The organism is Acinetobacter sp. YH12116 (assembly GCF_013418895.1).
Taxonomy (GTDB): domain Bacteria; phylum Pseudomonadota; class Gammaproteobacteria; order Pseudomonadales; family Moraxellaceae; genus Acinetobacter; species Acinetobacter indicus.
In genome coordinates, this window is record NZ_VPBE01000004.1 from 1 (window position 1) to 57671 (window position 57671).

Below are 57671 nucleotides of genomic sequence, written 5' to 3' on the forward strand. Positions count from 1 at the left end.
TTACATGCAAAAGCATCAAGCTTAAGCAAAGTAACTAAGACCCGAACAAGTCCATAACAGTTGTGCTGGCGACAATAGCAAGAGTGAACCACCTGATCCCTTCCCGAACTCAGAAGTGAAACCTCTTAGCGCTGATGGTAGTGTGGGGTTACCCATGTGAGAGTAAGTCATCGCCAGCTCATTAATTCAAAATCCCCCTAGCTTAAACAGCAGGGGGATTTTTTTATGCAGAAAATTTGTGTGCTTAAGAAAGTGGAATTTTTCGAGGACTGTTCTCTCCGTTTAAATAAGCTTTTAATCGGTTGAAATTGAAGCCTCCCATTTAACCGGAACCGGCGTATACTCATAACATAATTGGAGTGTATATGTCAGATTCCCAAAGCCAGACTCAGCAAATTGAGCACGATTCTCCTCAGTTTAAGGCCATTCTTCTCTCTTTGTTTTTGGCCGGTTTTGCCTCCTTTTCTGCCTTGTACTGTGTTCAACCGATGATGCCGATTCTGGCCCAGTTCTTTCAGGTCAGTCCGACCCAAAGTAGTTTTCCCTTATCTTTTTCGACCTTTGCTTTGGCCGCCGCTCTATTATTTACCGGTCTGATTTCAGATCGGGTCGGGCGTAAACCGATTATGGTCGTGGCATTGTTCTCTGCGGCCTTACTGTTAATAGCCAGTGCCTTATTGCCACAGTGGTCATTTTTTCTCAGCACCCGTGTCCTGATTGGCATGGCAGTCAGTGGGGTGGCCGCGGTGGCAATGACCTATATTGGCGAAGAAATTGCGGCCAAAGATGTTGGCTTTGCCATGGGCTTATATATTTCAGGCACCGCAATTGGCGGCATGAGTGGCCGTTTAATTGCCGGAGTCCTGGTGGATTTTATTTCCTGGCAATATGCAACTTTAATCATTGGTGTGATTAACCTGGCGATTGCGATTCTGTTTTACTGGCTGTTGCCCAATTCCCGGAATTTCCAGTCCTATCCAATTCAATTGTCGCGTTTTAAACAGGCCTTTGCCAAAAATCTGGCCGATCCAAAATTAAGAATTCTGTTTCTTCAGGGCTTTATTCTAATGGGATGCTTTGTCTCGGTATTTAACTACATGAGCTATCATCTGCTGGATGCGCCTTTTGCTTTGCCACAAACCTGGATCGGGCTGATTTCTGTGGCCTATCTGGCTGGAATTTACAGTTCACCACGGGCAGCACAGTGGGGACAAAAGTTTGGCCGGGAAAAAGTGTTACCGTTGATGCTGCTGGTGATGTGGGCCAGTCTGGCACTAATGTTACTGAATCAGCTGGCGGTCGTGTTAGTCGGGCTGCTGATTTTTACCTTTGCTTTTTTTGCAGCACATTCTCTTTGTAGCAGCTGGGTGACGGTGCAATCATTACAGTATCGGGCGGTGGGTTCATCTTTATATCTGTTCTGCTATTACTTGGGCTCGAGCGTGCTCGGCAGTGGTAGCGGTCTGATCTGGGAGCGCTGGGACTGGCCTGGCTTATTGATCTTTATCGCAAGTCTGCTGTTGTTGGGCCTGATATTGACCCTATATCTGAAAAAATTAAGCAGCACTGCACCCACGGCACAGATTAAAAATTAAAAACTTGATTTTGTATAAATTATAATCAAGCAAGCCACTTGGAATTCATGCTAAAATACTCGGCTTTCATCTTTCGATCTTTTCTGATCTTCCATCTGCCAGCCGAGAATTGCTAGCCATGTCTACTGCTTATACCGCTCAAACCGCGCCGAAAGCGTTGTTTGATTACGACAAATATTGGGCGTCATGTTTTGAACCCGCGCCATTTTTGCCGATGTCACGCGAGGAAATGGACCAACTCGGCTGGGATAGCTGTGACTTTATTCTGGTCTGCGGCGATGCCTATATTGATCATCCATCTTTTGTATCCGGTATTATTGGCCGTGTGCTGGAAGCGCAAGGTTTCCGGGTCGGAATTATCGCGCAGCCTGACTGGACCAATGTCGAGGCCTTTCGTGCCTTAGGTAAACCGAATATTGCCTGGGGCGTCACCGCCGGCAATATGGACTCGATGATCAACCGTTATACCGCGGACCGCAAAATCCGCTCGGATGATGCCTATTCACCAGACAATGTCCCGAACAAACGTCCAGACCGTGCTGCAACCGTGTATTGCCAGCGCTGTCGTGAAGCCTTCCCGGATGTGCCGGTGTTGCTTGGCGGGATCGAAGGTTCACTGCGTCGTATTGCGCATTATGATTACTGGTCAGATAAAGTCCGTCGTTCAATTCTGATGGATTCAAAAGCCGATTTATTGATGTACGGTAATGGCGAGCGTTCCATTATTGAAGTGATGCACCGTCTGGCCAAAGGCGAAAAAATTACCGATATCACCGATGTGCGCGGTACTGCCTTTATTATCAATAAACATAACCGTGCGGCCAAAGCCAAGTTTGTCGAAATCGCCTCCAATGATGTCGATACCATTGGCCGTGTCGATCCGATCATCAACCCCTATGTGATGACCGAAGATATTGATGGCTGTGAAGTTGAAAAAGAAAAGGGTAACAGCTTAAGCCAGTACCAGAATTTCCAAAAAGAAATGGTGGCCAATCCGATTGTCCGTGAAGGCGACAACCTGGATGCCGATACGCAGATTGTTCAGCTGCAACCGGCCTCAAAAGCCATTAAGCATAAACTGCCACCACGTGAACTGGCGGTTATTCGTTTGCCATCTTTTGAAGACGTGGCTAATGATCCGGTGCTATATGCACATGCCAACCGTATTCTGCATTTGGAAACTAACCCGGGCAACGCACGTGCTTTGGTGCAAAAACACGGCGAGCGTGATGTCTGGATTAATCCACCACCAATTCCATTGACCACTGAAGAAATGGATTATGTGTTTGACCTGCCATATGCACGTCTGCCACATCCAGCTTATGGCGATGCACGTTTCCCGGCGTTCGACATGATCAAGTTCTCGGTGAACATCATGCGTGGCTGTTTTGGGGGCTGTACGTTCTGTTCGATTACCGAACACGAAGGCCGTATCATCCAGAACCGTTCGGAAGAGTCGATTTTGCGTGAAGTGGAAAAAATCCGTGATACCGCACCGGGCTTTACCGGGATTATCTCGGACTTAGGTGGTCCAACCGCTAACATGTACCGCTTGCACTGTAAAGATCCGGAAATTGAAAAGAACTGCCGTAAGCCGTCCTGTGTATTCCCAGGCGTGTGTCAGAACCTGCATACCGATCATGCACCACTGACCCAGCTATACCGTAAAGCACGTGCGATTAAAGGCATTAAAAAGATTTTGATTGGTTCCGGTCTGCGTTATGACCTGGCGGTACTGAATCCGGAATATGTGCGTGAACTGGTGACCCACCACGTTGGGGGTTATCTGAAGATTGCACCAGAACATACCGAAAAAGGTCCGTTATCGAAGATGATGAAGCCCGGTATTGGTACCTATGACCGCTTCAAGCAAATGTTTGATCGTTTCAGCAAGGAAGCCGGCAAGGAACAGTATCTGATTCCGTATTTCATCGCGGCGCATCCGGGCACCACCGACTACGACATGATGAACCTGGCGATCTGGCTGAAAAAGAATGGTTTCCGTGCCGATCAGGTACAGACCTTCTATCCATCGCCAATGGCCACCGCCACCACCATGTATTACACCGGTAAAAACCCGCTGGCCAAAGTGGCGCGTTATACCGAAGATGTTGATATTGTGAAAGGAGAGAAACGTCGTCGTCTGCACAAAGCCTTCTTGCGTTACCATGATCCAAACAACTGGCCATTGTTACGTGAGGCTTTAAAAGAGATGGGCCGTGCCGATTTGATTGGCAATTCCAAGCAGCATCTGATTCCGACCTATCAGCCGCAAGGCACGGAAGGGCAGTATCAGTCGGCGCGTAAGAAAAACTCGACCCTGGCCGGAGATTCACAGAAACGTACCGGTCAGCCTGGCAACCGTGGCCAAGGGCAAAATCAGGGTCAGTCGAATCGTCCGAAAAAAGGCCAGATGTTGACCCAGCATACCGGTTTGCCTCCACGTGAAACCGGCGAAAAACGTCCATTTGGCGGTGCAAAGGCCAAAGGTAAGTCTAAGCCAAAATCTCGTGCTTAAATCAGGAAAGGACGCCAAGTGCGTCCTTTTTCTGGTTCACATTTTGTCGGATTTGTCAGACAATCGGTTTGAAAAGAATTGTGAAGCTCATAAAAGTTGGTATACATTAGCTTGAGGAAAAACAAGGAGATGGTTTTTCCTGGAAACTTGCTCTGCAACAGACTGTCAGTGTTTATGCATCTTTCGTCAGCATTGGTTTAAGTTTCTTAAATTTAACCTATTTATAATAAGCAAAACGTTATACTTGTATTTGAAAAATAATCGGTGAGATACCGAATAAATTATAAGAATAGAGTATTAAAGGATTAACCTCATGACTGTTTATATTATTCTCGCAAGTCTTATTCTGGCAGGGTTGCTCATCATGGCGGCCAGGCATGCCATTCAGGCCAAACGCCAGACCGACAGTACCCTGAAACGCCGCGCTATTTTCAGTTTGAATGAGCAGCTGACCTATACCCGGCTGAAAGAAATTTTACCGACCCATACCGTGCTGACCCATGTGTCTTTTGATGCGCTACTGACCACCAAACTGCCGCGTACCCGCAATAAATACCGCAATATGGTGGCGGACTTTGTGGTGCTGGATGATGCTTATCAGGTACTGGCCGTGATTACCCTGGATGATACCCTGACCTTAAAACGTCAGCATATTCAGTATCAGAATGAATTGCTGCGGATGGCCGGTTATACCGTAATCAGCTTTGATCAGGTGCCGGAATATCAGCAGTTGCGTGAAGAATTTGGGTTACTGGAGGGCGCTGAAAATCTGGAGGCGCTTGATCTGCCAAAAAAGAAATTGGCGTTCTATCCGGCCTCAGCGCGCAGAATGGGCGCGTTGGGTTGAAAAAAAGCATCTAAACAGATGCTTTTTATCTCAAATTTTTATGGTTTAACCGCGACCACAGTCATTTCAACCAGGACTTCGGGCTGATACAGCTTGGCTTCCACACAGGTGCGGGGCAGCGCTTCAATATCGGCGACCCAGGCATCCCAGATTTCATTCATGGCAGCATAGTCCTGCTCGATATCTTTTAAGAAAATCATGACCGACATGATATGACTTTTATCGGTGCCGGCTTCAGCCAGTAAACGGTCAATTATCTCAAGGGTCTGGCGGGTCTGACCGCGAATATCCAGGCTGGTGTCTTCTGCTAGCTGGCCGGCCAAATGCACCAGATGGCCTGAAATGGCAATTTCTGAATAGCGCTGTGCGACATGTAAACGTTGTACGGTCATAACAAAATCCTGTAGATGGGCAAGCAGCACCTCGGCTGCTCTGGCAATGTGACTATATTGCCATGAAGCGCCAGTACAGAACACCAGCGCTGCCGGAGTTGGTACAGAAATCCATCAATCTTGTGGCGATTTTGATTTGAAAAATGGGAATTTTAGGACGCAAAAAGCCGGTGATCTGAAGGGAATAGATCGGGATAATGCGATAGAAAATCAGATAAAAAGAAGCAGGTTACAGCAAGGCGGGAGACGATACAGCCATCCATGGGAACGTCAGAGTTGTCCTGTAATATTCGGATAGATCATCACGCCAATCACAGGACAGCATGCTGAAAGTAAAGGTGATTTTCAGCATCTCAGCACATACATGGATAAATGTATTGCGCAGATAGATTACTCTAATTTTGCCCATTGTGAAGCGCATTTTGTATCATTTTTATTCTTTTGATCAATTCCTGCACAATTTTAAGCCTAAAGTAGACTGAGCTGCGGCTGCTGTGCTGGTGAAGACAGTTGATAAACCCCCACGCCAATCAGCCGGAACTGTTCCTGAGGCGAAATATGCATTTCCTCAATTAATAGTTGTAGCGCCTGTGCCAGCTGCTGCGGATGAGTAAAAATATGCTGAAAGCTTTTGCTGTGCTGCAACACCTGAAAGTTTTTCAGTTTCAGTTTGACTGACACGCCGCGGGCACAGAGCTGCTTTTTTTCCAGACTGGCCCAGACCTGTTGCAGCAGCTGTGGCCAGTAGGGCGTGCATTGGCTGAGGACATAATCATCATCAAAGGTGATTTCTTTGGAAATCTGCTGGCGTTTGCGTTCGGCCTGAACGGGGCGCTCATCAATGCCTTGTGCATATAAAAACAGGCGTTTGCCATATTTACCAAAACGTTGAATCAGCAGGCCTTCTTCGACCTGTTGCAGATCGCCCAAGGTTTCCAGACCCAAGGCCTTCAGCTTTTCCTGCATGACCTTGCCCACGCCCGGAATTTTCTTTAAGGGTAAATCCTGAATAAAGGTCTGCACCTGCGAAGGCTTGATCACGCAGAGGCCATTCGGTTTATGCCAGTCCGAGGCAATTTTGGCCAGAAATTTATTGGGTGCCACGCCGGCAGATGCAGTCAGGCCGGTGGTCTGAAAAATATCTTCGCGGATGCGCATTGCCACTTCTGTGGCGCTGGGGAGTTGCTGCAGGTTTTCGCTAACATCCAGATAGGCTTCATCGAGCGACAGCGGTTCAATGATTGCAGTATATTTTTGAAAAATTTGATGGATTTGTGCCGACACTTCCCGGTACTTCTGGAAATTCGGTTCCAGTACAATCACCTGCGGGCACAGTTTCCGGCCCTGACTCATTGACATGGCCGAGCGCAGCCCAAACACCCGCGCCGGGTAGGACGCGGCCACAATCACTGCACGCGGATGATGTGATGCCACCACCACCGGCAGATGTTGTAACTCTGGACGCTCTTTTAGCTCGACCGAGGCATAGAACGCATCCATATCAATATGAATGATTTTTCTCATGGCACCATCTTAACGCGCGACATCCGTGGCTGTCATTAGCGGATAAGCATACGGTTGATCGAGCAGCAGCACTTGGGTCTGTTGTTGTGCTGCGGCCTTGATCACGGTATTCAGACTCTTCGGGGTATTATCGGCCAGATGTGGTAAAAACTGTAGCGGCTGTTCTGGCGGCTGGAAAAAATCATCCCAATGGATGGGAATCAGCACCTTGGGTTTTAGGTGCTGCAAGGTTTCTGCCAGATACTGCTGCTGATACTGTTCCGGTTGCCTGGACAGCTGGGCAATGCCCAGAAACAGATGATCGACCTGTAGCTGTTTGAGCTGTTCGGGAATAAAACCGGTGCTGGCCTTGACCAGACTTTTATGACCTTCATATTCAATCAGATAGTCAAAGCTATGGCCTTCTTTAAACTCCGAAAACCGTGCCGGCAGGCTCAGTGGCTGCTGGATTTCCTCACCCAGATCATTATTCACTGCAGTTGGCGGAGTATGCTGGGACGGGAAAGCGGTGACAGTAAAGTTGCCAATCTGCATCGGTTGTAAAGGTACCAGCTGCTGTAATTGGCTTTCGGGCAAGTGAGCACCACGGGCAATATTCAGCGTGCTTCGGGAACCAATAATTTTAGCCTGCGGCAGCAATTGGCCAAGTAGAGGGACATCCAGAGCATGGTCATAATGCGAGTGTGTCACCAGAATGGCTTGCGTTCGTTGCAATTGATGGAGCTCAATCGCATGTTCAATCACGATAGGCTGGCTGTTAATTTGACCAAACATCAGCTGACTCAGACTCGGCCGGCTAAAGAAGCCATCAATCAACAGCTGTTGCTGGCCATCATCAAACAGTAAGGTCGATACGCCAAAGAATTTGACCGTGTAGCCCGCTGGTGCGGTTGCTGCCGGCTGATACAGCCACGGCTGGAAATCCTGCACTTTTCCGGAAGGCTGCAGTATATAGATGATGAGTGCAATCAGCAGTAACATCAGGCCAAGCAGACCTGACAAAATCTTGTATTTCAGTGTCATTCGCACAATATTCCTGTCAGCTTTTATTTTTATCTTGTTGGTATGAGTATTAAGGGGTTGTATCCACGCTATTTTTAGATGGTTCCACAATCTGGTTGGCCTTAAGAAACTGTTGCCAGTCCTGTTCATCGCCATAAAAGGCATTCAGATCGACCGGAGTGGCAATGCCGGTAATCTGGCCACGATTGCTATATTGCCAGAACAGCCAGTCGGGATTACCGCTTAAGGCCGGTTTACCCTGATATTCGCGTACCCACAGCGGCACCTGCGGGAACTGATTGACCAGTACAATATTATAAAAATTCCTGGAAATGTAAAAAATCGGCTGTTTGCCATAGTGCTGTTGCAGCGCGTCATGCATCACCCCAATTTCATGCAGCAACTGTTCCCGGGTATAGGTGTTGATGCAGTTGCTGTCGTATTCCAGATCAATCACTGGTGGCAAGCTGTTGGCCTGTTTCGGAACGCTGTCGATAAAATTCTGTGCCTGCACCTGACCATCACGACACAGCCGATAAAAATGATAGGCGCCGACCAGAAAGCCCTGTTCATGCGCGGCCAGCCAGTTGTCCTGAAATTTACGGTCTTTAAAATCGCCGCCTTCGGTGGCTTTTAAATAGACGAAACGGTATTTTTCCGGTGAAATCCTGTGCCAGTCAATCTGCTGCTGATGATGCGAAACATCAAAGCCCTGAATCGGATAGTCCTGTGCGGTGGCTGGCCGGGTATGCAGCACGCCCCAATACAGCAAGGCCGCCATCAGCACCACGCCGCAGATGGCAACCGCAGCATAGGTCAGGGGCTGGACAGAACGGCGGGCAGGGCGTGCAGACATAGGCAAGGCAGATCTTCAGGGTTCAATTTTGATCATAACGCGAAGCCTGCACGGCGGCTAGCATTCCACGCGGCTTTAGACCGGGGTGTTTTTCGGAATTTTCCAGAAAATCATTGCAGCCAGCAGGTTGATACTGCCCAGACAGATCAGGCTGGCATGAAAGGCTGCGACCACCTGCTCCGGTCCCCAATAGGCACTAAACAGGTTGACCAGCGTTCCGGCCAAGGCCACGCCAATACTCATGGACAGCATCATGATCATCGACAGGAAGCTGTTGCCGCTGCTGGCATCCTGCTGCGGCAAATCTTTTAGGGTCAGGGTGTTCATGGACACAAACTGCAGTGAATTAAGCAGACCAAAAATAAAGAAATGCAGCGCACGTAGCCAGATGGGTGTGTCGGCCGTGGTCAGGGCAAAACTGGCGATACAGGCCCCGACCAGCAAGGTATTGGTGATAAGTACCTGACGATAACCAAAGCGCTGAATCAGCTGGCGGATGATCGGTTTTGAGGCCAGCGAACCGAGTACGGTCGGAATCATCATCAGGCCGGTCACAAAGGGCTCAAAGCCAAAGGCCAGTTGCAGCATCAGCGGCAGTAAAAAGGGAATTGAATTGCCGGCCAGCCGGGCAATCGAGTTCCCAAGAATCCCGATTGCATAAATCCGGTGCCGGAACAGCTTGCTGCGAAACAGGGCATTCTGATGGGTATGCGCATGATAGGCATATAGGCCGGCACTCAGCAGACCCAGCAGAACCAGCGCAATGCTCCACCACAGCGAGTACAGCGGACTGGCCACGTTTTCAATACCCAGTGACAGCCCGACCATGGCAATCAATAACAGGATAAATCCCCAGAAATCAAATTGCGGCACGCTCGGCTCGGTAATATTTGGCATGGCTTTAAAAGTAATCAAGACCCCTAAAATGCCAATCGGCAGATTGATTAGAAAAATCCAGTGCCATGAGGCGACTTCCACCAGCCAGCCGCCCAAAGTAGGTCCAATTAAGGGGCCGATCAGACCGGCCAGACTCATCAGGCTCATGGCCGATAAAAACTGGGTGCGGGGAATGATTTTTAGCATCGCCAGACGACCAACTGGCAATAAGAACGCACCGCCAATGCCTTGCAGTACCCGGTAAAACAGCAGTTCATTCAGGCTGCTGGCATAGGCACAGCCAATGGAGGCCAGGGTGAAAATCACAATGGCGGAAAAATAGGTGTTGCGCACGCCAAAACGGTCGGCCAGCCAGCCACTCAAGGGAATGCAGGCCGCCACTGACAACACATAAGCCACCACCACGCTGTGCATTCGCAGTGGATCTTCCTGCAAATTCTCGGCAATGGCCGGCAACGCGGTGTTGATGATGGTGGTATCCAGGCCCTGCATAAAAAAGCCAATCGACACCAGCAGCACCAACAATCTGAATTCGGGTTGCAGGGCTTGATGGGTTGGCGTGGCAGTCATAATTAGCGGGCATGGTGGAATTTTGCCTAGTGTAAAACAATCTGGCGCGGATGTCGTATCTAAAGCGTTGCCGCGTGACGGCCTGACCCTGTCAGAAAACTGCAATCAAAACGTCATGGCACTGCAACCGGATGTTTATAAATTATTCATATTCTAAACACTATCAAATTAAACCTATGAAATTAAAATTGAAATCACTTTGGGTGGCCATGTTGGCCGTGGGGATGGCAGCGTGTAACAGTGATGATGATCAGGTCAGTCCCGCACCGGTTGATCCAACCCCAAATACCATTGAACTGAGCAAAATCGGGGCCTATCAGTCGGGCATTTTTGCAGAAAGTGCCGCAGAAATTCCGGCCTATGATGCCGCCAGCAAACGCCTGTTTGTGGTCAATGCGCAGGCCGGGGTGCTGGATGTACTCGATTTAAGCCAGCCAAATCAGCCGGTTAAAATTGCCGAGATTCAGGTCCATGATATTGCTGAAGGCGCGGAAGTAAACAGTGTCGCAGTGCATAACGGTATTGTGGCAATTGCGATTCAGGCTGCCGTCAAAACCGATCCGGGTTATGTGGCGCTGTATCAGGCCAAAGATCTGAGCAAACTGGCGCATGTGCAGGTTGGTGCCTTGCCGGATATGCTGACTTTTAGCCCGGATGGTCAAACCCTGCTGGTGGCCAATGAAGGTGAGCCATCGGACGATTATCAGGTTGATCCGGAAGGTTCAATTTCCGTGATTCAGCTGAGTAATTTAACAGCGCCTGTGGTTCGCACTGCAGACTTCAAAGCCTTTAATGGTCAGGAAGCGGCGCTGCGTGCCCAGGGCGTGCGTATTTTCGGGCCAAATGCGACCGCGGTGCAGGATTTTGAACCGGAATATATTACGGTATCGCAAGATGGCAAAACGGCTTGGGCCGCATTGCAGGAAAACAATGCGCTGGCCAAAATTGATGTGGTCAATGCCAAAGTACTGGCGGTGTATCCATTGGGCTTTAAAGACCATGGTCTGGACGGCAATGGCATGGATGTCAGCGATGCCGATGGTGTTGATGGAACGGGCAGTATTAAGATCCAGACCTGGGCCAATGTGCGCGGTCTGTATATGCCAGATGCAATTGCCAGCTTTGATGTGGCCGGCAAAACCTATATCGTGACCGCCAATGAAGGCGATGCGCGCGCCTGGGGCGAAGACACACCAGAATATTTTAATAACGACACCAGCAAAGGTTTTGTTGAAGAATGGCGAGTGAAACATCTGGTACATGCCGATGGCTTTTCCCGCCGTTTAGGCGATGATTTACCGGCGCACTTAAGCCAGCTGGCCAAAGGTGCCGAGCTGAATCCGGATAATTTTGGTTACTGCGGTGCCACGGCAGGCAATGCCGGTGACTGCCGTAAAGATCATCTGCTGGGTCGTCTGAATATTACCTGGACTGAAGGCTACCAGAAAAATGCCGATGGTACGCCAAAGCTGAATGAACGCGGCAATCTGGTATATGACCATCTTTATAGTTTTGGTGCACGCTCGGTCAGTATCTGGACAGAAAATAGTGCGCAAAATGGTCTGGAACTGGTCTGGGATTCAGGGGATGATTTTGAGCAGTACATTGCCGAGCATCATCCGGAAATTTTCAATGCCAACCATGAAGAAGCAGGCATGGATAACCGCAGTGACAACAAAGGCCCTGAACCTGAAGGCGTGACGCTGGGCCAGATTGGCAGCAAAACCTTTGCCTTTATTGGTCTGGAACGTGCTGGCGGGGTGATGGTCTATGATGTATCGACTCCATCTGCACCAAGTTTTGTGCAGTATCTGAATAGCCGTGAGATGAGTGCGAGTACTGAACAAATTGAGCTGGGGCAGGCCGGTGATTTAGGCCCGGAAGGTCTGGTCTTTATTGCGGCAAAGGACTCGCCTAATGGCCAGCCATTACTGGTGGTGGGCAATGAAGTCAGCGGCAGCACCGCGGTATATCAGCTGAACCTGAAATAAGTGAGCAAAAAAAGAGAAAGGGCACTACGGTGCTCTTTTTTTTATTTTAAATTTTTATTGTCACTAAAATGTCATAGAACTGAAATAGTATTGTCATCATTTTAAGCTAATGCCAGCCCGATAGGGGGTGGTGTTCCCTTTTTGAACATAGGCTTTGTTCTTATGACAATTGAACTTTTAATGGTAATCGGCTTCTGTTTGGCGGCCTATTCTATTGTCGGAAATGATGTACCTCAAACCTTAGGGACTTTTATTTCTTCTAACTCCCATCGTCCTTGGTGGGTACTGTGGGTGTATATCAGCAGTATCCTGGTTGTGGTCTTGGTCTATGGCTGGTATGCATCGGGCGTCGGTGATGCCTCTTATGGGCGACTGGAAACCATTCCGTTCCCTGAAGGCGGAATTACCTGGCTGTATATTGTGCCGCCGGTTTTACTGTTGCTACTGACCAAATATGGTATTCCGGTCAGTACCACCTTCCTGGTGTTGACCATCTTCTCTCCTGCGAGCCTGGGCTCGATGATGGTCAAGTCCATGATGGGTTATGCCGTGGCCTTCCTGGCGGCGCTGATCATCTATCGTTTTGTGGCCAACAAAATGACGGTGTACTTTAACCAGACCAAAGATCAGGAACATTCGACCAAATGGGTGATTCTACAATGGTTATCTACCGGTTTCCTGTGGAGCCAGTGGCTGATTCAGGATCTGGCCAACATCTTCGTGTATGTGCCGCGTCAGGTACCGTTTGAATTCCTGATGTTTGCCATTACGGTCTTTGTGATCTTGCTGGGGGTTATTCTGTACCAGCGTGGTGGTGCCATCCAGAAGATTGTCGATACCAAAACCGATGTTACCGATGTACGTGCTGCGACCATCGTGGACTTTATCTATGCAATGATCCTGCTGATTTTCAAAGAGTGGAGCAATATCCCGATGAGTACCACCTGGGTATTCCTGGGTCTGTTGGCCGGTCGTGAATTTGCCATCTCAATGATTGTGAACGGGGTCAGCAAATACCGTACCTCACGCAATGTCAGCAAAGATGCGATGAAACTGATGTTTGGTCTGGCCATGTCGGTATTCCTGGCGACGACTTTGCCATGGTTCTATAACCTGATTTCAGGCTAAGCATGAACTGAACATCAAGTACAAAAAAAGCGAGCTTCGGCTCGCTTTTTCTTTCTGGACTTTTGTGTTCAAGCGCTTTAAATGGCAACGTGCTGCGGTGCATCCAGATTATGTAATGCAGTCAGGATTTCATCGGCATGATTGCAGACAATCAGCTTGGCGCGGTGCTGCGGCGGCAGGAAGCCTTCAGTCACGGCATGGTCAAGTTGGGCAATCAGGGCATCATAGAAGCCATTGACGTTATAGAGCATCATCGGTTTTTGATGCTGGTTCAACTGGCCCCAGGTGGCAATTTCCAGAATTTCCTCAAAGGTGCCCAGTCCGCCCGGCAAGGCCACAAAGGCGCTGGCACGTTCGGCCATGAGGGCTTTACGTTCATGCATGCTGTGTACAATATGCAACTCGGTCAGACGATGATGGGCAATTTCATAATCCAGCATAAATTCCGGAATCACGCCTACAGTTTCACCACCGTGATCAACCACGGCATCGGCGACCTGACCCATTAAACCGATACTGGCGCCGCCATAGACCAGACCAAAGCCATTTTCCGCCAGACGGCGTGCCAGTGCCACGGCCTTTTCCTGATACACTGGTTTATTTCCAGAACGTGAGCCGCAATATAAAGCAATTAAAGGTTGTGTTGTTTTAGGAGAGGGGTGTTTTAAATTATCAGTCATTTTTACTACGCTATTCATGATTCTTGTTTCACCTTAACATGTTCTTTTTGTCTGCTCTAGCTTATGCAAAAAATATGACAAACAATGCCAGCGCCGTGCAGTGTGATTGCAAAGAATTGTTAAAGCATGCAGCACAACCGTGACCAGGCCAAAAAAAGAGTGATTCTGGCGCCAATCTTTTCTATACTGAAATTGTGTTTGACAACAATAGAACCGTCATGGGTAGTGGACACTATCGCACCATACAACAACAGCCGCTTTTAATCTCTTTTCTTTTTCCCTTTCATTCCCCAGGTTTTGAAACAGCCGGCCTTGGCTGTCGCACAGCCAAAACGGTATTCGTGGAGCATCGCCCATGATTTTTGAATGGATGTCTGATCCAGCCGCATGGGTGGGTTTGCTGACCCTGATTATTCTGGAAATTGTGCTGGGTATTGATAACCTGGTGTTTATTGCCATTCTGGCTGAAAAATTACCGCCGGAACAGCGTAACGCCGCACGGGTGGTCGGGCTGATTCTGGCTTTAGGCATGCGCCTGATTCTGCTGGCTTCAATTGCCTGGGTGGTGACTCTCACCAATCCGCTGTTCCATATTTTTGATCATCCCTTCTCCGGTCGCGATCTGATCTTGCTGTTTGGTGGGGTGTTCCTGCTGTTTAAAGGCACCATGGAGCTGCGTGAGCGTATTGAAGGCAAGCCGCAGCTGAAAGAAGAAAATCCGGTACACGCCACTTTCTGGATGGTGATTGTGCAGATTGTAGTGCTGGATGCGGTATTCTCGCTCGACAGTGTGATTACCGCGGTGGGTATGGTCAAAGAGCTGTCGGTGATGATGATCGCAGTGATCATTGCCATTGGTATTATGCTCTGGGCCTCTAAACCGCTGATGGACTTTGTTAACAAACATCCAACCGTGGTGATTCTGTGCCTGTGCTTCCTGATGATGATCGGTTTCTCGCTGGTGGTGGAAGGTTTCGGTTATCACATTCCAAAAGGCTATTTATATGCCGCGATTGGTTTCTCGGTGATGATCGAGTTCCTGAACCAAGCCATGCGCAAAAATCAGGAAAAAATGGTCACCACCACTGACCTGCGTTATCGCACTGCTTCCGCGGTGATGCGGATGCTCGGCGGCAAACCGAACGGGCCGGAACCGGAGCATCCAAGTCCGGAAGAAGTGTTGGCGACACGTGCTTTTGCCGATGAAGTCTTTGCCGAAGAGAACAGCGTCTACCATACCGTGATGGTGCAGGGCGTACTCAGTCTGGCCGAGCGTCCGGTAAAATCGGTGATGACCCCGCGACCGGAACTGGAATGGCTGGATTTAGATGAAGACCAGGACAGTATTCAGGCCCAGCTGATGAATACCTCGCATTCACGTTTAATTGTGGTGCATGGCGAGCTGGACAATATTGCCGGGGTGGTGCTGACCCATAAGGTTATGAATGAATTTATTGAAACCGGCGTACTGAATTTTGAAAAACATCTGCGCGAACCGGTGATTGTGCATGAAAATGCACAGGTGTTGATGGTGATGGAACAGCTGCGTCAGGCGCCGCTGCAAATGGCAATTGTACTGAATGAATATGGCTCGATTGAAGGTGTAGTCACCCCGATTGATGTACTGGAAGCCATTGCCGGTGAATTCCCGGATGAAGATACCCTCGACGCGGTTGCAGAAACCCTGGAAGATGGCAGCCTGATGCTGGATGGTTCGACTGATATCCGCCATGTCTCGTTATTGCTCGGTCGTGATCTGGTCAACGAGCTGGAAGAATATTCGACCCTGTCGGGTTATATCCTGTTCCATCTCGGCCGTTTGCCGGAAAATGGCCAACGTCTGCTGGCTGATGATCATATTTTTGAAGTGGTCACCATGGACGGGCATAAAATCGAGAAGGTGCATGTGCTGCCACAGCCGCCAGCCGAGTAGCACTCAGAATATTCCTGTTTTCAGCTCCAGTTCCGTTAAAATAGCCTGCATTGTCAGGCTATTTTTTTGGAAAATATTTATGTCAGAACAGCCTTGTCCTTGTGGCGCTGGGTTTTATCACAGTTGTTGCCAGCCTTTGCTTTTAGGTCAGCAGCAGGCCCAAACTGCCGCTCAGCTAATGCGTTCACGCTATAGTGCCTTTGCCTTGCAGCAGATTGATTATATTGTCAAAACCACCGCACTTGGTCAGCAGCAGGCTCTGGATGTGGCCGCTATTCGGGACTGGAGCAGCGCCAACCAGTGGTTAAAACTGGAAATCGTAAGTGCTCAGGAAAAGCTGGACAAAAGCCATGCCCAGGTCGAATTCAAGGCCTATTATCAGGATGGCAACCAGCCGCAGATACATCATGAAGTGTCGCATTTCGTCAAACATCAGGGTGTGTGGTATTTTCTTGATCCGACCACCGATCAGCAGATCACCATGAAACAGCCCTGTATCTGCGGTTCGGGCAAGAAATTTAAGCAATGTTGTGCGCAATTTTTATAACATTTGCCGTATTTTCGCTTATGATAACGCACATCAATTCCCCTAGTGAAAGAAGGGCAGTTCATGTTGCTGTTGGTCATTTATATTATTGCCATTACTGCAGAAGCAATGACAGGTGCATTGTCGGCAGGACGGCGAAGCATGGACTGGTTCGGGGTGACCCTGATTGCCTGTGTCACCGCACTGGGCGGCGGCTCGGTACGTGATGTATTGCTGGGCCATTATCCTTTAACCTGGGTCAAGCATCCGGAATATCTGGTCCTGACCTGCGCGGCAGCCTTTGTCACCATTTTAATTGCCAAATGGATGCGCCATCTGCGTTCCATCTTCCTGGTGCTGGATGCCTTGGGCCTGATTGGCTTTACCATTATTGGCTGCCAGATTGCGCTGGAAATGGGCCACGGTTTTGTGGTGTCGGCGGTGGCCGGTGTGCTGACCGGCGTCTCGGGCGGGATTCTGCGTGATATTCTGTGTAATGATGTGCCGCTGGTGTTCCGCCGTGAGCTGTATGCCAGTATCTCTTTTGTGTCGGTGATCTGCTATTGGGTCTGTATTGAAATTGGCCTGTCGCTAGAACTAACCGTTATCGCCACGCTGATTTTTGGTTTTACCTTACGTTTAATTGCGATCTATTTTGGTCTGGAAATGCCAAAATTCATTTATAAGGATGATGATGAGCAGTCGGCCTCATCCAAAGATGCCTCCTAGCCACAAATCTCCTATAAATTAAACGGCATGACCGCTATCCAGATAGCGGTCATTGTCTTTAAAATCAAAGCTGATTGCTGTTGTCATAACAATAACCAGGCGCGCCATCCGCGTTTTCCTCTCCACCCTGTCAGAGCGTTTATTATGGATCTAGTTTCTCGTGTACAACGCTTACCGATTGGTAAGTTCCACTATACCTTGCTATGGGTTATCGGACTGGGCTGGATGTTTGATGCCATGGATACCGGTTTAATCTCCTTTATTCTGGCCAAAATGGCGGAAGACTGGCAAATGAGCCCGGCAGAAAAAGGCTGGGTGGTGTCAATTGGTTTTGTTGGCATGGCCATTGGTGCGGTGTTCTCCGGCGGGTTGGCCGACCGGATTGGGCGTAAAACCGTATTTGCCACGACCCTGGTGATTTATAGCCTGGCCACAGCGGCCTGTGCCTTTGCCCCAAATTTAAGCTGGTTACTGTTTTTCCGCTTTATTGTCGGTTTAGGGCTGGGCGGGCAGTTGCCGGTTGCGGTGACTTTGGTCAGTGAATATATTCCGGCGCATGTGCGGGGCCGTTTTATTGTGCTGCTGGAAAGCTTCTGGGGGCTGGGCTGGCTCTGTGCGGCGCTGGTGTCTTATTTTGTGATTCCGACCTTTGACTGGCATATGGCCTTTTTAATTGGTGGTTTGCCGGCGCTCTATGCCTGGGTCATCTGGAAAAAAGTACCGGAATCGGTGCCGTATTTGATTAACCGCGGCCGGGTCGAAGAAGCGCACAAACTAGTACAAAGTCTGGAACGCCGCTGCGGTGTCGAGGTGATTGAACAGCTGGAAGTGAAACCGGTGGCCGCCAAACAGAATATTTCTTTTGCCCAGCTGTGGTCGGGGCCATTTGCGCGTCGTACCCTCATGCTGTGGCTGATCTGGTTCGGCATTGTCTATTCCTATTATGGCATTTTTACCTGGCTGCCAAGTCTGCTGGTCAAGGAAGGCTATACTATTGTGCAGTCCTTTGAATATGTGCTGATCATGATTCTGGCGCAGTTGCCGGGTTATATTGCGGCGGCCTGGCTGGTAGAAAAACTTGGCCGCAAAGCCACACTGGCCGGCTTTATTGGGCTGTGTGCGGTATCAGCCTACTTCTTTGGACAGGCCAGCAGCGTCGGCATGATCGTGTTCTGGGGTTGCCTGATGTCCTTCTTTAACCTAGGCGCCTGGGGTGTGCTGTATACCTATACGCCGGAACAGTATCCAACCAATATCCGTGCCTTTGGTTCCGGCTGGGCTTCAGCGGTGGGCCGTATGGGCGGTATTGTTGCGCCTTTGGTGGTGACCCAGATGATGGTGATGCACAACGGCTTTAGCTATGTATTTATGATGTTTACCGCGATGCTGCTGGCCGTGGCACTGGTGATTGTGCTGCTGGGTGAGGAAACTCGCGGCAAGACCCTGGAGTCGATTGGTTTATAAGCAGCCGCTTATACAGATAATTCAAGATGCGCTGGCTATTGTGCCGGCGCATCTTTTTTATTTCTGGAATATGTTTTTCAACGTGCAGTCAGGCTTGTGCATTTTTCAGTTGATTGACGCGCCTAAAATGGATATTTTTACGCCATAAGACATAAATTGTCGCAGAGTGTGATCGGCTACCCTTGTGCTGGCCGCGGCTGCGGCATAGCATAAGAACGTCAAAACTATAACGCATTAATTTAGGATTACAGGTTGTTATGACAAGCCTCGCGCATCATGCGACAGAAAACCGTTCCGTAGCAGAATTTACTGAACAAGCATATCTCAGCTATGCCATGTACGTGATTATGGACCGTGCATTGCCTCATATCAGCGATGGCCTGAAACCGGTACAGCGCCGTATCGTCTATGCTATGAGCGAGCTGGGTCTCAAGCCAAGCAGTAAACCAAAGAAATCTGCACGTACGGTCGGTGATGTGCTGGGTAAGTACCATCCGCATGGTGACTCGGCCTGTTATGAAGCGATGGTGTTAATGGCGCAGCCGTTTAGCTATCGTTATCCATTTATTGAAGGGCAGGGCAACTGGGGTTCACCGGATGATCCAAAATCCTTTGCCGCAATGCGTTATACCGAAGCCAAATTATCCGCATATAGTGACCTGTTACTGTCTGAACTCGGTCAGGGCACCTGCGACTGGCAGGACAACTTTGATGGTTCCCTAAAAGAGCCAGTGACCTTGCCGGCACGGGTTCCAAATATCCTGCTCAATGGCACCACCGGCATTGCCGTGGGTATGGCCACCGATATTCCGCCGCACAACTTGCGTGAAATCATTAAAGGCACCATCGCCCTGATCCGTAATCCGAATTTAAGCGATAGCAAGGTTGCAGAATATATTCCTGGCCCGGATTTACCGACCCGGGCTGAAGTAATTACCCCGCCAGATGAACTGTTAAAGATTCAGACCACTGGACGCGGCAGTTATCGCATGCGTGCGGTGTATACCATTGAAAAAAATGAAATTGTTATCAGTGATTTACCGTATCAGGTCTCTGGCTCAAAAGTCATTACCCAGATTGCTGACCAGATGCAGGCCAAAAAGCTACCACTGGTGACCGATGTACGGGATGAGTCGGACCATAAAAATCCGACCCGTCTGGTGATTGTGCTGCGTTCCAACCGGATTGATGCCGATGCAGTGATGAGCCATCTGTTTGCAACCACCGATCTGGAATCAAGCTATCGGGTCAACATGAACATGATTGGTGCCGATGGTCGTCCACAGGTGAAATCGATTCGCCAGATTTTATTGGAATGGATCGAGATTCGTAAACATACCGTCACACGCCGCCTGCAATATCATCTGAACAAGATTGAAAAACGCCTGCATATTCTGGCCGGCTTGCTGATTGCCTATTTAGACATTGATACCGTGATCCGCATTATCCGCGAAGAAGATCATCCCAAAGCAGAGCTGATGGCGCACTTTGGTATTGATGAGATTCAGGCTGAAGCCATTTTGGAACTCAAGTTGCGCCATCTGGCCCGACTGGAAGAAATGGAAATCCGTCGCGAACAGGAAGAACTCGAGGCCAAAGCTGCCACAATTCGTGAACAGTTGGCCAATCCGGAATCATTAAAAAACCTGATTATTACGGAGTTAAAAGACGACGCCAAAAAGTTTGGTGATGACCGCCGTTCACCAATCGTGCAGCGCGCTGAAGCCACTGCCATTAATGAACAGGACATGCTGCCGGCTGATCCGGTAACCGTGGTGCTGTCTGAAGCTGGCTGGATTCGCTGTGCCAAAGGCCATGATGTCGATGCCGAAAACCTGAATTTCCGCGCTGGTGACCAGTATTTAAGTCACGCCCAAGGCAAATCCAACCAGCGTGCCTATGTGCTGGATGACACCGGACGCAGTTATGGTGTGGCCATTAACAGCCTGCCATCGGCGCGTGGTTTGGGTGAACCGCTCAGTTCACGTTTATCACCGGCCAGCGGGGTCGGCTTTAAACAGGTGTTTGTGGCAGAAGATCAGGCTGAAATTCTGGTCATGAGCAGCAAAGGTTATGGCTTTAAAACCCAAGCCAAACAGCTGGATACCAATGCCAAAGCCGGTAAGGCTTTCCTGAGCCTGTCTGAAGGCGCCAGCGTGATGAATCTGCAAACTATTGAGCAGTTCAGTCATGTTGCGCTACTCAGTTCTGCCGGCCGTTTACTGATTGTTGATCTGGCAGAATTACCGGTGCTGAACAAAGGTAAAGGTAATAAATTGATACAACTTGAACCGAAAGATCAGATTGTATCCATGACAATGCTAAATTTAGATGAAATAATTCAAGTGTTTGCAGGACAACAGCAGTTAAAATTAAAAGGTGATGACTTACAGAAGTATATCGGTAAGAGAGGAACTAAGGGACAGCTTTTACCACGGGGATATCAAAAAGCAAATAAACTGTTGATTCAGAGATAAGACTAGCGTTGTTTACATAAAATACGTTATATATGAATCGAATTCGTGAAAATGGATCCACTGCTGTACATAAACAAGCCAAAAAATGAAGTGCGGCAGTGTATAAAACAGTTGAATACTAAGGATTACTGATTGGAGAGATTGGCATTATGGAAAAAATTTGGTTTGAAGAATACCGAAAGACAGGGATTCCAGAAACTGTAGAGTTGCCACCGGAGAATACGTCACTGGTTGATATCTTTGAACGTAATTTCCAGAAGTTTGGTTCACGTGATGCCTTTATCTTTATGGATAAAGTGCTGACCTTTGCTGAACTGGAAGACGCAAGCCGTAAATTTGCAAGCTATTTGCAAGGTCTGGGCTTGGCCAAAGGCACACGTGTTGCAGTGATGATGCCAAACGTTCTGCAATATCCAGTGGTGGCGTTGGGTGTATTCCGTGCCGGTCTGGTGCTGGTGAATGTAAACCCGCTGTATACCTCACGTGAACTTGAGCATCAGTTAAATGACTCTGGCGCAGAAGTGCTGGTGATTATTGAAAACTTCGCTTCTGTATATCAGGCGATTCTGGGTAAAACCCCAGTCAAACACGTTGTGGTTGCTTCTGTGGGGGATATGCTTGGTACCTTAAAAGGTACTTTGGTGAACTTTGTCTTACGCTCAGTACGCAAACAGATTCCAGCGTGGGACCTTCCGGGTCATGTCAAGTTTAATGCAGCCATGTCGAAAGCCAATGTCAGCAACTACAAGCGTCCAAGCCTGACCCTAAGTGATACGGCAGTACTGCAATATACCGGTGGTACGACAGGGGTATCTAAAGGTGCTGAACTGACCCATCGTAACCTGGTTGCTAACCTGTTGCAGTGTGACGGTATTTTCCAGAGCAAATTCGGTGCACAAGATGGCCAGCCAGATGACCGTATTTTCTGTGCTTTACCGCTTTATCACATCTTTGCTTTCATGGTGTGCGCACTATACGGCATGTACAAAGGTCAGGCGAACATTCTGATTCCTAACCCGCGTGACTTACCTGCGGTGATGAAAGAATTACGTAAATACCAGCCAACATTCTTCCCTGCGGTGAACACCTTATTCAATGCACTTGTGAACAATGAAGAGTTTAAACAGCTTGATCACAGCCGATTGAAAATGGCGATGGGCGGCGGTATGGCTGTATTACCATCTACAGCGGAAGCCTGGAAAAAAGTGACTGGCACCAACATCATTGAGGGTTACGGTTTATCTGAAACTTCACCGGTGGCTACCGCGAACCCGCCAGCGTCTGAAGCCTTCAGTGGCACCATTGGTATTCCATTGCCATTAACTGAAGTGGCAATTCTGGATGATGCCGGCAATGAAGTAGCATTGGGCGAGCAGGGTGAAATTTCAATCCGTGGTCCACAAGTCATGAAAGGCTATTGGAACCGTCCAGATGAAACCGATAAAGTGATGGTAAATGGCTTCTTCCGTACCGGTGATATCGGGGTGATGGACAGCCGTGGTTATGTGAAGATTGTTGACCGTAAGAAAGACATGATTCTGGTGTCTGGCTTTAACGTTTATCCATCTGAAATTGAAGAAGTTGTAGCGAAGCATCCAAAAGTGCTGGAAGTGGCGGCAATTGGTGTGCCAGACGAGAAATCAGGTGAAGTGCCGAAACTGTTCGTGGTGAAGAAAGATCCATCGCTGACCACAGAAGAAATTCTGGCCTTTGCCAAAGAAAATCTGACCGGTTATAAACGCCCACGTTATGTGGAGTTTATTGATGAACTGCCGAAGTCGAACGTCGGTAAAATCTTGCGTAAAGATTTACGTAAAACCGCTTAAGACTGTCATGAAAAAGCGCCGATTGATCGGCGCTTTTTTTATTTCTTTTGCGGGCTTTATTTTTTCATTAGCCAGCGGTCGAAGTAGGGACGTCCAACCCCCATCACCCCGAGGAAAATAAACATTGAGCCAAACTGACGGCTAAAACCGGAGGAATGGAAGCTGCCATAACTTAAAATATTATCAATCAGGCAATACACCAGAATTACGGTCACCCAGTGCCATAAAGGTAGACGTTTAATTCCCACAGCATACAGGGCCACCCACAGCACCACAAAGGTAAACAGGGTCGACCAGATATTCAGGTTGGAACAGATGACCGTTAATAAAAAGGCCACAATGGGAATCACAATTTTTAAGGCCCGATCGACTTGCAGCTGATGCTGGCGCTGTTTTTCAAGTACATCGAACATTTCTTTTTGATCAGGATTGACCATCATGAATCCTACACAATGAATAAAAACACCCTATTTAACAAAATTTATGCTTAAAACACCATGCTATGATAAAGTTTTGAAGAATTCCGATGAGAAAAAATAGATGCAAAGTATTAGTGGAATCGTCTATCTGATTCTAATCGCCTGCCTGTTACCTTATTTATTTGCAGTAATTGCAAAAATGGCTGGCGGCTTTAAATCTGAAGATAATCAAAATCCACGTTCTTTTTTAGCCAATACTACCGGTCTGGCGGCGCGTGCCAATGCTGCCCAGCAAAACAGCTTTGAAAGTCTGCCGCTGTTTATTGCCGCCATTTTACTGGCCGAATATATGGTGATTCCGCAGTTTATTATTATGACCTTTGGCATTGCCTATCTGGTGTTTCGTCTGCTGTACGGGCTGTGTTATCTGGCCAACTGGGCGACGTTGCGCTCGATTATCTGGTTATTATCGTTACTTTGCCCGATCTGTTTATTGCTGCTGGTGATTAAACTGACCGCGTGATTGCACAGCAAAATATCTATTTTTATGTCATGAATGTATAATCGCGAAGTCATTAATAGCCGAAACCCGTTATAATTGACGCGGTTTAAAAAATTTAATTTGTGAAAGAGTGATGCTATGAGCTACAGCAATATCCCAGCGGGTAAAGATGCGCCAAATGATATCTATGTAATCATTGAAATTCCTGCCAATGCAGCGCCAATCAAATACGAAATTGATAAAGATTCTGATGCGTTATTTGTAGACCGTTTCATGGGTACTGCAATGTTCTACCCAGCAAACTACGGTTATGTACCAAATACTTTGTCTGAAGATGGTGACCCATTAGACGTATTGGTGGTAACACCACATCCGGTTGAACCAGGTTCAGTAATTCGTTGCCGCCCGGTCGGTAAATTGAACATGGAAGATGATGGTGGTATTGATGCGAAACTGATCGCGGTACCGCACGACAAATTGACTCCAATTTACAAAGACGTGAAAGAATATACCGATCTTCCACCGTTACTGATTCAACAGGTTGAACACTTCTTTGCTCACTATAAAGATTTAGAGCCAGGCAAATGGGTGAAATTGACCGGTTGGGAAGGCGCAGACGTTGCCAAAGCTGAAGTATTAAAAGCGATTGAAGCTGCAAAATAATACGGCTTTTCCCCCTCACTGATCTGTCTTGTTTAGTGAGGACGCCATAAAAAACCTGCACAGTGTGCAGGTTTTTTTTGATTTAGACCGTCGTCGGGAAATTAGAATAATTTCACTGGGATGTCTAGGAATAAACGCCATTCATTGGTGTCACCAATGTAGTTATTTTGGTAGTCATCACTTGCACGGTAATAAGAATGACGTACACGTAAGCTGGCATCTTTAGCAAAGCCAGATTGAACGGTGTATTTCACCTGGTTAAAGAATTCACGTTCTTGTGCATCATCAGTTAATAACATTGAACGGTCGGTAGCTGTTGGTACATCAATATCCCAACCATATACAAAGGCTGATGTCCAAGTTAAACCAGGAACATTCATTGCAGCAAAGTCATAAGTGTATTGGAGTTGTACAGATTTCTCATCGTTACCAATGAAATCAGACAGGTAGGAGTTTGGCATATAAATGGTTTGGCCACCATCTGCAACACCTACACCTAGGTTATAGTCATAACCTGTATTACCTGTATTTTGCTGGTATGCCACCATAATATTGTGTGGACCAGTATTATAGGTGGTTGAAAGTGCCCAAATACTGTTGCTTAAGTTATTAAAGTCATTTGAAGTATGCGAGTAAGTGCGAGCAGTGCCGTCTGCCTTTGCATCCCAATCAGTGTGGTAACCGCTAAAATCAAAGGTCAGGCTGCTTTGGTTTGCCAATGGATGCTTATAGTTAACATTGGCATAGTGACGCTCTAAACGGTCTTTATTGTCTACACCAAAATACGCTGTATTCAGCTGATCATTCACCTGATAACGTGCACCCCACACAATGGCACGATCTAAATCATTTTGATCGGTGGCAATCTGGTCAGAGAACTGGTTTTTGGTAAATTTACCGGCAGTTAATTCCAGGCCATTAATTTCACGGCTCGTGGCTAAAACACCAGTGAAATATTCTGGAACTAAACGCGCCGTGTTGCTGGCCAATACCGGCAGGTCTAGAACTTGGGTACCGTAACGTACTTCAGTATTGGAAATACGTGCTTTGACATTGACACCACCACGAGCCCACTGGTCATATGGTTCGCCATTGTTGTCATGTGGAATCATGTTATTGCCAGCGTTGTTATTGCTGCCCAGTTTAAATGACCAGTCGCCTACGGCACCCACACCCACGCCTACAGTGCCTTGGGTATAACCAGATTCAAGTTGAACAATTGCGGTTTGTGCATAAGAGCTTTGATCTTTTACACCGTTAGTTTTGTCACGGTGAATAAAACCAGTACGGAATAATACCGAACCTTCTGCACCTTCAACAAAACCTTTAGCTTCGCTTTGCTCGCTGGCAACAGCTGTAGAAATTAAAGCAGCTTGTACCAGTACTGCTAATGTTAATTTTTTCGCGTTTAGCATTGGGAGAGAGCCTCATCCAGAATGTTATGTTTCAATTTGTTTAAAAAGAACTCAGAAACCGGAAGAATTTTATAGGGAATTTGTAAAAAAGATACCGTTTTATCCATTTTTCTTTGAGAAAAATGCAAACGCTAGCGTATACAGTTTCAATCCTTGCTCTTGTAAAACACCCTTCCTGGGTCATATTGCAGAAAATTTGCTTCTCAAAACAGGAAGGCAATTTTCGCGCTTTAATGTACTGTGTTTATACTTTTTATTCAAAAAATAATTTGTGATTTTACGGTTTTAGACAGTGTGAAGATGTGGGAAATTTGGCACTTTGCTGGGAGTAGAACGTACATACAAGATTTATCTCGCTGAATTTTTTATGCATTTCGTTGAAGCTATGATCAGAACATCCTCGTGAATCAGTGCATTCTAGTAGAATACAAGATTGCACTTTTTTTAAGCAGTAAAAAGGCTTTTGCATGATTAAGCGACTCAAAATAGCGCATGATGTAAGCAAATATAAATGATCTGGTTTATCTCCCAACGCAGCGAAAGGATCAGCACATCAGTGGGATTGAAAAAGTATCATGCTGTTCTTAAGTTTTTATCTGATATTAAAAGTTTATATAAAATAATAGGTTGAAACTAGTTAAAAGAAAATTGAAATTATTTTTTTTGAACAGATGCCAGTGTTGGCATAGGGATTGCTATCTCCTGTGTGAGTGAAACAAATACACAAAAGCATTGAAATATGCAGCAGGGGATCAAACAATGAAATTTTCTATCAAAACACTTTCACTGGCGCTTGTTGCCGTAACTGCCAGCTTCAGCGTGGCTGCAGCAGAAGACACTTCGGCATCTGCTTTATCGTTTAGCGGTACTGCAGCGCTGACTTCAGATTACCGTTATCGTGGTCTGACCCAAACCTTTAATGATCCTGCAGTACAGGCCGGTTTCGCGCTGTCACATGCATCTGGTGTATATGCCGGGGTGTGGGGCTCGAATGTCGATTTCGGCGGTACGGCCCATTTAGAGCTGGACCCATATATCGGTTATGCCACAACCTTAGATGGATTTGCGAGCAAGCCATTACTGGATGTGGGCTTATGGTACTACGCTTATCCAAGTGAAAGTGATTTAAACTGGTTAGAAGCCTATGCAAAACTTGGCTTTAATGATGTGCTGGTCAAAGATGCCAGCTTGCTCACCGCAGTGAACTACAGCAATGACTTTTTAGGCGCAGATTTAGATGCCTGGTATTTCAATGCTACCTATAGCGTGCCTTTTGGTGCGACCGGTTTTGGTGGAGTGGCGGCTTTAGGCTATACCGTGGCAGATGAAGAGATTTTTGGTGATGATGACAGCTATGTGGACTGGAGATTGGGCGTAACTTATGCCTTTGCCGGTGTTGAAGGCTTAACTGCAGAACTGGCTGCGGTGGGTTCAGATATTGACTATGGTCCAGGAACACCCGATGCGGTTGAGCGTGGCGTAGAAACAGGTGCAGTCGTGACATTGACCAAGGCATTCTAATTTAAGGCTTCACATTGAAAAAATAGCCCATTTGAAATGGGCTATTTTTTTAGCTTGTTTTTAATGATGCGTTTTATGGGCTGGACTGCGCCCGATAAGACAGCGCTTCCGATAAATGAGCAGTTTGAATCTCGCTACTTTCGGCCAAATCGGCAATACTGCGCGCCACTCTTAAGACCCGATGATAGGCGCGAGCCGACAGGTTTAAGCGCTGCTGGGCCAGATCCATCATGTTCTGTGCTGGTGTGGCTAAGGCAGCAAACTGTTCCAGCTGTTTTGGACTTAAGTTCATATTCAGCATACCTTGGCGTTGCATTTGCCGTTCATAGGCCTGAATCACCCGCTGGCGAACCGTATCTGAGTTTTCCACCGCAGTTTTATCATGTAACTCATGGGCCTGTAATGGTGGTACATCAATATGCAAATCAATCCGGTCCAGGAGTGGGCCAGAAATCCGGTTCTGGTAGCGTTTAATACTTTCTGCGGAACATTGGCAGCGAATATCCTGATTAAACGCATAGCCACACGGGCAGGGGTTCATCGCCGCAATCAGCTGGAAACTGGCCGGAAAGGTAATCTGCCGCGATGCCCGGGAAATTACAATTTCCTTGGATTCCAAGGGCTGCCGCAATACTTCCAGCACTTTACGGTCAAACTCCGGCAGTTCATCTAAAAACAGCACACCTAAATGGGCCAGGGTAATTTCGCCCGGTTTTGGATGTGAGCCACCACCGACCAGCGCAATCGCTGAAGCGGTATGATGCGGGGCGCGAAATGGCCGCTGTCCAAAGCGATGCGGGGTATTGGCAATTGAATAAATACTGGCAACTTCAAGATTTTCCTGCATATTCAGGGGCGGCAAAATACTGGCCAGACGTGAGGCCAAGAGAGTCTTGCCTGTACCGGGTGGACCTTTAAAGAGCAAGGAATGGCCACCGGCAGCGGCAATTTCCAGGGCACGCCGAGGTCGCAGCTGTCCTTTGACATCCGCCAGGTCAAAAGCATAGCGTTCCAAGCGGGTTTCCGAGCTTGCTGCAAAAGGCTGTAGGGGCGCAGCCTGCGCCAGATGCTCACAGACCTGTTTCAGATGACTGGCCGCAAACACCTGAAAGTCGGGCAATTGTGCGGCTTCCTGTGCATTGGGTTCCGGTAATACCAGTTGATGGCCGGCCGCCTGACAGGCAATGGCAATACTTAAAGTGCCGGTGACCGGGCGTAACTGGCCATCCAGCGCCAGTTCACCAATAAATTCCAGGTTTTCTGCGGCCTGTTCGGGCAATTGTCCGGAAGCAATCAGAATGCCTAAGGCAATCGGTAAATCCAGACGTGAGCCATCTTTGGGTAAATCGGCCGGGGCCAGATTAATGGTCAAACGTTTGGTGGGAAACTGAAAACCACTGTTAATAATGGCCGAGCGGACCCGGTCTTTACTTTCACGGACCGCGGCTTCGGCCAGACCGACAATGGTTAAGGAGGGCAGACCCTGACTTAAATGGACTTCAACTTCAATGGACGGGGCATTCAGTCCAAGCAGACCCCGCGTATAAATTTTGGCAAAAGACATTGTTGTTATGTTCCGTTTTGGTGCGTTATTTTTGGTCGTTATGCGTCTTTTGTTGCACTAAGAAGGTGCTTATTCTTTGTTCAAAATCTTTTGTTCGAGTGCTTCTACCTGCTGCAGCAGTTCATTTAAACGAAGATTGGCATTATTCAGTGCAGTGCGCTGACGGTCCAGCTCTTCTTTGGACACCAGATCCATTTTGCTGACGGCTTCGCTTAGCAGGGCACGCAGGTTATGTTCTAAGTCTTTTTTCGGTTGATCGACCTGTTCTAAGATGGCCTGTAATAAGGTTTCTATCATAATAAATTCCATTCCAGTGGACTGAAAAGCGCAGTGTAGCATTGCTCTGGCCCAGACTATAGTGTTTCAGATGAAATATGGTTTTATTCGATGCCGGAGATCGTAAATCTCTACAGAAAAATGTTTATTTTTTGAAGATTGGTGCATGAGAAAGGTATAAAATAAGATATAAATAAATCACATGCCGTAACTTCTAATTTCCCCCGACCTTAGGAGTTTTGGCATGAAATTTGAACATAAAACCTTACTGGTGAAATAAGCCGAAGGAAAACACACATGAAGCTCGTAACTGCAATTGTAAAACCCTTTAAATTAGATGACGTGCGTGAAGCACTGTCAGAAATTGGTGTTCAAGGGATCACTGTCACTGAAGTCAAAGGCTTCGGTCGTCAGAAAGGTCACACTGAACTGTATCGTGGCGCAGAATATGTTGTTGATTTTCTACCAAAAGTGAAAATCGAAATCGCCATTAGTGATGAGATGGTGGATTCAGTGATTGAATCAATCACCCGTGTAGCAAGCACCGGCAAAATCGGTGACGGTAAAATTTTTGTGACGAATCTGGAACAGGTCATCCGTATTCGTACAGGTGAAACAGGTGCAGATGCTGTTTAAGTAATTGGCACGAAGTTTGCTGAGTACCTAATAACTCACAAAAACTAGGTTGGGGGATACGAATGAAAAAAATGCTACTTGCGCTCGGCCTGTCCGGCGCGCTTTTGGGTGGTTCTGTTACTTGGGCTGAAGAAGCCGTAACAGCGCCAACTCCTTCAGAACAAATCACAGTAAATGATACTGTGGAACCTGCGCTTATTGAATCAAGCGATATCATCACTACAGAAACTGCTTTACCTGAAGTGGCAGCGGCTGAAGAAGAAGCCGTGTTAGACACTGGTGATACCGCTTGGATTCTGGTCTCAACAGCACTTGTCCTACTCATGACCATTCCGGGCTTGGCCCTGTTCTATGGCGGTATGGTGCGCAAGAAAAACGTCCTCAGCACCATGGCGCACAGTTTTGTTGCGGCCGCAGTGGTCAGTCTGGTCTGGGTAATTATTGGCTATACCTTGGCCTTTGGCGAAGGCAATGCCTTTATTGGCAGCTTGGACAAGTTCATGCTGGCCGGTATTACCACCGATGCCTTGAGTGGCACCATTCCTGAAATTCTGTTTGTGATCTTCCAGATGACCTTTGCGATTATTACCGTGGCCATTATTAGCGGTTCGATTGCAGAGAGGATGAAATTTGGGGCCTTTGTTGCGTTCATTGCCATCTGGGTGGTGGTGGTCTATGCACCTATTACCCACTGGGTCTGGGGTGGCGGCTGGTTAGGCAATGATGGCGCGCTGGATTTCGCTGGTGGTACCGTGGTACACATTAACTCTGGTGTGGCTGGTCTGGTGGCTGCCTATATGCTGGGCAAACGTATGGGCTTGGGCCGTGAATCGATGGCACCGCACAACCTGACCTTAACTGTGGTGGGTGCAAGCTTGCTGTGGGTAGGCTGGTTTGGTTTCAATGGTGGTTCTGCGCTGGGCGCCAATGGTTCAGCAGGTTATGCTTTAGTGGTGACTCAAGTTGCCGCAGCTGCAGCCGCACTGGCCTGGTTAGTGACTGAAAAAGTGGTCCGTGGTAAAGCCTCTGTATTAGGCGGTGCTTCAGGTGCTGTGGCCGGTCTGGTGGTCATTACCCCGGCAGCAGGTTTTGTCACCGTCGGTGGTGCCTTAGCCATGGGGCTGATTGGTGGCGTGGTCTGCTTCTGGGGGATTACTGCACTGAAACGTGCCCTGAAAGCCGATGACTCTTTAGATGCCTTTGGCCTGCATGGCGTGGGTGGTATTGTAGGTGCAATTTTAACCGCCTTCTTTGCCAGCGAATTTATTATGGGCGATGCGGCACCTGCCAGCCTGATGGGTCAGCTGTGGGTGCAAGTGGAAGGTGTGATTGCCACCATTGTGTACTCTGCAGTATTAACCTTCATCATCCTGAAAGTGATTGATCTGGTAATTGGTATCCGTGTTGAATCTGATGATGAACGCATGGGTCTGGATTTAAGCCAGCATGGTGAACGGGTTGAATAATCTTTCAGCAGCATAATCAATATATTGTGTAAAACAGCCCAAAAGGGCTGTTTTTTTTCTATATATTGCGTAAAACTCTACAAAATCCTGTTTTTTTGCTACACTCTCAAATCAACTGGATTTGTTCAATTAAACCACTATGCATTGTCCATTTTGCAACGCCGCAGACAGTAAAGTGATTGATTCACGGCTGGCAGCTGAAGGCTGTCAAATTCGCCGACGTCGTGAATGTATTAGCTGTGGTGAACGTTTTACCACCTTTGAAAGTTATGAAGTGGTGATGCCACGCGTCATTAAATCGGACGGTAAAAATGAGCCCTTTGATGAAGCCAAACTGCGCCGTTCATTGATGCATGCCTTGCAAAAACGTCCCGTGACTCAGGAACAGATTGAAACGGTACTCAGTGATATCCAGCTGCAAATCCGCCGTCTGGGCGAACGTGATGTTAAATCACGCACCATCGGGGAAATTGTCATGCAGTCTTTATTCTCGCTGGATCATGTGGCCTATGTGCGTTTTGCTTCGGTGTATCAGGACTTTCAGGATGTGGAAGCCTTCCGCCGTCAAATTGAACAAATGCAGCAACGTGAATACTAAGCTCAACGCGCAAGAGTGGTGACATGTCCGAGTTAACTCAAGACCAAATCTGGATGCAGCGTGCCATTGAACTGGCACGACTCGGACAGTACTCGACCAAACCGAATCCGAATGTGGGCTGTGTGCTGGTTAAAGACGGACAGCTGGTGGGTGAGGGCTATCATCCGCGTGCCGGACAGCCGCATGCCGAAGTATTTGCCTTACGCGATGCTGGCGATGCTGCCCGCGGTGCAACCGCTTACGTGACTCTGGAACCTTGTGCGCATTATGGACGTACCCCGCCCTGTGCCAAAGGTCTGGTCGAAGCCGGTGTGGCCAGAGTGGTGGTGGCTTGTCCTGATCCGAATCCGCTGGTGGCCGGTAAAGGCGTGCAGATTCTGCGCGATGCCGGAATTCAGATTGAGGTAGGCGTGCTGGAACAGCAGGCGCATCAGCTGAATCTGGGCTTTTTAAAAGCCATGGCCACGGGTCAGCCTTATGTCCGTTTAAAAGTGGCGTCGAGTCTGGATGGGCGTACTGCCATGGCCTCCGGTGAATCGAAATGGATTACCGGCAATTCGGCGCGTCTGGATGTGCAGCACTGGCGTGCGATTTCAGCAGTGGTGATTACCGGGATTGAAACCGTGCTGGCCGATGACTGTCAGCTCAATGTCCGCCAGCTGGCGATACATCAGGACATCAGCAGCATTGTCCAGCCGAAACGGCTGGTACTGGACCGTCAGGGACGCTTGCCCTTAACCGCCAAGCTGCTCGAGCAGCCGGACAGTGTGATGGTGATGGGTCCGTATCGGGCCGAGCTTGAGGCGCTGGGCGTGATCCAGCTCGAGGTTCAGCCTTTGGATCAACTACTTCGAACTTTGGTGCAGCAGTATCAGCTGTATGATGTGCTGATTGAAGCCGGTGCGACACTATCGACCGCCTTTTTACAGCAGCAATTGGTCGACGAAGTGATCAGTTATGTGGCTCCGACCCTGTTAGGCCGGTCTGCACGTGCCATGTTTCAGGCAGAATTTGAGCGTATGGCACAACAACTTCGATTTAAACTTTGCGACGTCACTCAATTCGGTGATGATGTGCGCTTAAGGTTAACCCCTTCTCAAGAGACGTTATGAATTCAGAGTCTACGGTTTATCACAAACGTCGTCACGCCGCACGTACGACAGATGAATATCTTTTCCATCAGCTGGTTCCTTATCTGGGGAATAAACGTCGTCTGTTACATCTGATTCTGGAAGCGCTGGAGCAGACCGGCACCCTGAACAAAGGCGGCCGCGCCCCGATCTTCGCTGACTTTTTTGCCGGTTCAGGCGTGGTTTCACGTCTGGCCCGACAAAATGGCTATCGGGTAATTGCCAATGACTGGGAACCGTATAGCCATGCGCTGAATCATGCGATTTTGGCCTGTGTAGAAGCGCCGGCGTTTAAAGAGCTGGGCGGTTATCAGAAAGCGATTGATTATTTAAACCGTTTGCCAGAAGTCAAAGGCTGGGTCACGCATAACCTGTGCCCACGCAATGATGAAATTTATGATCCGACCCGCGACCGTTTATTCTTTAAACGCCGTAACGGGATGCGTATTGATGCCATCCGCCAGCAGATTGCCACCTGGCAGGCGCAAGGCGCGATTGATGATGTCGAGATGAGCGCGCTGCTGGCGCCTTTGTTGTATTCGGCCAGTTTTGTCAGCAACACCTCCGGGGTCTTTAAAAGTTTCCACCATGGCTGGGGTGGTAAAACCCAGACTGCGCTGGAACGGATTGAATCTTTGTTGTGGTTAACCCCAAGCCGCTTCTGTGAAATTGGTGATCCGAAACGTCCGGCTGCCGAAATGTGGTGTGTTGATGCCCAGCATCTGGCCAACCAGATGAGCGGTTTTGAAGTGGATGTGGCGTATTTAGATCCGCCATATAACCAGCATGCTTATAGCAGTAACTATCATGTGTTAAATGCCTTAACCTTGTGGGATCAGGTTGATTTACCAACCCCGGATACCAAAGGCTTTAAGAGCGGCATTGACCGTGCTTGGCGCAAAGAGCGTCCGAGTCCGTATAACTCGTCCAAGCACGCCAAAGAAGCGTATGAGAAACTGTTAGAAACCATTAATGCACGGTATATCCTGACCAGTTACTCCACCGATGGCAATATCAGTGCAGTGGATTTGTTGCAGGCCAATTTAAAACGTGGCCGGGTCAGCCTGTTAACCCAGGATGTACCGCGTTACCGGGTCAGCAAGCAGCGTCAGTCTGAACGTGCACGAGTACTGGAATTTATTGTGATTACCGATACTCATGCCAAGTCTGGCCCGCCAATCCGGCAGTTGCTGGGGCAGTTGCATCACTTTGCCGAGCTGGGCGGGGTCGATACCAGCGGTGTTAGCACCCAACTGGCCTTGTGGTAAGCACTAGAGACAATAAGAGAAAAGACTATGTTTACAGGAATTATTGAAAGCGTGGGCAAAGTGGACAGCCTGCAAAGTGTTGGTGGTGATGTCCGCCTGCGTATTCAGACCGATCTGGATATGTCCGATGTACATCTGGGGGATTCGATTGCCACCAATGGCATCTGCCTGACCGTGATTGAGTGGGGCGATAACTGGTACGCGGCCGATGTGTCACGGGAAAGTTTAAACCGGACTACCTTAGGTAACTGGAAAGTTGGCCAGCCGGTGAATGTGGAAAAAGCCATGTTACCGACCACCCGTTTTGGCGGACATATTGTCAGTGGTCATGTCGATGCCGTGGGTGAAATTACCTTGGTGCGTGAAGATGCGCGTTCTTTATATTTTGAAGTGACTGCACCGGCTGAAATTGCCAAATATCTGGCCGAAAAAGGTTCAGTGACTGTAGATGGCATTAGCCTGACCATTAACCATTTGCGTGGCAGTGTAATCAGCCTGAACCTGATTCCGCATACCGCAGAGCGTACCAATATTGGCACCTGGAAAACTGGGACTAAAGTCAATCTGGAAGTGGATGTTTTGGCGCGTTATATCGAGCGTTTACTGCTCGGTGAAAAAGCCGCAGAAACCACGGTACAATCAAAAATCAGCATGGACTTTCTGGCCGAAAATGGGTTCTTAAAATAAGTCCTGACGCTGCTGTACAGAACAGTCTGATTGAAAAAATTAGACTGTTTTTTTATTTTTAGCGATAATTCAGGCTGCGCGAAACAGAGTAACTTACGTTGGTTAAGTGTAGATGATTGATTTTTTGCTAAATTTTGAACAGTGGCTGCCTGTGTTGCTCAACAACTATGGGGTCTGGATTTATGCAATTTTATTTTTAATTATCTTTGCGGAAACCGGTTCGGTATTTATGTTTTTCCTGCCGGGAGACAGTCTGCTGATTGCCATTGGCGCCTTATGTTCAACCACCGATGTGGTGCATTTACACTATATGGCGATTTTGCTGTGCCTGGCCTCCATTCTTGGCTATAGCGTGAATTACTATACCGGCAAGGTCTTGGGGCTGAAGTTTTTTAATGACCATTCGCGTTATTTCAAACCGGAATATATCGTCAAAACCAACCGCTATTTTATGAAGCATGGCGGTAAAACCATTCTCATTGCCCGATTTATTCCTTTTGTCCGTTCTTTTGCACCGTTTGCTGCCGGTTCCGGACATATGCCCATCGCCAGCTTTACGGCCTATAACATTGCCGGTGGCATTATCTGGATTGTGTCTTTATTGGCCATCGGTTACGGTCTGGGCAATATCCTGTCGTGGCTGGGTCATATTTTTTAATATAAACAGTGCTGAAAAACCGCACGTACAAAAAAGCCCACGCGGGGTGGACTTTTATCTTGCGGGGAGAAATTCGCTGACCTTAGTGCTTGATCACTGTGACAGAGGTACCGCCTAAACGTGGACTGGCTTCGGCAACCGGTGCTAAAGAAAATGTACCTTTTTCAGCTTCTTTGGTCAGGTAAATATAAAGCGACTGGAAATCTGCACGGCTGATTAATAAATCCTGAGCAGTAATATGCCATTGTTCACCACTATGCAGATGGTCAATTTTGCTCGATATTTGTGTCAAGATACCCATTTTAAACCCTAATTATAAAAATAATTTTTACTTTAAAAGGCAGCAGTACTGCTGTTTAAAGTATGACTATCTTGTGACAAAAATATTTCAATTTCATGACGCTTGGGCGAGAAATTCTGCCTCACACCCGATTGATCTTTCAGATGGGCCGGTTTAAATCTGCATTTACTGACACCGTACCGGGTTTTTCACGCCAGAAGGCCGACATTTAGGCCTCTTTGGAAAATTGGGAATGTTTTAAAATATATTCAATTTCTTCCTGGGCAGCGGCTTGTAGCTGGCTGCGGAACTGTTGTACTGCTTCTTCAATCCGGGTTTCGGCTTCCAGTTCCAGACGTACCCGCACACTGTCGAGTTCCGACAGAATCTGTTCATCGGCAATACGCACGCCTTTGGCAAAATTGAAACTACCATTTTCCGGATTTTTTTGATAACGCGCAGTGTAGTCCAGAATCTCCTGATCCAGCTGGGTGCGTAAACTGGCCAGGGTTTCGGTCTGCGCGGCAAACTGTTGCAGTTCATCCTGATACAGAGCCTGCGCATACGCGGCCTGATCGGCGCGTTGTTGGGCCAGACGTTGCTCCAGCATCTGCTGGCGGCGAATACGCGCTTCTTCAATTAACTGGATTTTCAGTTCGGCATAGGCCTGATCAATTTTCTGAAAGGACTGTTGCTGTTGCTGCTGATCGTACTCTACCCAGCGTTTGAGGTCGCTGTCCGGTTGCAGCACCTCACTAATCCGATGCAGGTCATCAATAAAGGTCTGACGCACAGCTTCAGGCGCAGTTAACCAGCGCTGTTTAAAATCTGGACCAACATTTAATGCCACGCTGCATCTCCTTTGGGGTGGTTCTATAATTTATGGGTTTGCGGCTCAATACCTAAACGACGATATTGTTTATATTTTTCCCGACCAAGCTGTTTGGCGGTTTCATGATTTTCAATGATTTCGATAATGTGACTAAATTTGGCGAACTGTTCAAGAGCCTGTTCGTTAAAATTAAACACAATCCAATCATTTTCAGTTGGCAACTGCGCTGAAATACAGACCTGGGCCGTAGGCTCATCAATACCATGTGGAATAAAACTGCTGGCATCAAAGCTCCACAGCCGTTCATCCAGCGCCTGTTGCAATGCCGGGTCTGCGCTATACAGCCAGATGCGCTGTGGTTCACGCAGGATTTTCCGGCATAAACGGCAAGTGCTGTCCACTTGCCGTTCAGGACTTTTTTCAAACAGATAAAAGCTGACTTTAGCCATGCTGCTCTGCACGGTTAGCCAGGAATTGCATCAGTAGCGGTACCGGACGGCCTGTGGCACCTTTATGGGTTCCTGAATTCCAGGCAGTGCCGGCAATATCCAGATGCGCCCAGCGATAGTCACGGGTAAAGCGTTGCAGGAAGCAGGCTGCAGTCACAGAACCGGCTTTTGGACCACCAATGTTGCCAATATCGGCAAAAGGTGAATCTAATTGTTCCTGATAGTCATCAATCACCGGCATACGCCATACGCGGTCAAAACTCTGCTGGCCGGCCTGGGTCAGTTCCTGTGCCAGTTCATCATCTGGTGTGAACAGACCGGTTAACACCGAACCGAGCGCAATCACACAGGCACCGGTCAGGGTCGCCACGTCAATGACCAGTGCCGGGTTAAAACGCTGGATATAGGTCAGCGCATCGCACAGCACCAGACGGCCTTCAGCATCGGTGTTCAGGATTTCGACAGTCTGACCGCTCATGGTGGTGACAATATCGCCCGGACGGGTGGCTTTGCCCGATGGCATATTTTCCGCTGCGGCAATGGCTGCCACCACATGAATCGGCAAGCGTGATTCACACAGCGCACGTACGGTCCCCAAGACTGAGGCTGCACCGCACATATCGAATTTCATTTCGTCCATGCCAGCACCCGGTTTCAGGGAAATACCGCCGGTATCAAAGGTAATACCCTTACCGACCAGTACAATAGGTGCCTGCTCAAGATTGGCCTTGTATTCCAGGGTAATCATGCGGCCCGGACGCTCGGAACCCTTGCTGACCGCAAGGAACGCACCCATGCCCAGGTCAGCCATATGCTGTTCATTCAGCACGGTTACTTTGAGTAAATCCGGGAATTCTTCTGCCAGTGCCAGTGCCTGATCAGCCAGATATTCCGGGAAGCAGATGTTCCCCGGACGGTTGCCTAAATCGCGGGCAAAATTCTGACCAGTATGTACCGCTTCAATCAATTTCAGCTGATGGGCAGTTAACGGGCTTTGTGTGGCAATCAATTGAATCTGCTCTAATACAAATTCATTCTTTTTGGTTTTAAATTCATCAAAACCGTAGGCGGCCTGGGTCAGGCTCAAGGCAAAAATATAATGCAGTTCTTGTGGCAGGACTGATAGATCTACCGCAATGCTGCTAAATTTCTTCTGTGCGGTTTTTACAATGGTTTGCGCCAGTTTGGCCAGTTTAGCCGGCTGTAATTCGCTGCTTGAACCAAGGCCAATCAGCTGGCTGAATGCCGGCAAGTTGTCCTGTGCTGTCAGGCTTAAGCTTTCATTAAAGCCGGATTTAAATTGTACGGCCTGGGTGATGCTATCTAAATTTTTGATTTTATAGTGATCTGCGGTTGTACGAAGGGTATCGGCATCGACCAGAATAAATAAAGCAGCTGCGGTGACATTGTCTTGGTATGTCGGATGAATCGTCAGTTTCATATGCGTTATATAGGCCTTTTAAAATTTTAAAACCATTAAACCATTGAAACATTTTCATGAATAGAGTTTCAATGTGAAACAACAGTATAGGTTTTATATTTTCAACATTCGGGTAAACTATCGCTAGTTTTATTCCCTCGTTTTCTGGAAGCATTAATTTGATTATTCGGCGTTATCTGGTCAAGCAAGTTGTGTCGACATCCTTGGTTGTGATTGCCTTATTGACCTTGATCATGATGGGTGGCCGGCTGATCAAGTATTTTGGCGTCGCCGCGCAGGGGCGTCTGGATGCGGGGATTCTGTTTAGCATTATTGGCTACCGTCTGCCGGAATTTTTAACCCTGATTTTGCCACTGGGCTTTTTTATTGGCCTGATGCTGGTGTTTGGCCGGCTTTATGTCGATCATGAAATGGCAGTGTTAAATGGCAGCGGTGTCAGTCGTAACCAACTGGCACGTTTATTAGTCCCGATGACGGTGGTATTTCTGGCGGTGCAGGCCATGCTGATGGTTTGGGCAGCACCGTGGGGGATTCGCCAGTTTGAAGAATTGACCACCAATCAGGCGGTCCGTACCGGTTTCGATCTGGTGCGGCCAAAAGAGTTTATTTCTTCGGGGCCATATACCATTTATGCCGGCGACCTGTCAGAAGACCGGCGTAATCTGAAAGATATTTTCTTCTACCAGCGTGCTGACCGTCCGGGCAAACCGGATATCATGATTCTGGCCAAAGAGGCGACCCGGATTGAACTGTCCAATGATCCGGCCAATGTGGTCGATCTGGTCGAAGGGCGCCGTTATGAAATTTATCCGGATCGTCCGCAGTATTCTCAGGCTGAATTTGCCAGCTATCGTTTGCGTCTGGAAAGTGATCAGGAAGCCAAATTCCAGAGCACCGAAGTGGAAGCCCTGCCAATCGGGCAATTGTGGGATAACCGTCAGGACCCGGTGGTGGCCAGTGAGCTGGGCTGGCGCATCTTCGTACCGTTTTCAATTCTGGTGGCGCTGCTGCTGGCGGTGGCTTTATCAGAAGTCAGTCCGCGTCAGGGACGTTATTTAAAACTGTTTCCGGCCCTGCTGATTTTTGCCAGCCTGATTGTGGCGCTAATGGCGGTCAAAACCCGGATCAGTAAAGAAGAAATGGGTATCTGGGCCTATCCGCTGGTGCTGATGGTCTATGCCATTGCGGCGGCGCTGTTCTCGCGTAAACAGAAACTGGCACCCAAAATCAAGAAACAGATTCAGCGAGTGAGGTCTTAATATGTTCGCACGTCGTATAGTGGCCAAGCATGTGACCAAAACGACCGCACTGGCGATGTTGGGGGCAACCGCGGTGTTGTCCGGCTTACAGGTATTATTTACCTATCTGGGTGAACTCGGTTCCCTAAAAGAAGGCTATGGCGCGCTGGATGCCTTATGGCATGTGCTCTGGGGTGCGCCCGGTTATCTGTATGAAATTCTCCCGATTGCCGCATTAATTGGCGCGGTGCTGGGCCTGGGCACGCTGGCTTCAAACAGTGAGTTGATTGTGATGCGTGCCGCTGGTATCAGCCTGTGGCGGATTGTCGGCTGGGCGGTGCGTTCGGCGCTTATTCTGGTGGTGCTGTCTTTTGCCTTAAGTGAATGGGTGATTCCCTATACCAACGAGCGCGCAGAAAGCATCAAGAAATATCGCAGCGTGGCTGAACTCGGTGAAGTCAAAGGCTACTGGACCCGCGAAGGGCAGCGCTTTATTTATATTGACTATGCCAACTCGCAGGGCACACTAAAGAATATTCAGGTCATCGACTTTGATGATAACTTCCGCTTACGCGGTACCTTAAATGCCGAACAGGGCCAGTTTGTCGAAGATGGCGCCTGGTCACTGCAAAACAGCCGCCAAATGGACATTCTGCCAGAGGGCAATGCTATTGCTGATCAGCAGGCCACGCAGCCTTTATCGCTGGCCTTGCAACCAAAATATGTACACATGGTCACCATCGACCCGGAAGATTTATCACCCAGTCAGCTGGTCAGTTTCATGAGCTATATGCATGAGTACAGTCAGGTGCCGAAAAGCTATCAGCTGGCTTTCTGGCAAAAAGTTGGTTCTCCATTTGCCCTGATTGCGCTGGTGCTGATTGCCTGTTCCTTTATTTTTGGACCGCTGCGCCAGCAGTCGATGGGTTTCCGTCTGGTGATTGCCTTATTTGTCGGCCTGGGCTTCTTCTATTTACAGGATTTCCTCGGTTATGCCAGCCTGATTTATGCGCCATCTCCGGCCTGGTTTGTGTTTATCCCGATTATTCTGATGTTTGTGGTGGGTGGTTATCTGCTGCAACGCGCCCGATAAGCCGGCAATTGAACAAAACGATAGTGTGGCACGGTTGAAACCATCAGCCGTGCATGGTGTCCGAACTGAAAATTCGGTAAGATATGCGATTAATTTGTAGACTAAAAGAGTGTGAACTATGACGGATGCAACTGCAGGCAAAATCCCTCACGTACTGGTCATTATGGATGGTATTGGGCATCGTGAAGCTGTTGAGGACAATGCGTTCCTGGCGGCACAACGTCCAAATTTGACCGCTATGCAGGAAAAGCATCCGCATGGGTTGATTTCAGGTTCAGGTGAAGATGTGGGCCTGCCAGATGGTCAGATGGGTAACTCCGAAGTGGGCCATATGAACCTGGGTGCCGGCCGTGTGCTATATCAGGACTTTACCCGCATTACCAAAGATATCCGTACCGGTGCTTTCTTTGAACATGAAGTGCTGGTCGATGCAGTCGAGAAAGCCAAAGCTGCGGGCGGTGCCGTGCACTTAATGGGCCTGCTGTCGGAAGGTGGCGTGCACTCACATGAAGACCATATTGTGGCAATGGCGGAGCTGGCGCTGAAACGTGGTGCAACTGTTTATTTACACGCATTTCTGGATGGCCGTGATACTCCGCCAAAAAGTGCGCAGCCCTCTTTGCAAAAACTGGATGCCCTGTTTGCCCAATATCCAGGCCAAGGCCGGATTGCCAGCATGATCGGCCGTTATTTTGCCATGGACCGCGACAATCGTTGGGATCGTGTAGAACAGGCTTATCGTCTGTTAACAGAAGGTGAAGCAGTCCGTACTGCAGCAACCGCCGTAGCTGGTCTGGACGCAGCTTATGCAGCCGATGAAAGCGATGAATTTGTTAAAGCTACCCGTATTGGTGAGGTTGCGGCAATTCAGGATGGCGACAGCGTGGTGTTCATGAACTTCCGTGCAGACCGTGCCCGTGAACTGACCAAAGCCTTTGTGGAAACCGACTTTGCCGGTTTTGAGCGTAAAGTGGTGCCGCAGCTGGCCAAGTTTGTGATGCTGACCCGTTATCAGGCCACCATTGATGCACCTGTGGCTTATATGCCAGAAGCACTGAAAAACTCGCTCGGTGAATATCTGTCAGACCTAGGTAAAACCCAGCTGCGTATTGCCGAAACCGAAAAATATGCACACGTGACCTTCTTCTTTAGTGGCGGCCGTGAAGATGAATATCCGGGCGAAAAGCGCATTCTGATTCCATCACCAAATGTAGCAACTTATGATCTCAAGCCAGAAATGAGCGCGTATGAAGTGACGGATGAGCTGGTCGCAGCGATCAATTCAGGTGAATATGACTTGTTGGTGGTCAACTATGCCAATGGCGATATGGTGGGTCATACCGGTGTATTTGATGCAGCGGTGAAAGCGGTAGAAGCAGTGGATACCTGTCTGGGCCGTGTGTATGAAGCTGTAATGGCCAAGCAGGGTCATATGCTGATTACTGCCGACCATGGTAATGTCGAGCAGATGCAGGACTATGACAGTGGTCAGGTCCATACCCAGCATACCACCGAGCTGGTGCCGTTTATTTATGCCGGCCCGACCCAGGCGGTGATTGCAGAGGGTGGTGTTCTGGCCGATGTGGCACCGACTTTACTGAGTCTGATGCAACTGCCAATTCCTGCAGAAATGCAAGGGCGTAATTTAATTACCCTGACTCCATAAACTGCCAACAGATAGGTGAAAGGATGGTTCCACACTGGAAACGCATGCTTGTTGCAACAACATTGATGATGTGTGTGAACCTGCCTGTCTGGGCGGCAGAAGATCAAGATCCGCTTGCACTGGAAGAAACTACCGAGCAGGACTATGTTGAAGTGCCGGTCGAATCGATCCAGCAGTTTGTCAAAATTTATGGGCTGGTCAAAGCCAATTATGTCACGGAAAAAAGTGACGAAGCTTTGTTTGCTCAAGCCATTCAAGGTCTGGTTTCCGGACTGGACCAGTATTCGCGTTATCTGAATGCCGAAGATTACCGTGCCTTGGTGCAATATACCGAAGGCGATCTGGCCTCGGTCGATTTTAATTTACGTTACGATGCCCAGCAGCATCAATGGCAGATCCACAATTTAAGACCCGATGCCGACTCGGCCAAGCAGGGCCTGCGTAATGGTATTTCGGTCTTTAAAATCGACAATCAGGAACTGCAAAAACTCAATCAGGATCAGGTCAATGCCTTGTTGATGGGCGCGGTTGGCTCCAATATCACCTTGCAACTGACCGCAAGCGCGCAGCCGATTCGTCTGGTACGCAACAGAAAAGTCGAAACCGATATTCAGGCGCAGATGCTGAGTAATCAGGTACTACTGATTAAAGTCAAAGTCTTCCAGCAAGATACTGCCAATGAAATCAAGGAACTGATCGAACAGTACAGCACACCACGGCTAAAGGCGGTACTGTTTGACCTGCGCAATAACCCGGGCGGTTTGCTGTCCTCGGCAGTCGAATCGGCCGATCTGTTCTTGAATCAGGGCGTGATTGTTTCTACCAAAAGCCGCGCTGAAGGCGACCAGCAATTTCAGGCTTTACCGAGTTTTGAATTCCAGAATCTAAAGGTCGGTGTGCTGATTAACCAGCGTTCGGCCTCGGCTGCAGAAGTGTTTACTGTCGCCTTAAAAGATCATGGCCGTGCCTGGGTGATTGGTGAAAAAAGTTATGGCAAAGGGGTGGTACAGAAGCTGTTTCCGCTGTCAGATGGCACCGCCTTACAAATGACGGTTTCTCACTATTACACCCCGCAAGGCAAAATGATTGAAGGGGTCGGGATTGAACCGAACCAGCGCTATGCACTGCAACAGGATATGAAAGAAGACAATTATCTGGACCATGTTGCAGAGCTGCTGTTAAGTCATAAATAGGCGCAGGGTTCGCACCTTATTCATCGGTATCCAGTCCGAATTTCTTTAGTCGATAACGCAGGGAACGAAACGACATCCCCAGTTTTTTCGCAGCCAGGGTCCGGTTCCAATGGGTCAGATTCAGTGCATTCAGCAAAATCTCTTTTTCGATTTTCTCCAGAAACAGCTCCAGTCCTTCTTCCGGCAGTTTACGCGGAGCAGCGGGCAGGGCATCAGCTGTAACCGGTGTTGCCGGGTCAGCTTCTGGCTCGGCCAGCGGTGCCATTTTGCGTAAGGGTGCGGTCTGCAGATGTGGCAGATCAATCACATCATCATCACTCAAGGTCATGGCGCGTTCAATGATATTGCGTAGCTCACGCACATTACCCGGATAATACTGTTCCAGCAAAAACTGCTGGGCACGTTCTGACAGGGTTTTGCTGTGTATATCCCATTCCTGGGCAATTTTCTGAATAAAATGCTGGGCCAGCAATAAAATATCCTGACCACGCTCACGTAGCGGTGGCAACACAATATCCATCACATGAATCCGGAAGAACAGATCCTGACGGAACCGGCCTTGCTGGACTAACGCTTCCAGGTCCTGATGGCTGGCACTAATAATCCGGAAATCAACATCAATTTCCGTATCGGAACCGACCGGACGAATCCGTTTTTCCTGCACCGCGCGCAGCAGTTTTACCTGCATATTGAGCGGCAGTTCGGCAATTTCATCCAGGAACAGGCTACCGCCGTGTGCCGATTGAATCAGGCCCTGTTTGTCCTGCGCTGCACCGGTAAAGCTGCCTTTTTTATGGCCGAAGAATTCGCTTTCCATCAAATCGCCCGGAATCGCGCCACAGTTGATGGCAATAAAAGGCCCGTCACTGCGGTTGCTGAGGCGATGCACCAGATTGGCCACCACTTCTTTCCCGGTGCCCGATTCACCGCTAATAAACACCGGTGCCTGCGAGCGGGCAATTTTTTTCAGGGTGGTGCGCAGTTGCTGAATCGGTAGAGATTGCCCGATCAGCATCCGCTGTTCCAGCTGGTCCGCTTCCTGACTATGTGCTTTAAACAGCGGCTGATTCAGTGCTTTTTCCAGCAATTGTTCGAGGTGTTTCTGGTTAATCGGTTTGCTGACAAAATCAAAGGCCCCGGCTTTGAGTGCGGCAATGGCAATTTCCATATTGCCATAGGCCGTCAGCACCGCAACCGGCAGCTGCGGAAAATGCTGGGCAATCAGCTCGACCAGTTGCAGGCCATTGCCATCAGGTAAATTCAGATCGGTGATGCAAGCATCATAGTGATGACTGGACAGCAGCTGACGTGCTTGCTCCAGCCGGTGTGCCACGTGTGTTTGAATCCCCATGCGCGCCAATGTCATTTGCATGAGCGTGCATAAATCTTCCTCGTCATCGACGAAGAGAACGAGTGGTTGTTCCACTAAACTTCCCCAAAAAACTATTTATTTACGTCAACAGGTGAGCATTCAATCCTGAAACATGCTCCTTGTTTTTGTTCTACATAGCGCAACTTGGCCCGATTGGCCTCGCAGAAACTATGTGATAAGTATAATCCTAAACCAGTTCCACTAATTTCGGTACTAAAAAATGGTTGAAACAGGTAGCGAATATCATGTGAAGCCACGCCGCTGCCATAATCTTTGACATCCATATAGACCGTGTCCTGCTGGCGATAAAGTTGCAGTTCAATCGGATGATCCGGCGCATTGTGGCGCTGGGCATTACGGATCAGGTTAATCAGCACCTGACGCAGCTGGGATTCATCAAACAGAATCTGCAGAGGTTCGGGCTGGCTGACCTGAATCTGGCTGGCCAGATCGGCCAGATCATCCTGGATCAGCTGCGGAATAAAACGCGCCAGATCAATCTGCACCGGTGTGGTTTCCTTATTTTTCACCATGCTCAGGGTGTCATCAATGATCTTGTCAATGCGCTGCGACTGCTTGTCAATCATCTGGCTCAGCATCTGCTGCTGATCGGTATCGCTGCCAGCCAGCAGGCGATTGGCCTGGACAATGGCCGCCAGCGGATTACGGATTTCATGGGCAATACTGGCCGAAAGCTGGCCCAGTGCTGCCAGTTTCAGTTGCTGTACACGCTGGTTGATTTGCCGTGCATCCTGCAGCACCAGCAAGGTTAAGGTCTGCTGCGGCACCACCAGCTTTTGTACCTGAATCTGGATCAGGAAATGACTGAGCTGCGATTCAAACTGGAATTTTTCGCCGTTAGAGAGCTGGTCAAACTGCAATAATTGAAATAGGTCGGGCTGTACTTTATACAGTGGATATTTGTCGAAAGCATACAGCGGATTAATACCCAGCAAATGGCAGGCGGCCGGATTACTGACCATAATATGGCAGTTTTCATCCAGCACCAGATAGCCCATATCGGTCTGTTCCAGAATATAGCGGTTAATATTCTTTAGCCGGTTCAGTTCCAGTGATTGGGAAAAGTTCAGGTGCTCCAGAATCTGGAAACGGCGGACGGCAATCTGGCCAAAACGGTAAATAATAAAAAACAGGAACGAGAGCAGGGCACTTTGCCCGATGCGATCCAGAGAGGAAAAATCCAGTAATGTGCCAACAAAATGCTGATAGGTGACACAAATCATTGCCACCAGGGTAATGAACAGCGCCTTGCTTTTTTCCAGCAATAACGTCGCGGCGAAAATCGCAATCACAAACAGCAGGCTTAAATGCAGGCTCGGTCCATCCAGCGCAAAGGTCAGGCTGCTGAGCACCAGTACATCAACACTGAAAATCAGCGTGAGTTGTAGCGGAATCCTGTGCCGGACATAGCGAAAATACAGCAGCTGGGCACAGCTAAAAATAAAATACAGCACCAGACTGGCGGCATACAGCCGTGGATGCTGATAATCATGATTGAGAGTTTGAGTGGTGAGTAAATAAATCAGCAGCAAACAGAAGGCAATTATCAGCCGATACGCCCCGTACCATAGCCCGAGATGGTACTGGTTCAGTTCAGCTTGCGTACGGCGGATATCCATGAGGCTTAAACCTCTTAAGGTTTAATTAATCCGTAGCGAATGGCCAGATGGGTCAGTTTGACATCACTGTCGATATTCAGTTTTTCAAAAATACGGTAGCGATAGGTGTTTACGGTTTTCACGCTGACGAACAGCTTGTCAGCAATTTCCTGCGCGCTAATACAGTTCACCACCATCATTGCCACCTGCATTTCACGTTCCGACAGGCTGTCGAACGGTGATTGCTGGGTGTCTGACAGGTAGGAACTGGCCAGTTGCTCGGCAATATCGGCACTAAAATATTTACCGCCCTGCATGACTTTTTTAATGGCACGCACCATTTCCGAGACAGGTGCACCTTTGGTGATATAGCCTTTGGCACCGGCTTTGAGTAATAAAGAAGGATAGGGTTCTTCGGCCAGACCACTGACCGCCAATACCTTGGTTTCCGGGGCAGTCTGTAATAAACGGCGCGTGGTTTCCACCCCGCCAATGCCCGGCATGTTCACGTCAAGCAGGACCACATTGGGATGATGCTGGCGCACCAGATTAATGGCTTCTTCCCCAGATTCAGCTTGTCCAATGACCTGAACATCGGTGTGGTCTTCGAGCATACGGCAGATGCCGGTACGAACCAATTCATGATCATCTACCACTAAAACTGTGATCACCTAGACTCTCCCTCTCACTAAAATCATCTTTTTTGTTACATATAGCAAAATTAGCTTGCAATCAACCGACAAAATTGGCCATCCTATTCTTAACCTAAAGTGAAAAATTCTGCACAATGTCGGAGGCTAAAATTGGTTCCGTGCTGTGTTGTAAATGTAAGGCATATTTGAGGTAATACGCAAATGTATCTTACCTCCCTGAGTTGAGTAAGCAATAGTGAAAAATTCTAAGAAGTTATTAATGCATGTGCTGGGAGCATCGGTTCTGCTCGGCATGAGTTCAGTCAGTACTGCTGAAATCGTCATGAACCCTTCCTCGGGGAGTAACGCCCAGGCAACGCTAAGCTGGTCATCTGAAGAGGCCAATCAGCTGCTGAATGGCGATGTGATGACCACCGCCACGACTTCTGTGACCGAGCAGGTGGTGGAACCGTCACCACAAGGCTCAACCAAAATTACCACCACGGTACGCAGTTCCAGCACACCGGCGCCCGCCAGCACGGTCAGTAGAACCAGCCCGATTCTGGATACTGCATCCTATAGCAACCAGCCCACTGTTAACGCACGTGCCGCACTGGTGATGGATGCCAATACCGGTGAAGTGCTGTACAGTAAAAATACCAATACCGCGTTGCCGATTGCTTCAATTACCAAAGTGATGACTGCGGTAGTGACGGCGGATGCGCGTTTAAATATGTCTGAGCAAATTACCTTGCAGCAGATTGATTTTGCCGGTGCAGCAGGCAAGAACTCGAGTTCGACCCTGCGTGTGGGCGACAAGATGAACCGTGCTGAAGCCTTATTATTTGCCTTAATGAAATCAGAAAACCCGGCCGCAGCAGCGCTGGCGCGTACCTATCCAGGTGGACGCAGTGCGTTCGTGGCTGCCATGAACAACAAAGCGCGTGAGCTGGGCATGCATTCGACCCGCTTTACCGAATCGACCGGTTTGGACCCACGCAATGTATCATCGGCGCGTGATTTAGGTATTCTGGTCAGTACCGCGTCACAATATGGCCTGATTCGCCAGTTTTCGACCACGCCAAGCTATGACTTTAACCTAGGTTATCGGGTGCTGAAATCGAACAATACCAATTCGCTGGTGCGTAATGGTGGCTGGAATATTAACCTGTCTAAAACCGGCTTTATTAATGAAGCAGGGCGTTGTCTGGTGATGCACACCACTTTAAATTCACGTCCGGCGGTGGTGATTATTTTAGGGGCCAGCAATACCCAGGCGCGTAATAACGATGCCACCCGTTTAATGTCCTGGACCAGCCAGTTACCAAAACGGATTTAAGCTGAACTGTTCTGTGCGAAATCGTGCAGAACTTAAAACCTCAGCCATAAAAAAATCCCTGCATGAGCAGGGATTTTTGTTTCAAACCGGAATTATTGATCCATGTTTGAAAGGATAGAATCACGAACCTGATCCATGGTAGCGTCAATCGACAGCATCACCGCATCCTGGCACTGTTTCATTGCAGTGTCTGGGTCTTTCAGACCGTTACCAGTAACAGTACATACAATTACTGAACCTTCTGCAATTTTACCGGCTTTAATGTCACGCATCGCGCCGCCAATGGATGCTGCAGATGCAGGCTCAACAAATACGCCTTCGTACATGGACAGCATGCGCTGAGCTTCCAGAATTTCCGCATCGGTCAGTTCATCGAACCAGCCTTGTGAATCACGAACTACAGCTTTGGCATGGTTCCAGCTTTGCGGGTTACCAATACGGATTGCAGTGGCTACAGTTTCCGGGTTTTCAACTGGCGCACCACGTAAGAATGGCGCAGCGCCAGAGGCTTGATAACCGACCATAACTGGTAAACCTTCCGGTTTTGGACCAGTAAAGGCATCCGTTGCCGCATCATAAACTACTTGTTCAAATTGGTCTGCAGGCTGGTTAGCCACAGCTTCGGTATAACCCATCCAGTGTGCAGTGATGTTGCCCGCGTTACCAACTGGCAGGCAGTGGTAGTCTGGTGCACGGCCGAGTTCATCCACGATTTCGTAGGCAATGGTCTTTTGACCTTGCAGACGGTACGGGTTGATCGAGTTTACGATGGTTACAGGAGCCTGATCGGCCACTTCTTTCACCAGACGCATACCATCGTCAAAGTTACCACGAATTTGCATGGTGATGGCACCGTACATCATGGCCTGTGCCATTTTACCCATAGCAATTTTGCCTTCAGGAATCAGCACAAACGCTTTGATACCAGCACGCGCTGCATAGGCTGCTGCCGCTGCAGAAGTGTTACCGGTAGAGGCACAGATAATGGCTTTTGAACCTTCTTCAACCGCTTTGGTTACGGCCATGGTCATACCACGGTCTTTAAATGAACCTGTCGGGTTTAAGCCTTCATACTTCACATAAATTTCAACGTTCTTGCCAATAATACGTGGAATGTTCTCAAGCTTGATTAGCGGGGTATTCCCTTCACCGAGAGAGATTGCACGTGTAGTTGCAGACACTGGTAAACGGTCACGATAACGGTCAACTAAACCAGTATAACGATTGGCATTCGACATGATGATGTTCCAATTGTGTGTAGAGCTTGGCAAGGGGAAATATTCCCCTTGACCCGATTAATTATCAAGCGATTCTAAACGAATTCGTACAATTTCGCCATGAATCACAGGCAAAGCTTGAATTTGTTGTAACGCTTCATCCATTTTTGATTCCTGAACTGGGTCAGTCAGAATCACGATAGGAATAAGGTCTTTTAAGCGAGATTGCTGCATGATGGCATCAATACTGATACCGGCACGGCTTAAAATGGTGGTGACATCGGCCAGTACACCGGTCTGGTCTTCGGCATTAATGCGAATATAGTAACCCGTGGTCATCTGTTCACGGCTTAAAATTGGCAGGTCAGTTAAGGCTTCGAAGGCCAGTTGCGGAATTGTACCTGCGCCATCTTCGGTATAGGAGATGTCACGGACAATATCGACCACGTCAGCAACCACTGCTGAAGCGGTTGGGCCTGCACCGGCACCGGCGCCATAATACAGGGTTGGACCGACTGCATTGGCCTGCACCAGCACTGCATTTTTCACGCCATTTACATTGGCAATCAGTTCTTCTTCAGGAATCAGGGTTGGATGCACACGTAGTTCAATGCCGGCATCGGTACGGCGTGCAATTCCTAAATGCTTGATACGGAAACCTAAATCTTCGGCATATTTGACATCTTGCGCGGTAATTTTGCTAATGCCTTCGGTATACACCTTGTCAAATTGCAGCGGAATACCAAATGCACATGAGGCTAAGATAGTCAGCTTGTGTGCTGCATCAATACCTTCAACGTCGAAGGTTGGATCGGCTTCGGCATAACCCAGCTCTTGCGCTTCTTTCAGCACATCGGCAAAGGCACGGCCTTTTTCACGCATTTCGCTTAAGATGAAGTTACCGGTACCGTTAATGATACCCGCCAGCCATTCAATCTTGTTCGCGGCCAGACCTTCACGAATCACCTTGATGATTGGAATACCACCAGCTACCGCAGCTTCATAAGCGATCTGAACGGCATGATCATCCGCGGCTTTAAACAGTTCGTTGCCGTGTTCAGCCAGCAAGGCCTTGTTTGCGGTGACAATATGTTTGCCGTGTTTCATCGCTTCCATAATGACTTCATATGCAGGATGAATCCCACCCATGACTTCAACCACGACATCTACATCCGGTTGACGCACGATATCCAGCAGGTCCGAGCTTTGTTTGACCGTTTCTGGCAGGTTCAGGTCTGGACGCGGACGACGGGTGCCGACATAGGTAATTTCAATTTCACGACCGGTGCGACGTTTAATCTCAGCAGCATTTTCTTTTAATAGTTTAAGGGCACCACCACCCACAGTACCAAGACCGAGGATTGCCAGACGAACTGGTTTCACGTCACACTCCATATTTAATCAATTTTAAGCGAGCTTAGATCATAGCTAAAAAAAGCTGAAGACTCTAGCGTAGAAATCACTTTCTCTTGATCTATAAAAAACAGTAATTTAACCCATTAAAATTAGTTATTTAAACGCTTCAGCAATTCGCTTGGCGACAGATAACCACCAAGGTAAACCCCGTCTGCACTATAGATTGCCGGGGTACCGTTCACCCCAATATTCAGACCCAGCTGATAGTGTTCACGTACTGGCGTTTTGCAGCTCGCGGCAGGCAGTTCAGCACCGGCAATGGCCTGATCAAAAGCCGCATGGCGGTCTTGGCTACACCAGACGCTTTCCATGGCCGGAATAAACTGTTCACCACGTGGCCAGGCAATATAGCGCACTTCAATGCCTTTGCTGTTCAGCTCATCCATATGTTCATGCAGCTTGTGGCAGTATGGACAGCTGACATCGGTAAACACATAAATGACGTGTTTGGTTTCGCCCTTGGCTTTATAGATCAGCAGGTCCTGCTCTTTCAGGCTGGCAAAAATCTGTTTATTGGTGCCGGCTTGCAGGCTCTCACCGACGTTATGTAGCTGTTTGTCGCCTAAACGGATCACATCACCTTGGAAAATGTATTTGCCATCGCTGGTGGCATAGACCGCAGACATGCCTTCCAGGCTGACCCAGTACAGATTGGGAACTTCCGTGGTTTTAACTTCCGTGATTTTGGCCTGAATGCCAGCAGTTTTAAAATGCTGTTCCAGGGTTTTGACCAGACGCTGCTGGGCATTACGTTCAGAAAGGGTAGAGGCTTCCCCGGTTGCCGGTGCACTGGCCGTAAGCGTGGTTTGTTTTTTCTCATCATTATTGCTCGAGCATGCCGTCAGGCCCAGGCCTGCAGCAAGTGTCATGGCCATTACAATTTTCGCGCGGGTAAATGTCATTGCTAACCCTTTTCTTATCGATATAAAAACAAGGAGGCTAGCATAACAAAAAAAAATGACCGATCGAAAACTTCTTGGTCGTATTTCGGCAGTGCGCTTAAGCGCGAGGGTGATGAGTCGCGTGCAGCTGCTGCATGCGAATCTGCGCGACATGGGTATAAATTTGTGTGGTCGACAGGTCGCTATGCCCCAGCAGCATTTGCACCACGCGCAGGTCTGCGCCATGATTGAGCAGATGCGTGGCAAAGGCGTGGCGCAAGGTATGCGGTGATAATTCGGCCTGAATTCCGGCCTGTAGCGCATAGCGTTTAATTGCATACCAGAAGTTCTGCCGGCTCATGATGCCGCCATGCTGGGTCAGGAATAAATAATCAGTGCTGGTTTTATACAGCTGCGGCCGCGCCTCTTGCAGATAGTGTTCTACCCATTCACAGGCGACTTGGCCCAAAGGTACCAGACGTTCTTTATTGCCTTTACCGACAATGCGCAAATAACCCTGTTTCAGGTTAATCAGCTCCAGACGCAAATTCAGCAATTCAGAGACACGTAAACCACAGGCATACAGTACTTCAAACATGGCCCGGTCGCGCAGACCCAGTGCTGTATTGACATCCGGTGCCTGAATTAGCGCTTCAACATCGGCTTCGGACAGATCTTTGGGCAAGGCCCGGCCCAGTTTTGGGGTTTTATGTGCGGCGACCGGATTGTCGGCGCGCAGTTTCTGTTCACGCAGAAATTTATAAAAAGCCCTTAAGGCCGATAGGCAGCGGGCAATCGAACGTGGGCTTTTTTGCTGTTTGGTCAATTCAATCAGGACATCGGAAATATCATCATGACTCCAGTCCAGCATCGAACTGGGCACGCAGGCACTGCATAACATTAAGTCGGACAGATAGGCATTGCGGGTATGTGGACTGACGGTTTGTGCTACTAGATGATCGCGAAAGCCCTGCAAATAGCTTAAATGTTCCGGAATGGTGACAGGTGCAGGAATGCGGGGCTTTTTATTGAGCATGTGGATCACTTTAATTTAAGAATTCGATCAAGATCATTGGAATTCTCCAATGTAGAGTAATTTTTCCGGGCTGTCGATGTGATATAAGAACGGAAACGTAATCAATCCTTATTTGTTAATTATTCTCATTTGTTTGTATACTATTTAAAAGAGCTTAGGAATTTCACAGTGCGTTTATCAGAGTTAAAGGTAAAGCAGACGGCCATTATCCGCCAGATTATCCGGCAGGATGAGGGGGGCGAGTCACACAATGACTTGGTGGCCAGCCGTCTGGAAACATTGGGGTTTGTGCCGGGCACGCGCGTTCAGGTCATTACCAAAGGTGTTTTTGGCGGGGACCCGATTCTGATTCAGGTCGGTTTTACCCGTTTTGCCTTACGCAAAAATGAAGCAGAGAAAATTGAAATTGAAGATGGAGTCACTACATGAGTGATGCCTTACGTATTGCCCTTGTAGGGAATCCTAACTGCGGTAAAACCTCATTATTCAACCATTTAACTGGTACACGCCAGAAAGTTGCCAACTATGCCGGCGTAACGGTCGAACGTAAAGTTGGTCATTTTAATTTACCTTCAGGCAAGCCGGTACGGGTGCTGGATTTACCTGGCACTTATAGCTTGAATGCTGCCAGCCCGGACGAAGCCATTACCCGTGATGTGGTACAGGGCAAACTGGCAGAAGAAGGCCAGCAGGATGCTTTCCTGTGTGTGGTTGATGCCACCAATCTGAAGCTGCATCTGGGTCTGGTACTGGAAATGATTGAACTGGGTCGTCCAATGTTGCTGGTGCTGAACATGATGGACGAAGCGCGTCGTCGTGGCATGCAGATCAACACCCAGAAACTGTCTGAGCGCCTCGGTGTGCCGGTGGTAGAAACCGTGGCCGTGCGCCGTTCCGGGATTGAAAACCTGATGAATGCGCTGGATCAGGGTAAATATGCGCTGCCACATACCGAATTGACCGGTCTGAAAGGCGATGCCCATCAGAAGGTCGAAACCCTGCTGAATGATGTGGTGCAATACGTCGATCAGGAAGATAAACGTTCCGATTTCCTCGATAAGGTGTTCCTGCATCCGGTGCTGGGTCTGGTCAGTCTGGCGGTCATGATGTTTATCATTTTCCAGGCGGTCTTTGCCTGGGCAGCCCCATTTATGGACGGGATTGAAACCTTCTTTGGCTGGCTGGGTGAAGTGATTGGTGGCAGTATTGCTCATCCTTTACTGAACAGTCTGGTGGTGGACGGGATTATTGCCGGTGCCGGTGGTGTGGTGGTGTTCCTGCCGCAAATTCTGATTCTGTTCTTCTTTATTCTGGTTCTGGAAGAATCGGGTTATTTACCGCGTGCCGCATTCTTGCTGGATAAACTGATGTTTAAAGCCGGTTTAAGTGGCCGTGCCTTTATTCCGTTATTGTCCAGCTTTGCCTGCGCGATTCCGGGGATTATGGCAACGCGCAGTATCAGCGACCCGCGTGACCGTTTAACCACTATTTTTGTGGCACCGCTGATGACCTGTTCCGCGCGTTTACCGGTGTATGCGCTGTTAATTGCCGCCTTTATTCCGGAACAAACGGTATGGGGCCTGTTTAACCTGCAGGGTCTGGTGCTGTTTGCGCTGTATATGGCTGGTATTTTAAGTGCGCTAGGCGTGTCTTTTGTGCTGAAGTTTTTCCAGAAAGACAAATCCGATCACATGCTGTTGATGGAACTGCCAAGTTACCGTTTCCCGGACATCAAAAACGTCTGGATTGGGTTGCTGGATCGCGCCCGAATCTTCCTGAAACGGGTCGGTGGCATCATCTTTGCCCTGTCGATTCTGCTCTGGTTCTTGTGTACCTTCCCGCAGCCGCCAGAAGGCGCGACCATGCCGGCGATTGATTATACCTTTGCCGGGATGCTGGGCCATATCATGCAGCCAATTTTTGCCCCACTGGGCTTTAACTGGCAGATCTGTATTGCCTTGATTCCAGCAATGGCAGCCCGTGAAGTGGTGGTGGCTGCACTGGGTACCATTTACGCCCTGTCAGGGGATGAAGATGCCATGGCCGATGGTCTGGCCAGCATCATCAGCAGCGGTGGTGACTTGGGCTGGTCATTGGCGACCGGTTTATCGCTACTGGTCTGGTTTATTTATGCGCCGCACTGTCTGGCGACGCTGGCCACGGTACGCCGTGAAACGGCATCGTGGAAAACAGTGGGCTTTATGACCGTGTATCTGTTTGGTCTGGCCTATTTGATGTCATTCCTGACCTATCAGATTGCATCAAACCTGTTGGCTTAAGCCGAAACAAAAAAAGGAGACTGAAATGATTGAAGTATTGATTGTGGCGGTATTGGTGATGTGGAGCACGCTGGTGGTCTTCAAAAAGGTATTCCCGAAGACTTCAAATTCAGTCTTTCTGAAGTTGTCGGATGCCTGTACGGCAAAAGGCTGGCACACGCTGGGCAAATGGTTCAGACCGAAAATGGCTGCCGGTTGTGGTGGTGGCTGTGATTGTCCGGTGTCGGAGCAGGCCAGCAAGAAAACTGAAGTACAAGGGGTCAAGTGGAAGTAAGCCCTTGAGCATCAAAAAAGCCGTCATCTCTATGACGGCTTTTTTACGCACTGACACAAAATTTTTTCCAGAAACTGCAAACAGAAAAAGCATTCAAAACCCCAAAGTGCTAACATTTCCGCAGTTTAAAATCCAAATCATTGATGGAGCTCAAATGTTAATACAACGCGGTGGATTAAAAGTTGTGGCAGGTCTTGGCATTTCAGGTGTTGCAGCAGTCAACTTCTTGCATGATCAGGGCTACCGCGTTGCCGTAACAGACTCTCGAGCGACACCCCCCGGCTATGACCAGATTCCGGCCGAGGTTCAGACCAGTTTTGGCCAGTTTGACCAGGAACTGCTGTTGTCTGCTGAAGAAATTATCATCAGTCCGGGGCTTGATCCAAAACTGCCAGAAATTCAGGCGGCAATGGCACAGGGCATTCCGGTGGTCAGTGAAATCCAGATTTTACGCCGTGCCACTGACAAGCCAATTGTGGCCATTACCGGTTCCAATGCCAAAAGTACCGTAACCACACTAATTGGCCTGATGGCTGCCGATGCTGGCAAGAAGGTCGCGGTTGGGGGCAATCTGGGCCGTCCAGCGCTGGATTTAACCAAAGATGATCCGGAGCTGTATATTCTGGAACTTTCCAGCTTTCAGTTAGAAACCACGTCAAACCTGAATGCTGAAGTGGCGGTGGTGCTGAACATGAGTGAAGACCATCTGGACCGTCATGGTGACATGCTCGGTTATCACACCGCCAAACACCGTATTTTCCAGGGCGTGAAACAGGTGGTGTATAACCGTGATGATGCACTGACCCGTCCGCTGGTGCCAGATACCACCCCTATGCAGAGCTTTGGCCTGAACGCACCAGATATCAACCAGTTCGGTATTTTAAAAGAAACAGATGGCACCATTTGGCTGGCGCGTGGCCGTGAACGTCTGCTGAAAAGCAGCGACATGTATATTCAGGGTACGCATAATATTGCCAATGCCTTGGCCTGTCTGGCGCTGGGTGAAGCGATTGGCCTGCCGATGGACAGCATGCTGAACACCTTAAAAAGCTTTAAAGGTCTGGAGCATCGCTGTGAATTCGTCGAAGAGGTCGCAGGCGTGCGTTATTATAACGACTCCAAAGGCACCAATATTGGTGCCACCCTTGCGGCACTGGAAGGCTTGGGTGCAGCAATTCAGCCGTATGGTGGTCAGGTGGCCATTATTTTAGGCGGGCAGGGCAAAGGCCAGGACTTTAAGGCACTGCGTCAGGCGCTCAGTCAATATGCCAAACTGGCAGTGTTGATTGGTGAAGATGCCGCACTCATTGAAGCGGCAGTACAGGGCACTACCACGCTGCTCCATGCCGACAGTCTGCAACAGGCGGTCACACTGTGCCAGCAGCATACCCAGCCGCAGGATGTCGTGTTATTGTCACCTGCATGTGCAAGTTTTGATATGTTCTCGGGCTATCCGGAACGTGGTCGTCAGTTCGTGACTTATGTCAACGAACTTGGTCAAGAATAATAAGGATTTGGGATATGGCTGGCTTTGCTCAGACAACGATCAATAAAATCAATCAGGTCTATGAGCGCTGGTTGCCGCGGTTACCGGCCGAAGTGAATGTACGCAATGTGCTCATTTTTAGCGTATTGGCCTTGCTCTGTATCGGCTCG

The 57671-nt window shown here is 48.7% G+C and carries 52 protein-coding genes and 1 rRNA gene (1 of these 53 running past the window's edge); 32 read left to right on the plus strand and 21 right to left on the minus strand.

Annotated elements, in window-relative coordinates:
* Positions 1 to 64: 64 nt before the first annotated feature.
* From rrf to FTU54_RS03980, 4 genes are all read left to right on the plus strand, one after another.
* Positions 65 to 179 (plus strand): 5S ribosomal RNA (gene rrf, locus FTU54_RS03965).
* A gap of 186 nt (positions 180 to 365) precedes the next feature.
* Positions 366 to 1595, plus strand: coding sequence for an MFS transporter (locus FTU54_RS03970; protein ID WP_005181467.1), 1230 nt, complete (start codon positions 366 to 368; stop codon positions 1593 to 1595).
* 118 nt (positions 1596 to 1713) lie between these two features.
* Positions 1714 to 4113: a YgiQ family radical SAM protein gene (locus tag FTU54_RS03975; protein WP_127801542.1), complete on the plus strand. Its 2400-nt coding sequence runs from the start codon at positions 1714 to 1716 to the stop codon at positions 4111 to 4113.
* Positions 4114 to 4426: 313 nt separating this feature from the next.
* The gene (locus FTU54_RS03980) at positions 4427 to 4960 is read left to right on the plus strand and encodes a DUF2726 domain-containing protein (RefSeq protein WP_005181471.1); all 534 of its coding nucleotides are present in this window, start codon (positions 4427 to 4429) and stop codon (positions 4958 to 4960) included.
* Positions 4961 to 4998: 38 nt separating this feature from the next.
* Here the strand turns inward: FTU54_RS03980 and FTU54_RS03985 are convergent, their stop codons facing one another.
* The 5 genes from FTU54_RS03985 to mdtD form a co-directional block, all read right to left on the minus strand.
* Positions 4999 to 5352 (minus strand): RidA family protein, encoded by a 354-nt coding sequence (locus tag FTU54_RS03985; RefSeq protein ID WP_005181474.1) that lies wholly within the window; start codon positions 5350 to 5352, stop codon positions 4999 to 5001.
* Positions 5353 to 5820: 468 nt separating this feature from the next.
* The gene (gene dinB / locus FTU54_RS03990; RefSeq protein WP_104472828.1) at positions 5821 to 6876 is read right to left on the minus strand and encodes a DNA polymerase IV; all 1056 of its coding nucleotides are present in this window, start codon (positions 6874 to 6876) and stop codon (positions 5821 to 5823) included.
* A gap of 9 nt (positions 6877 to 6885) precedes the next feature.
* Positions 6886 to 7899, minus strand: a complete 1014-nt coding sequence (locus tag FTU54_RS03995; protein WP_016659726.1) for an MBL fold metallo-hydrolase — start codon at positions 7897 to 7899, stop codon at positions 6886 to 6888.
* Positions 7900 to 7948: 49 nt separating this feature from the next.
* Positions 7949 to 8734 carry a GH25 family lysozyme gene (locus FTU54_RS04000; RefSeq protein ID WP_168399156.1) on the minus strand — a complete coding sequence of 262 codons (786 nt, stop codon included), beginning with the start codon at positions 8732 to 8734 and terminating at the stop codon, positions 7949 to 7951.
* 75 nt (positions 8735 to 8809) lie between these two features.
* Positions 8810 to 10201 (minus strand): multidrug transporter subunit MdtD, encoded by a 1392-nt coding sequence (gene mdtD, locus FTU54_RS04005; protein ID WP_005181486.1) that lies wholly within the window; start codon positions 10199 to 10201, stop codon positions 8810 to 8812.
* Positions 10202 to 10377: 176 nt separating this feature from the next.
* On the opposite strand from mdtD, the gene FTU54_RS04010 reads away from it, so the two are divergent.
* Both FTU54_RS04010 and FTU54_RS04015 read left to right on the plus strand, forming a co-directional pair.
* The gene (locus tag FTU54_RS04010) at positions 10378 to 12192 is read left to right on the plus strand and encodes a choice-of-anchor I family protein (protein ID WP_218949466.1); all 1815 of its coding nucleotides are present in this window, start codon (positions 10378 to 10380) and stop codon (positions 12190 to 12192) included.
* A gap of 162 nt (positions 12193 to 12354) precedes the next feature.
* Positions 12355 to 13320, plus strand: coding sequence for a hypothetical protein (locus FTU54_RS04015; protein ID WP_016659723.1), 966 nt, complete (start codon positions 12355 to 12357; stop codon positions 13318 to 13320).
* 77 nt (positions 13321 to 13397) lie between these two features.
* On the opposite strand, the gene FTU54_RS04020 is transcribed toward FTU54_RS04015, so the two are convergent.
* Positions 13398 to 14018: a TIGR00730 family Rossman fold protein gene (locus FTU54_RS04020; RefSeq protein WP_075167842.1), complete on the minus strand. Its 621-nt coding sequence runs from the start codon at positions 14016 to 14018 to the stop codon at positions 13398 to 13400.
* A 337-nt stretch (positions 14019 to 14355) separates the two neighbouring features.
* On the opposite strand from FTU54_RS04020, the gene FTU54_RS04025 reads away from it, so the two are divergent.
* The 6 genes from FTU54_RS04025 to FTU54_RS04050 all read left to right on the plus strand — a co-directional run bounded on the left by FTU54_RS04025 (position 14356) and on the right by FTU54_RS04050 (position 22955).
* Positions 14356 to 15933: a TerC family protein gene (locus tag FTU54_RS04025; RefSeq protein ID WP_104489126.1), complete on the plus strand. Its 1578-nt coding sequence runs from the start codon at positions 14356 to 14358 to the stop codon at positions 15931 to 15933.
* 79 nt (positions 15934 to 16012) lie between these two features.
* The gene (locus FTU54_RS04030; protein ID WP_168400140.1) at positions 16013 to 16480 is read left to right on the plus strand and encodes a YchJ family protein; all 468 of its coding nucleotides are present in this window, start codon (positions 16013 to 16015) and stop codon (positions 16478 to 16480) included.
* 63 nt (positions 16481 to 16543) lie between these two features.
* Positions 16544 to 17188, plus strand: a complete 645-nt coding sequence (locus FTU54_RS04035) for a trimeric intracellular cation channel family protein (RefSeq protein ID WP_005181518.1) — start codon at positions 16544 to 16546, stop codon at positions 17186 to 17188.
* Positions 17189 to 17332: 144 nt separating this feature from the next.
* Complete coding sequence (locus FTU54_RS04040; RefSeq protein WP_168400141.1) at positions 17333 to 18652, plus strand: MFS transporter; 1320 nt, start codon at positions 17333 to 17335, stop codon at positions 18650 to 18652.
* Positions 18653 to 18909: 257 nt separating this feature from the next.
* Positions 18910 to 21129 (plus strand): DNA topoisomerase IV subunit A, encoded by a 2220-nt coding sequence (gene parC / locus FTU54_RS04045; protein WP_016659721.1) that lies wholly within the window; start codon positions 18910 to 18912, stop codon positions 21127 to 21129.
* 149 nt (positions 21130 to 21278) lie between these two features.
* Positions 21279 to 22955, plus strand: a complete 1677-nt coding sequence (locus FTU54_RS04050; protein WP_168400142.1) for an AMP-binding protein — start codon at positions 21279 to 21281, stop codon at positions 22953 to 22955.
* A gap of 56 nt (positions 22956 to 23011) precedes the next feature.
* On the opposite strand, the gene FTU54_RS04055 is transcribed toward FTU54_RS04050, so the two are convergent.
* Positions 23012 to 23392, minus strand: a complete 381-nt coding sequence (locus FTU54_RS04055) for a hypothetical protein (protein WP_104470544.1) — start codon at positions 23390 to 23392, stop codon at positions 23012 to 23014.
* 103 nt (positions 23393 to 23495) lie between these two features.
* On the opposite strand from FTU54_RS04055, the gene FTU54_RS04060 reads away from it, so the two are divergent.
* Complete coding sequence (locus FTU54_RS04060) at positions 23496 to 23897, plus strand: MAPEG family protein (RefSeq protein WP_005181530.1); 402 nt, start codon at positions 23496 to 23498, stop codon at positions 23895 to 23897.
* Between the two features lie 117 nt (positions 23898 to 24014).
* On the plus strand, positions 24015 to 24539 hold the full coding sequence (gene ppa / locus FTU54_RS04065) for an inorganic diphosphatase (RefSeq protein WP_005181532.1): 525 nt from the start codon (positions 24015 to 24017) through the stop codon (positions 24537 to 24539).
* Positions 24540 to 24640: 101 nt separating this feature from the next.
* On the opposite strand, the gene FTU54_RS04070 is transcribed toward ppa, so the two are convergent.
* Positions 24641 to 25954: an OprD family outer membrane porin gene (locus tag FTU54_RS04070; RefSeq protein ID WP_168370311.1), complete on the minus strand. Its 1314-nt coding sequence runs from the start codon at positions 25952 to 25954 to the stop codon at positions 24641 to 24643.
* Between the two features lie 759 nt (positions 25955 to 26713).
* On the opposite strand from FTU54_RS04070, the gene FTU54_RS04075 reads away from it, so the two are divergent.
* Positions 26714 to 27475 carry a TorF family putative porin gene (locus tag FTU54_RS04075; protein WP_168400143.1) on the plus strand — a complete coding sequence of 254 codons (762 nt, stop codon included), beginning with the start codon at positions 26714 to 26716 and terminating at the stop codon, positions 27473 to 27475.
* A gap of 73 nt (positions 27476 to 27548) precedes the next feature.
* Here FTU54_RS04075 and FTU54_RS04080 read toward each other — a convergent pair whose 3' ends face one another.
* Positions 27549 to 29039 carry a YifB family Mg chelatase-like AAA ATPase gene (locus FTU54_RS04080; RefSeq protein WP_075167834.1) on the minus strand — a complete coding sequence of 497 codons (1491 nt, stop codon included), beginning with the start codon at positions 29037 to 29039 and terminating at the stop codon, positions 27549 to 27551.
* A 69-nt stretch (positions 29040 to 29108) separates the two neighbouring features.
* Positions 29109 to 29336: an accessory factor UbiK family protein gene (locus tag FTU54_RS04085; protein ID WP_005181545.1), complete on the minus strand. Its 228-nt coding sequence runs from the start codon at positions 29334 to 29336 to the stop codon at positions 29109 to 29111.
* Between the two features lie 276 nt (positions 29337 to 29612).
* On the opposite strand from FTU54_RS04085, the gene glnK reads away from it, so the two are divergent.
* The 7 genes from glnK (at position 29613) to FTU54_RS04120 (ending at position 35758) form a co-directional block, all read left to right on the plus strand.
* Positions 29613 to 29951, plus strand: a complete 339-nt coding sequence (glnK, locus tag FTU54_RS04090) for a P-II family nitrogen regulator (protein WP_004650081.1) — start codon at positions 29613 to 29615, stop codon at positions 29949 to 29951.
* Positions 29952 to 30013: 62 nt separating this feature from the next.
* Positions 30014 to 31417, plus strand: a complete 1404-nt coding sequence (locus tag FTU54_RS04095; protein ID WP_075174920.1) for an ammonium transporter — start codon at positions 30014 to 30016, stop codon at positions 31415 to 31417.
* A 139-nt stretch (positions 31418 to 31556) separates the two neighbouring features.
* Complete coding sequence (nrdR, locus tag FTU54_RS04100; protein ID WP_005181550.1) at positions 31557 to 32015, plus strand: transcriptional regulator NrdR; 459 nt, start codon at positions 31557 to 31559, stop codon at positions 32013 to 32015.
* 23 nt (positions 32016 to 32038) lie between these two features.
* Positions 32039 to 33127 (plus strand): bifunctional diaminohydroxyphosphoribosylaminopyrimidine deaminase/5-amino-6-(5-phosphoribosylamino)uracil reductase RibD, encoded by a 1089-nt coding sequence (gene ribD, locus FTU54_RS04105; RefSeq protein WP_127801553.1) that lies wholly within the window; start codon positions 32039 to 32041, stop codon positions 33125 to 33127.
* The gene (locus tag FTU54_RS04110) at positions 33124 to 34413 is read left to right on the plus strand and encodes a DNA adenine methylase (RefSeq protein WP_005181555.1); all 1290 of its coding nucleotides are present in this window, start codon (positions 33124 to 33126) and stop codon (positions 34411 to 34413) included. The genes ribD and FTU54_RS04110 overlap by 4 nt, the downstream gene beginning before the upstream one ends.
* A 27-nt stretch (positions 34414 to 34440) precedes the next feature.
* Positions 34441 to 35100 carry a riboflavin synthase gene (locus FTU54_RS04115; protein ID WP_104489123.1) on the plus strand — a complete coding sequence of 220 codons (660 nt, stop codon included), beginning with the start codon at positions 34441 to 34443 and terminating at the stop codon, positions 35098 to 35100.
* A 112-nt stretch (positions 35101 to 35212) separates the two neighbouring features.
* Positions 35213 to 35758 (plus strand): VTT domain-containing protein, encoded by a 546-nt coding sequence (locus FTU54_RS04120; protein ID WP_005181559.1) that lies wholly within the window; start codon positions 35213 to 35215, stop codon positions 35756 to 35758.
* An 82-nt stretch (positions 35759 to 35840) separates the two neighbouring features.
* On the opposite strand, the gene FTU54_RS04125 is transcribed toward FTU54_RS04120, so the two are convergent.
* The 4 genes from FTU54_RS04125 to FTU54_RS04140 form a co-directional block, all read right to left on the minus strand.
* Positions 35841 to 36059, minus strand: a complete 219-nt coding sequence (locus FTU54_RS04125) for a hypothetical protein (protein WP_005181560.1) — start codon at positions 36057 to 36059, stop codon at positions 35841 to 35843.
* Positions 36060 to 36267: 208 nt separating this feature from the next.
* A complete protein-coding gene (locus tag FTU54_RS04130) occupies positions 36268 to 36888 on the minus strand; it encodes a hypothetical protein (protein ID WP_016659708.1) in 621 nt (206 codons plus the stop codon).
* 23 nt (positions 36889 to 36911) lie between these two features.
* Entirely contained in the window at positions 36912 to 37319 is a 408-nt protein-coding gene (locus FTU54_RS04135) for a DNA polymerase III subunit chi (protein WP_075167829.1), read from the minus strand.
* Positions 37312 to 38760 carry a leucyl aminopeptidase gene (locus FTU54_RS04140; protein WP_180074529.1) on the minus strand — a complete coding sequence of 483 codons (1449 nt, stop codon included), beginning with the start codon at positions 38758 to 38760 and terminating at the stop codon, positions 37312 to 37314. The genes FTU54_RS04135 and FTU54_RS04140 overlap by 8 nt, the downstream gene beginning before the upstream one ends.
* Positions 38761 to 38918: 158 nt before the next feature.
* On the opposite strand from FTU54_RS04140, the gene lptF reads away from it, so the two are divergent.
* From lptF to FTU54_RS04160, 4 genes are all read left to right on the plus strand, one after another.
* Positions 38919 to 40019, plus strand: coding sequence for an LPS export ABC transporter permease LptF (gene lptF, locus FTU54_RS04145; RefSeq protein WP_005181567.1), 1101 nt, complete (start codon positions 38919 to 38921; stop codon positions 40017 to 40019).
* Between the two features lies 1 nt (position 40020).
* Positions 40021 to 41091: an LPS export ABC transporter permease LptG gene (gene lptG / locus FTU54_RS04150; RefSeq protein WP_180074530.1), complete on the plus strand. Its 1071-nt coding sequence runs from the start codon at positions 40021 to 40023 to the stop codon at positions 41089 to 41091.
* A gap of 118 nt (positions 41092 to 41209) precedes the next feature.
* A complete protein-coding gene (gpmI, locus tag FTU54_RS04155; protein WP_005181570.1) occupies positions 41210 to 42757 on the plus strand; it encodes a 2,3-bisphosphoglycerate-independent phosphoglycerate mutase in 1548 nt (515 codons plus the stop codon).
* A gap of 23 nt (positions 42758 to 42780) precedes the next feature.
* Positions 42781 to 43950 (plus strand): S41 family peptidase, encoded by a 1170-nt coding sequence (locus FTU54_RS04160; RefSeq protein ID WP_168400145.1) that lies wholly within the window; start codon positions 42781 to 42783, stop codon positions 43948 to 43950.
* 16 nt (positions 43951 to 43966) lie between these two features.
* Here FTU54_RS04160 and FTU54_RS04165 read toward each other — a convergent pair whose 3' ends face one another.
* The 3 genes from FTU54_RS04165 to FTU54_RS04175 all read right to left on the minus strand — a co-directional run bounded on the left by FTU54_RS04165 (position 43967) and on the right by FTU54_RS04175 (position 47612).
* Positions 43967 to 45322 (minus strand): sigma-54 dependent transcriptional regulator, encoded by a 1356-nt coding sequence (locus tag FTU54_RS04165; RefSeq protein ID WP_171526345.1) that lies wholly within the window; start codon positions 45320 to 45322, stop codon positions 43967 to 43969.
* 71 nt (positions 45323 to 45393) lie between these two features.
* A complete protein-coding gene (locus tag FTU54_RS04170) occupies positions 45394 to 46962 on the minus strand; it encodes a PAS domain-containing sensor histidine kinase (RefSeq protein WP_104489117.1) in 1569 nt (522 codons plus the stop codon).
* Positions 46963 to 46976: 14 nt separating this feature from the next.
* On the minus strand, positions 46977 to 47612 hold the full coding sequence (locus tag FTU54_RS04175) for a response regulator (protein ID WP_005181577.1): 636 nt from the start codon (positions 47610 to 47612) through the stop codon (positions 46977 to 46979).
* A 217-nt stretch (positions 47613 to 47829) separates the two neighbouring features.
* Here FTU54_RS04175 and FTU54_RS04180 point away from each other — a divergent pair, with 217 nt between their 5' ends.
* Entirely contained in the window at positions 47830 to 48912 is a 1083-nt protein-coding gene (locus FTU54_RS04180; RefSeq protein ID WP_127799456.1) for a serine hydrolase, read from the plus strand.
* A gap of 92 nt (positions 48913 to 49004) precedes the next feature.
* Here FTU54_RS04180 and thrC read toward each other — a convergent pair whose 3' ends face one another.
* The 4 genes from thrC to xerD all read right to left on the minus strand — a co-directional run bounded on the left by thrC (position 49005) and on the right by xerD (position 53462).
* Positions 49005 to 50150 (minus strand): threonine synthase, encoded by a 1146-nt coding sequence (thrC, locus tag FTU54_RS04185; protein ID WP_005181581.1) that lies wholly within the window; start codon positions 50148 to 50150, stop codon positions 49005 to 49007.
* Positions 50151 to 50207: 57 nt separating this feature from the next.
* Complete coding sequence (locus tag FTU54_RS04190) at positions 50208 to 51512, minus strand: homoserine dehydrogenase (protein WP_016659702.1); 1305 nt, start codon at positions 51510 to 51512, stop codon at positions 50208 to 50210.
* A gap of 122 nt (positions 51513 to 51634) precedes the next feature.
* The gene (locus FTU54_RS04195) at positions 51635 to 52447 is read right to left on the minus strand and encodes a DsbC family protein (RefSeq protein WP_104473377.1); all 813 of its coding nucleotides are present in this window, start codon (positions 52445 to 52447) and stop codon (positions 51635 to 51637) included.
* 97 nt (positions 52448 to 52544) lie between these two features.
* A complete protein-coding gene (gene xerD / locus FTU54_RS04200) occupies positions 52545 to 53462 on the minus strand; it encodes a site-specific tyrosine recombinase XerD (RefSeq protein WP_005181586.1) in 918 nt (305 codons plus the stop codon).
* 168 nt (positions 53463 to 53630) lie between these two features.
* Between xerD and FTU54_RS04205 the strand changes: the two genes are divergently transcribed.
* The 5 genes from FTU54_RS04205 to ftsW all read left to right on the plus strand — a co-directional run.
* Complete coding sequence (locus tag FTU54_RS04205; protein ID WP_005181588.1) at positions 53631 to 53891, plus strand: FeoA family protein; 261 nt, start codon at positions 53631 to 53633, stop codon at positions 53889 to 53891.
* The gene (locus tag FTU54_RS04210) at positions 53888 to 55741 is read left to right on the plus strand and encodes a ferrous iron transporter B (protein WP_104487721.1); all 1854 of its coding nucleotides are present in this window, start codon (positions 53888 to 53890) and stop codon (positions 55739 to 55741) included. The genes FTU54_RS04205 and FTU54_RS04210 overlap by 4 nt, the downstream gene beginning before the upstream one ends.
* 25 nt (positions 55742 to 55766) lie before the next feature.
* A complete protein-coding gene (locus tag FTU54_RS04215; protein ID WP_016659699.1) occupies positions 55767 to 56015 on the plus strand; it encodes a DUF6587 family protein in 249 nt (82 codons plus the stop codon).
* A 154-nt stretch (positions 56016 to 56169) separates the two neighbouring features.
* Entirely contained in the window at positions 56170 to 57522 is a 1353-nt protein-coding gene (murD, locus tag FTU54_RS04220) for a UDP-N-acetylmuramoyl-L-alanine--D-glutamate ligase (protein WP_160243609.1), read from the plus strand.
* A 14-nt stretch (positions 57523 to 57536) separates the two neighbouring features.
* Positions 57537 to 57671, plus strand: partial view of a putative lipid II flippase FtsW gene (ftsW, locus tag FTU54_RS04225; RefSeq protein ID WP_168382006.1) — the beginning only. It continues 1062 nt past the right edge of the window; 135 of the gene's 1197 nt are visible here — the first part of the coding sequence; it begins with the start codon at positions 57537 to 57539; its stop codon lies beyond the right edge, outside the window.

Bases quoted from the DNA above. Each gene is read 5' to 3' on its own strand.
- FTU54_RS03970 (WP_005181467.1), top strand. From the start codon at position 366: ATGTCAGATTCCCAAAGCCAGACTCAGCAAATTGAGCACGATTCTCCT.
- FTU54_RS03975 (WP_127801542.1), top strand. From the start codon at position 1,714: ATGTCTACTGCTTATACCGCTCAAACCGCGCCGAAAGCGTTGTTTGAT.
- FTU54_RS03980 (WP_005181471.1), top strand. From the start codon at position 4,427: ATGACTGTTTATATTATTCTCGCAAGTCTTATTCTGGCAGGGTTGCTC.
- FTU54_RS03985 (WP_005181474.1), bottom strand. From the start codon at position 5,352: ATGACCGTACAACGTTTACATGTCGCACAGCGCTATTCAGAAATTGCC.
- dinB (WP_104472828.1), bottom strand. From the start codon at position 6,876: ATGAGAAAAATCATTCATATTGATATGGATGCGTTCTATGCCTCGGTC.
- FTU54_RS03995 (WP_016659726.1), bottom strand. From the start codon at position 7,899: ATGACACTGAAATACAAGATTTTGTCAGGTCTGCTTGGCCTGATGTTA.
- FTU54_RS04000 (WP_168399156.1), bottom strand. From the start codon at position 8,734: ATGTCTGCACGCCCTGCCCGCCGTTCTGTCCAGCCCCTGACCTATGCT.
- mdtD (WP_005181486.1), bottom strand. From the start codon at position 10,201: ATGACTGCCACGCCAACCCATCAAGCCCTGCAACCCGAATTCAGATTG.
- FTU54_RS04010 (WP_218949466.1), top strand. From the start codon at position 10,378: ATGAAATTAAAATTGAAATCACTTTGGGTGGCCATGTTGGCCGTGGGG.
- FTU54_RS04015 (WP_016659723.1), top strand. From the start codon at position 12,355: ATGACAATTGAACTTTTAATGGTAATCGGCTTCTGTTTGGCGGCCTAT.
- FTU54_RS04020 (WP_075167842.1), bottom strand. From the start codon at position 14,018: ATGAATAGCGTAGTAAAAATGACTGATAATTTAAAACACCCCTCTCCT.
- FTU54_RS04025 (WP_104489126.1), top strand. From the start codon at position 14,356: ATGATTTTTGAATGGATGTCTGATCCAGCCGCATGGGTGGGTTTGCTG.
- FTU54_RS04030 (WP_168400140.1), top strand. From the start codon at position 16,013: ATGTCAGAACAGCCTTGTCCTTGTGGCGCTGGGTTTTATCACAGTTGT.
- FTU54_RS04035 (WP_005181518.1), top strand. From the start codon at position 16,544: ATGTTGCTGTTGGTCATTTATATTATTGCCATTACTGCAGAAGCAATG.
- FTU54_RS04040 (WP_168400141.1), top strand. From the start codon at position 17,333: ATGGATCTAGTTTCTCGTGTACAACGCTTACCGATTGGTAAGTTCCAC.
- parC (WP_016659721.1), top strand. From the start codon at position 18,910: ATGACAAGCCTCGCGCATCATGCGACAGAAAACCGTTCCGTAGCAGAA.
- FTU54_RS04050 (WP_168400142.1), top strand. From the start codon at position 21,279: ATGGAAAAAATTTGGTTTGAAGAATACCGAAAGACAGGGATTCCAGAA.
- FTU54_RS04055 (WP_104470544.1), bottom strand. From the start codon at position 23,392: ATGGTCAATCCTGATCAAAAAGAAATGTTCGATGTACTTGAAAAACAG.
- FTU54_RS04060 (WP_005181530.1), top strand. From the start codon at position 23,496: ATGCAAAGTATTAGTGGAATCGTCTATCTGATTCTAATCGCCTGCCTG.
- ppa (WP_005181532.1), top strand. From the start codon at position 24,015: ATGAGCTACAGCAATATCCCAGCGGGTAAAGATGCGCCAAATGATATC.
- FTU54_RS04070 (WP_168370311.1), bottom strand. From the start codon at position 25,954: ATGCTAAACGCGAAAAAATTAACATTAGCAGTACTGGTACAAGCTGCT.
- FTU54_RS04075 (WP_168400143.1), top strand. From the start codon at position 26,714: ATGAAATTTTCTATCAAAACACTTTCACTGGCGCTTGTTGCCGTAACT.
- FTU54_RS04080 (WP_075167834.1), bottom strand. From the start codon at position 29,039: ATGTCTTTTGCCAAAATTTATACGCGGGGTCTGCTTGGACTGAATGCC.
- FTU54_RS04085 (WP_005181545.1), bottom strand. From the start codon at position 29,336: ATGATAGAAACCTTATTACAGGCCATCTTAGAACAGGTCGATCAACCG.
- glnK (WP_004650081.1), top strand. From the start codon at position 29,613: ATGAAGCTCGTAACTGCAATTGTAAAACCCTTTAAATTAGATGACGTG.
- FTU54_RS04095 (WP_075174920.1), top strand. From the start codon at position 30,014: ATGAAAAAAATGCTACTTGCGCTCGGCCTGTCCGGCGCGCTTTTGGGT.
- nrdR (WP_005181550.1), top strand. From the start codon at position 31,557: ATGCATTGTCCATTTTGCAACGCCGCAGACAGTAAAGTGATTGATTCA.
- ribD (WP_127801553.1), top strand. From the start codon at position 32,039: ATGTCCGAGTTAACTCAAGACCAAATCTGGATGCAGCGTGCCATTGAA.
- FTU54_RS04110 (WP_005181555.1), top strand. From the start codon at position 33,124: ATGAATTCAGAGTCTACGGTTTATCACAAACGTCGTCACGCCGCACGT.
- FTU54_RS04115 (WP_104489123.1), top strand. From the start codon at position 34,441: ATGTTTACAGGAATTATTGAAAGCGTGGGCAAAGTGGACAGCCTGCAA.
- FTU54_RS04120 (WP_005181559.1), top strand. From the start codon at position 35,213: ATGATTGATTTTTTGCTAAATTTTGAACAGTGGCTGCCTGTGTTGCTC.
- FTU54_RS04125 (WP_005181560.1), bottom strand. From the start codon at position 36,059: ATGGGTATCTTGACACAAATATCGAGCAAAATTGACCATCTGCATAGT.
- FTU54_RS04135 (WP_075167829.1), bottom strand. From the start codon at position 37,319: ATGGCTAAAGTCAGCTTTTATCTGTTTGAAAAAAGTCCTGAACGGCAA.
- FTU54_RS04140 (WP_180074529.1), bottom strand. From the start codon at position 38,760: ATGAAACTGACGATTCATCCGACATACCAAGACAATGTCACCGCAGCT.
- lptG (WP_180074530.1), top strand. From the start codon at position 40,021: ATGTTCGCACGTCGTATAGTGGCCAAGCATGTGACCAAAACGACCGCA.
- gpmI (WP_005181570.1), top strand. From the start codon at position 41,210: ATGACGGATGCAACTGCAGGCAAAATCCCTCACGTACTGGTCATTATG.
- FTU54_RS04160 (WP_168400145.1), top strand. From the start codon at position 42,781: ATGGTTCCACACTGGAAACGCATGCTTGTTGCAACAACATTGATGATG.
- FTU54_RS04165 (WP_171526345.1), bottom strand. From the start codon at position 45,322: ATGCAAATGACATTGGCGCGCATGGGGATTCAAACACACGTGGCACAC.
- FTU54_RS04170 (WP_104489117.1), bottom strand. From the start codon at position 46,962: ATGGATATCCGCCGTACGCAAGCTGAACTGAACCAGTACCATCTCGGG.
- thrC (WP_005181581.1), bottom strand. From the start codon at position 50,150: ATGTCGAATGCCAATCGTTATACTGGTTTAGTTGACCGTTATCGTGAC.
- FTU54_RS04195 (WP_104473377.1), bottom strand. From the start codon at position 52,447: ATGACATTTACCCGCGCGAAAATTGTAATGGCCATGACACTTGCTGCA.
- xerD (WP_005181586.1), bottom strand. From the start codon at position 53,462: ATGCTCAATAAAAAGCCCCGCATTCCTGCACCTGTCACCATTCCGGAA.
- FTU54_RS04210 (WP_104487721.1), top strand. From the start codon at position 53,888: ATGAGTGATGCCTTACGTATTGCCCTTGTAGGGAATCCTAACTGCGGT.
- FTU54_RS04215 (WP_016659699.1), top strand. From the start codon at position 55,767: ATGATTGAAGTATTGATTGTGGCGGTATTGGTGATGTGGAGCACGCTG.
- murD (WP_160243609.1), top strand. From the start codon at position 56,170: ATGTTAATACAACGCGGTGGATTAAAAGTTGTGGCAGGTCTTGGCATT.